This window comes from Nonomuraea sp. NPDC049637 (assembly GCF_040675235.1).
Classification (GTDB): Bacteria; Actinomycetota; Actinomycetes; order Streptosporangiales; family Streptosporangiaceae; genus Nonomuraea.
Genome location: NZ_JBFAOM010000031.1, coordinates 1 through 56,350, shown reverse-complemented (window position 1 = coordinate 56,350; position 56,350 = coordinate 1). Strand labels below are relative to the sequence as shown.

Below are 56,350 nucleotides of genomic sequence, written 5' to 3'. Positions count from 1 at the left end.
GCCTGCCCGACGGCGGGGTCCTCCCAGCGTGGATCGAGGCTCCAGTGCGGCCGGCCCGCGGCGGCTTCCGTCAGCACCGCCAGGTTGATCTCGTCCCACATCAGGACGTGCGCGATGAGGTCGTGCAAGGAGCGGCAGAAGTCGCCGAGCGGGCCCGAATCCACCAGGTGGTCGGCGTCGAGCTGCTGCTCGGTGAGCCCGGTGACGCGGGCGAGGAGGATGTCCCGATCGGCGCGCAGGCGGCCGGCCGCCTCTTCCGGAGACAGGATCGTCACGGTGGTTCTCCCTCGATGAAGTGGTTGGGAGGGACTTCAGCACCCACCGTGGCCGTCCGGCCAGCGGACTGACGAATGCGATCAATCGTGCTCAGCGCAGCAGCAGCGACAGCACGTCCCTGCCGAGCTCCTCCAGGACGTCGGCGGCGAGCCGGTACCGCACGAACCGCCCCTGACGGGCCGTGGTGGCCAGTCCCGCCGCGGCCAGGGCGCGCAGGTGCCGGTTCACCTGCGTCGGGTCCACGTTCCACAACATCGCGATCTCGCCGGCCGTTCGCGGTTCGGTGGCGATCGCCCGGGCGACCTCCAGGCGGCCCTGGTGGGCGAGGGCCTCCAGCCGTCGCCGCACCACGGCGGCGGAGGGCACGGGAAGTCCGGCGTCGACGGGGTGCAGGAGAAGGAGTGGCCGGCCGATGACGTCGGCCACGTACAGGTGGGGGCGGATGAAGGTGCTGGGCGCGACGACCAGCCCGCGCCGGGACACGTCATGACGGGCGGCCTGGATCTTGGCGATGCGTACGGCCACCCCGCCGGGGGCGAGCTCCATGGCGGGGTCGAGAGCGGCGAGCGCGGGCCCTGGCCCTTGCCGGGCCGCCAGGTCGGCGAAGCGTCGCGCCCGCCCGGCCAGCACCGGCCGGATCCGGGTCCATTCGGCCTCGAACCACTCCTGGCGGCTGCGACGCAGGAACGACAGGAAATCGGCGGCAGCGTCCTGCGGGTGCCTGACGAGCGCTTCGACGCGGGCCGCCACCGCCGGATCTCGCGCGCGTGACCACTGGAGCGCGACCTGCCGGTCGCCCGAGGGGGCGATCGGCCGCAGCAGCTGTCCTGCCAGCTCCTGGGCGGGCATGGCACGCAGTTGTTCGAGCCGGTCGTCGAAGCTCTCCGCCGGGGGCTCGGGGGTGACGAACGGCGTCGCTCTGATGGCCTGCGCCGTCCACCACCACGAGCGGGTCCAGGCCGCCAGGCCAGGGCTCATCGCCGCGAGGGTCTTCGCCGCCCAGTCCTGCAGGCCGTGGTGACCGGGGTCGCGCAGGACGTGCAGCGCCGAGCCGAACTCGGTCATCGCCGACACCGCGGGGAGCAGGGACCCCGCCTGCATGCACCGGTCGAGGCCGGTGATCACTGTGGGCATGGAACCGATCCCATCACCCGCAGCGCAGGGCCGGCGCACACGGGCGCCCGGTCACCGACGCCGTACCGCCTCGACCACCGATCGCGCCGGACCCGGACGCGGGCAGCGTCGCGCTGGGAGACCTTTGACACCTGGGTGAATATCCGGATCCTTATGGTTCGGGGTCTCATATCGCTATTGGACATCCCGCTGCGGCCTCTGGTCTTCTGGTCGCGCTCGGGAAGGTCCGGATCGAGATCGGGGAGTCGGGATGAGAGACGTTCGTCACGGAGGGCTGCGTACCAGGCTCGGCGCCTCCGTGCTGGCGACCTCGACGGCGATGGCGGCCGTCGTGGGCCTGGCGGGCTCGGCGGGGGCCGACGCGCGCTCGGCGTCCGCCCTCGCCGCCGCGCGGCCGGAGAGCGGCACGGCCGGCGTCAGGAAGCAACTGCGCGCGCTGGAGCACTCCTACCAGGGACGCATCGGGGCCTACGCGATCGACACCGGCACCGGGAGGACCCTCTCCTACCGGGGCGGCGAACGATTCGCCGGCGCCTCCACCTTCAAGGCCATCCTGTGCGGCGCCATCCTGGACAAGGCCCGCACGACCGACCCCGGCCTGCTGGACCGCACGCTGCACTGGACGGCCGAGGACGTGGTCGTGAACTCGCCGATCAGCGGACGGCCGGAGAACGTCAGGAACGGCATGACCGCGGACCGGCTGTGCCACGCGGCCGTCACCGCCAGCGACAACACCGCGGCGAACGTGCTCCTCAAGCAGATCGGCGGACCCGCCGGGCTGACCCGCTACTACCGCTCGCTCGGCGACCCGGTCGGGCGGCTCGACCGCTGGGAGCCGGAACTCAACGACTGGAAGCCGGGCGAGAAGCGCGACACCGTCAAGCCCGCGTTCATGGCCCGCAACCTCCAGCAGCTCAGCGTGGGCGACGCGCTCGTGCCCGAGGACCGGCAGCGGCTGAACGACTGGCTGCGGGCCAGCGTCACCGGCGCCGAGCGCATCCGGGCCGGGGTTCCGCGGGACTGGATCGTCGGCGACAAGACCGGCGGCGGCACCGGCGCGTACGCTCCGGCCAACGACATCGCCGTCGCCTGGCCGCCCTCCGGCGCGCCGGTGATCATCGCGATCTACACCAATCGCACCGACCCGAACGCGACCATGGACAACAGCGTGATCGCCAAGGCGGCCACCGTCCTGGTCCGAGGGCTCGGCCTCGCCAGGTAGCGGCGTCCTGGTGGCGGGGCCGCGCCGGGCCTGGGCTCGTGAGGGGCGGCAGGTCCCGGGCGGCGCGGGCCTTCAGGAGCCGCGGCGCAGCTCCAGGAGGCCCTCCGCGATCCTTCCGACGCCCTCGGCGATCACGTGTTCGTCGGCGGTGAGGCTGATCCGGAAGCACCGCCTGGCATGGGGCTCCGCCGTGGCGGCCGACGCCGGGGGCGCGAAGAAGTGGCGGCCCGGGACGACGAAGACCTTCTTGGTCTTCATCAGCTGGTACAGGGCCATGTCGTCGAACCAGTCGTGATCGATCCACAACCAGCAGAACATGCCGCCCTCTCCGGCGTGCAGCCGCCAGGCGACGGACTCGGGCAGGAGGTCGGCCAGCAGGCGCTCGGCGTACAGGCGGCGGGCCCGGTAGAACGGGTTGATCACCGTGGAGGCGAGCCGGTCCAGCAGCCCCGAGGACAGCGCCCTGGCCGCCACCCGTTGCATGAGCTGCGGAGCGTGCAGGACGGAGTTGGCCATGAACGACACCATCGCGCGGATGTACCGGGACGGCCCGATCGCGAATCCGACGCGTTCGGCGGGCATGCCCGCCTTGGACAGGGTGAAGCAGTTGATCAGGTGGTCGTCCCACTGCGGGGCGACCCGGGAGGCGGCGACGCGGGGGAAGGGGGCGCCGTAGGCGTGGTCGACGATCAGCGGCACGTCACGGCGCCGGGCCAGGTCGATCAGCCGGGCGAGCTCGTCGCCGTCGATGCTGCGGCCGGTCGGGTTGCTGGGGCTGGACAGCAGGAGCATGCCGATCTCAGGGCATCGTTCCACCGCCTCGAAGTCGAAGGCGTAGCGGAAGGACCTGTCGCCGATCAGCTCGGTCGCGGGGGCGATGCCGGTCACGCCGTCGGGGTCCGTGGACAGGCCCAGGTAGCCGGCGTAGTCGGGGGTCATGGGCAGGACCACGCGCTGGAACGAGCCGTCGGCGGTCTGGCCGGAGAACAGCGCGGTGGCGATGAAGAAGAGCATCTGGCTGCCCGGCCCCACCACGACGTTGTCGGCCGTGATGCCCCAGCCGTAGCGGGCGTTGAAGGAGGTGACGATCTCCTCGACCAGGGTGGGCATGCCGCGTGAGGGCCCGTAGCGGCTGCTGGTCGCGGCGAAGTCCTCGGCCACGACGGTCGCGGTCAGGTCCCTCCAGGCGTCGATGACCTCTTTGATCTGGGCGGGGTTGCCGATGCTCAGGTTCAGCCAGTCGGACGCGCCCGAGGCGGTGGAGGTCGCGACGTCCTCCATGATGCTCCGCAGGCCCGACATGTCAGACATCTTCTGGCCGCTCCGCGATAACTTCATTGTTGCGTGTCCCTCTCGGATCTGGCCCGCCGCCGGCACACACCCGCGGTTTGTCGTGATCAAGCGAGTCCACCGCATTCGCCGCCCCCGCACAAGACGGGGACGACGCCCGCCGGCACGGGCCGAGCGCACCGCCGGGCGTCGCGCACGAAGACGCAGGTGGCGGGGAGCCGCGCCTCCGAGAAGGGATCGCCGGGATCAGGGCCGGGGCTCGCGCGGGTCGGCGGCCGCGGCGGCCCAGTACTGGCCGATGCTCTCCTCCATCAGGCGGGCGGCGAACACGGCGTCGTCCGCGCTCTGCCCGCGCCGCAGGCCGTGCTCGGCCACCGCCAGCGCCTGACGTTCGAGCTCGTCGGACTGCCCGCCGCCGTAGTAGACGACGAACTCCTCCGGCACGTCGAGGCCGGTCTTGGGCAGGCGGGCGAGCATCTCATCGCTGTCGGGGAAGTAGCGGACCATGTCCCAGTACAGGGCGAGCGCGGCGTCGGCCTGGGTGCCGAGGAAGCCGATCCAGCCCCACGTCCCGGCCACCTGGTAGGCGGCGGGGTCGGCCGGCCAGCGGTGCAGGCGTTCCTCGTCGAGGTCCAGGGCGGCCATCACCTTGGCCAGCTTGGGCCGGGCACGGTGGATCAGGCCGAGCATGCCGTCGAAGAACTCGACCGCGAGCGGGTGCGGGTCGCGGGCGATCATCGTGGCGAACGCCGTGATCTCGGCGGGGTGGCACTTGTGGGTCACGCCCACGAGCTGCCTGACGTGGTCCATCGTGAGCGTCCCGGCGTCCATGCGGTCGAGGAACCGGTTGGGCACGGGGTCGTCGTCCCGCAGCTGCCGCAGCCGCCGTACGGCCTGGCCGGCCAGCGGGGTCGGCTCGAAGTCGGTGTACATGGTTCTCCCCTCGTCGATGGGACGTGCGTCCGCCTCCCTCCTGCCAACCCGTCCTGACGTGCGGCTGATCGTGCTGTGACAGGGCTCTGACGTGCGCGGCGGTCGCCGTGTGCCTCCCTGGAGGGCGGGGTAGGGGCGGCGCCCGGCCCGCGAAATCCCCGCGAGCAGCGATCGGACGAACAAGCCGGCACGATCACGCGAGCAGACGCTCACGCGACCACCTGACCAGTCGAACGGGAGCTTCCAGTGACACGACGACCGCAGGAAGGGATCGAGGCGTTCCTGGCAGAAGTGGGCGGCGACGCCTCTCCGGAACTGCATGAGACGACCGTGGAACGGCCGGTCCCCGTTCCGCCGGACGCGGCGCGGGAGCCGGCGGTCCTCCTCGTGGCGGGCCTCGCCGCCCTGCTGTCCCTGTACGGCGCGGACGGCGGCGTGCGGCTCGCCCTGCACCTCCCCGGCGACGGCCCGCCCCGGACGGTCGAGGTGCGGGTCGGGGTGGACGTCCCGTTCTCCCGGCTGTGCCGGGAGGTGTCGGAGTGCCCCGCGCTCTCCCCGCCGCCGGCCACCCTCACGGTACGGACGACCGGCCCCGGGGGGAACGCGCCGGGCCCGCTGCACGTGCGCCTGGCCCTGGAGGAGGGACGGCCGCGGGCATGGCTGGGCGTGTCCGGCCCCCGCCCGGCCACGGAACGCGTCGGACAGCTGACCGGCTACCTGGGCGCCCTGCTGGACACGGTGGCCCGAGCGCCGGACCGGCGGCTGGGCGACCTCGACCTCGTCACCCGCCCGGCTCCGGCCCCGGCGGGGCCGGCGGCGTCCGGCGCGACCGTCCACGGTCTCGTCCGGGCACAGGCCGAGGCGCAGCCGGACGCGGTGGCGGTCGTCGGGGACGGCGAGCGCGTCACGTACGGCGAGCTGTGGCGACGGGCCACCCGGATCGCGGGCGGCCTGGCCGCGACGGGGGTCCGGCCGGGAGACCCCGTCGCGCTCAGGCTGCCGCGCGCCCCCGCCACCGTGGAGGCCATCCTCGGCACGCTCCTGGCGGGCGCCTGGTACGTCCCGATCGATCCCCGCCATCCCGGATCCCGGGCCTCGTTCATCCTCCAGGACAGCCGTAGCCGGCTCCTGGTCGAGGAGACCCCGTCCGGGGAGGACAGCGCCGTCACGCTCGACGACCTCCGAGCGGCGGCCGGGGACGCCCCGCTTGCGGAGCTTCCGGGATCATCACCCGCCTACTGCCTGTACACCTCGGGCACGACGGGGCAGCCGAAGGGCGTCCTGGTCACCCACGCCAACGTGGTGTCCCGGATCTCGGGCCCGCACTTCCCCTTCGACTTCTCGCCGCACGACGTGTGGGCGCAGTTCCACTCCTGCGCCTTCGACATGTCGGTCTGGGAGATCTTCTGCTGCCTGGCCACCGGCGGCCGGCTGGTCGTCATGCCGGACGGGGACGTCCAGAACCCGTGGGCGCTGCGCGAGACGCTGCTGCGCGAGCGCGTCACGATCCTCAACCAGACGCCGTCGGCCTTCGCCCGGCTGGTCGCCGTGGACGACGCCGACCCCAAGCCGCTGCCGGACCTGAGGTACGTGCTGTTCGGCGGCGAGCGGCTGGACCCGTCCCGGTTACGCGACTGGCGCCGCCGCCATCAGGGCGCCCGGCTGGTCAACCTGTACGGGATCACCGAGGCCACCGTCCACGCCACGGTCCACGAGGTGACCGCCGAGGACTGCGAACGGGACGTCAGCCCCATCGGCCGCCCCCTCCCGCACACCAGTGTGCGCCTGGTGGACCCGCGTACGGGACGGCGGCTCGTCCCGGAGGGCGCGACCGGCGAGATGTGGCTCGGCGGAGCGGGCGTCGCCGCGGGGTACCTGCGCCGGCCTGAGCTCGACCGGGAACGGTTCGTGCGGGACGCGTTCGGCGCGGACGTGCTCCTGCGGACCGGTGACCTGGCCCGCCTCGGCCCCGACGGCGGCCTGCTCTACCTGCGCCGCGTGGACGACCAGTTCCAGTGGCACGGCTACCGGATCGAACCGGGCGAGATCGCCGCCCGGCTCCGCGAGCACCCCGGCGTCGGCGACGCGGCCGTGCTGCTGGAGGGCGGCTCCGAGGGCAGGATCGTGGCCTACCTGGTGCTCTCGGGCGCGCCGCCGACGCCCGACGAGCTGGGCGGCCACCTGGCCGAACGGCTGCCGCCGTACATGATCCCGCACGCCTACGCCACCGTGCCCGGCCTGCCGGTGACCGTCAACGGCAAGCTCGACGTCGAGGCGCTCGCCGAGAACGCCGCCGACCTACGCAAGGCGGACGCGGACGAGGCGCCGGCCTCGGCCACCCAGCGGCAGATCCACCTGGCCGACCGCCTGCTCCCCGGCTCCTACCAGGAAACCGTCGCCTGGCGGGTGGCCGGGCGGCTGGACGACGGCGCGCTGCGCCGGGCCGCGGCCGAGCTGACCGGGCGGCACGAGATCCTCCGCACCCGCTTCCGCTCCGGCGAGCACGGGCTGCGCCAGCTCGTCGGCGACCCCTGGCAGCCGGACGTGGACGTGCGGGAGATCCGGGCGCGGGAGGTGTCCGAGGACCACGTCGCGCGGTGGGCGGCCGGGGCTCCCGCCCTGGACCCCGCCGCGGGACGGTTGCTGCACCTGGCCGTCCTGCGCCCCGCCGACGGGGACGACGTGCTGGTGCTGCGCCAGCACCACCTGGTCACCGACGGCGGCTCGGTGCGCGTCCTCATGCGCGACCTCGGCCGCTGCTACGCGGCCGCGCAGGCGGGCGGCGCACCGCCGCCGTGGGAGGGGCCGCAGTTCCGCGACGTCGCGGCGGCCGAACTCGCGCGGGACGACGAGACCGCGCTGGCCCGTGCCGGACGGCGTCTGGCCGGCGCTCCGAGCACGATCCTGCGGCCGGCCGCGCATCCCGGCGAGGAGCCCGTCACGGTTCCGTTGCCGCCGGTGCGGGGTGCGGAGCTGCGCGCCGCCGGGCGGCGGCTGCGGGCCACCCCGTTCACGGTGGTGGCCGGCGCCGTGGCCGCCGCTCTGCACCGCTGGACCGGACGCGACGACGTCACCTTCGGCGTGCCCGCCGAGAACCGGGCCGATCCCGCGCTCGCCCAGGCCGTCGGGCCGTGCGTCAACCTGGTGGTCCTGCGTTCCCGCACCGGGCCGGCCGGCACCCCGGACGAGCTGGTCGCCGTCCTGCGCGACCAGATCGCCGAAGCCGTCGACGACCAGCACGTGCCCTACGAGCGGGTCGTGGCCAGGCTGCGTCCGGCCCGGCGGCTGGACGCGGCGCCGTTCTGCGAGGTCCTGCTCGCCTTCGAGACCGGCGACGACGGCGAGCCGGCCGAGCTGGGCGGGCGCCCGTTGACCAGGATGCGTTTCCCGGAGACCCGGCCGCACGCCGCCCACCCCGTCATGATCACGGTCTGGACGGCCGCGGACGGCGGCCTGGACGGAACGATCACCTGCCGGGGCGGCCTGCTGGACGAAGGCGACGCGGCCCGCCTCGCGCGGCTCGTCGCCGCGGCCCTGGACGACCTCGCCCGGGGCCGGACCACCCCGCTGAGACCCGGCGACCCGCCGGCGGCCGCTCCGCCACGGGCGGACGCGGGAGGCGCCGGCCGCCCCGGCGGGCCGGCGGCGGCGCTGGAGGAGCACGTCCTGGGCGTGTGGCGCGAGGTGTTGCGCCGGCCGCGGATCGGCCTGGACGACAACTTCTTCGAGGCCGGCGGCGACTCCGGCCTGCTCACCCGCGTGCAGGTGCGGCTGGAGGACGAGCTCGGCGCCGAGGTGCCCGTGACGGTGTTCTTCGCCTGCCCGACCGTGCGTTCCCTCGCCGCCCGTCTGGCCGCGGACGGCGTGACGGCGGCCGTCGGAGGAGGCGGGCATGCCTGACCTGATCGCCATCGTGGGCATGGCCTGCCGCTTCCCCGGCGCGGCGGACGTGCGGCGGTTCTGGCACAACCTGCGCACCGGCGCCGACACGATCGAGCGCCGCCCGAATCCGCGCGGCGGCGCGGACCCGTCCGGCGAGGGGTTCGTCGCGGCGTACGGCGTCATGCCGGGGGCGGCCCTGTTCGACTGGCGCTACTTCGGCTACAGCCGGGCCGAGGCCGCGTTCATCGATCCGCAGCAGCGGGTGTTCCTGGAGACGGCCTCGCTCGCGCTCGACGACGCCGCCCTCGACCCGGCCCGCTTCGACGGCGCGATCGGCGTCTTCGGCGGCTGCGACCCTCCCCTGGTCAAGGACGGCGCTCCGGAGACCGCCTGGGACAAGGACATGCTGGCCACCCGGGTCGCCTACAAGCTCGGCCTGCGCGGACCCGCGATCACCGTGCAGTCGGCGTGCTCGACCTCGCTGCTGGCCGTGCACCTGGCGTGCCGCAGCCTGCGCGACGGCGAGTGCGACGTGGCGCTGGCCGGGGGCGTGCGCATCGGCGTCCATCCGGAGGGCGGCTACCGGCATGTCGAGGGCGACGTGCTCTCGCCCGACGGCTACTGCCGGCCCTTCGACGCCGGGGCCCGCGGCACCGTGCCCGCCGACGGCGTGGGCGTCGTGGTGCTGAGGCGGCTGGAGGACGCCCTGCGCGAGCGGCACGAGATCGTCGCGGTCGTCCGCGGGTCGGCGGCCAACAACGACGGCGCCCGCAAGGTGGGCTTCACCGCTCCGTCCGTGCAGGGGCAGCGGGACGTGACGGCGCGCGCCCTCGACGCGGCGGGCGTCGATCCGGCCGAGGTGTCCTACGTCGAGGCGCACGGCACCGGGACCCGGCTCGGCGACCCCGTCGAGGTGGCGGCCCTGACCCAGGCGTTCGGCGCGCACACCGGGCGGGCCGGGTTCTGCGGCCTCGGCTCGGTCAAGGGCAACATCGGGCACGCGGGCGCGGCGAGCGGCGTCGCGGGCCTCATCAAGACCGCGCTGATGCTCCGGCACGAGGAGATCGTCCCGAGCGCGCACTTCGAGCGCCCCAACCCGGACCTGGGCCTGGACGGCGGCCCCTTCCGCGTCGCGACGGAGCGGCGGCCGTGGCCCGGCCCCGCGCTGGCCGGGGTGAGCTCGCTCGGCATGGGCGGGACCAACGTCCACGTCGTGCTCGCCTCGCCCCCGGCGCGGACGGCGGGCACACCCCGTCCCGGGCCGCGGGTGCTGTGCCTGTCGGCGCACAGCGCGCCCGCCCTGTCCGCCTACCGCAAGGACCTCGCCGACCGGCTCGGCGCCCCGGACGCCCCCTCGATGCCGGACGCCGCCCGCACGCTGAGCCTCGGCCGCCGCGAACTGCCCCTGCGACGGGCGGTGGTGGCCGAGACGCCGGAGGCGGCCGTCCGCGAGCTGGCCAGGGAGACCACACCGCTGCGGGCGCGGGACGCCGGGCGGGTCGCGCTGCTGTTCCCCGGCCAGGGCGGTCCGCGGGCCGGCGGCGCCGCCGAGGCGCTGCGCGCCTGTCTGCCCGCCGTGCGGGAGGCCGACGCACGCGCCCGGACCGTCCTCGCGAACCGGCTCGGGCTCGACCCGGACGTCCTGGGCCGGGACGGCGGCGACGACACGCTCGTCCAGCAGGTGAACCTGTTCGTGCTCGGCTACGGGATCGCGCGCCAGCTCATGGACTGGGGCCTGCGGCCGGTCGCCGCGCTGGGCTCCAGCCTGGGCGAGTACACCGCGGTGGCCGCCGCCGGGCTGTGGACGTTCGAGGACGCCCTGGTCCTGGTGGCGGAGCGCGCGACCGCGATGCGCGCCTGCCCGCCCGGCCGGATGCTGGCCGTCGATCTGCCGCTCGACCGGGTGGCGGAGGCGGTGCCCGGGTTCGGGCGGGACACCAGCCTGTCGGTGGCGGTCGAGGACGTCGGTCGTACGATCCTGGCCGGCCCGCGCGAACGCGTCGAGCGGCTGCGCGCGGAGCTGGCGGCGGCCGGAGTGGCCCACGCGCCGCTGCGTACGGGCCACGCCTTCCATTCCCCGTCCATGCGCGCGGCCGCCGACGCGCTGTCGCGGGCCGTCGCCAGGACGCCCGTGCGGGGCGGCCTCGATTTCACCGTGCTGTCCGGCCTCACCGGCGAGCCCCTGGACGCCGGGACCGCGGCCGATCCCGGCTACTGGGTGGCGCAGCTGTGCGGCACCGTCCGGATGCGCGCCTGCGTGGGCGACCTGCTGAACGGTCCGGCCGAACTGTTCGCCGAACTGGGCGCGGGAACCGCGACGACGGCCTCCCTGCGGCGCCATCCGTTCTGGAACGCGGATCTCGCGGCCGTCGCCCTCCCCGGCCGCCACGGCACGGACCGGATCGGCGTGCTCGACGCGCTGGGCTCCCTGTGGGCCCACGGCGCCCCCGTGAACTGGGCCGACGTGGACAATCCCGACCAGGACGCCCCCACCCGGGACGACCCCGCCGCCTGGCGGCGCCGGGCGCTCCCGGCCCCGCCGTTCGACCCGGTCACGCCGGACGACGCCACCCCGCTCCCGCCGCCCGCGACCTCCCCCGACCGGCCGGACGCCTCCCGCACGTCCTTGGAGGACCTGTGGCGGGACGCGCTCGGCGTGGACGCGGTCTCCCCCGAGGACGACTTCTACCGGCTGGGCGGCGAGTCCCTGGGGCTGGTCCGGCTGGCCGCCGCCGCGCGGGAGCGGCTGGGGGCCGAGATCCCGGTCGGCGTCCTCGCCGAACGCCCCACCTTCGGCCACCTGCTCGACCTCGCCGGACGCCCCACCTTCGGGCAGCTGATCGACCTCGCCGACCGACCGGACGCCGCCGACCGGCCGGATGCCGGGGACGGGCCGGACGCCGAGGACGGGCCGGACGCCGAGGACGGGCCGGACGCCGAGCCCACGCTCCTCGCCCGGGGCCCGTCGCCCGACCCGATCTTCCTGGTGCCGCCCGCGTCGGGCAGCTCGCTCGCCTACCGGCCGCTGGCCGGCGCCCTGACCGGCCGGACCTGCCACGCCTTCGACACCCCCGGGCTCGTCCCCGGGACCCGCCACCCCGGCACGGTCGAGGCCCTGGCCGCCGGCCACGTACGACAGCTCCGGCGGGTACGGCCGGACGGGCGGCCCGTCGTCCTGCTCGGCTGGTCGATGGGGGCGGTCGTGGCCCACGAGATGGCCCGGCAGCTGACCCGGGACGGTGACCAGGTCGCCCTCCTGATCTGCGTGGACGGGCATCCGCCACCAGGGCCGGGCATCCCCGTGGGCGCCCATCCCCGCCATCTGGCCGACGCGCTGAGCCACCTGCGCCACCTGCGCCGTGCCCGCCGTAGCCCCGGCGCAGCCGCCACCGGGACCGCCACCAGAGCCGCCACCGGAGCCGCCACCGAGGCCGCCACCGAGGCCGGGCGGCGCATCGCCGGGCTCGTCGAGGCGTCCGGCGACGGGTTCGACCTCGCGGGGGTCTACCGCCGCAACCTGCGCGCACTCCTCCTCCACCGCCCCCGCCCGGTGCCCTGCCCGGCGGTCGTCCTGCGGGCCGGCGCCTCGCCGCGCCGCTGCCGGTGGCTGGAACGGTGGCTCTCGTCCCTGTACCCGGCCGGCGTGCGGGTGCGGCCGATCCCCGGCGACCACTGGAGCGTGCTGACCGACGAGGGGGCCGCCGCGATCGCCCACGCCGTGCAGGACGTCCTGCCCCCGACCACGCGAGAGGTGAGCTGCCCATGAACGTGACCGTGCCCGACATGGTGTCGCGGATCGCCGCCGTCCATCCCGGCCACGTCGCGATCGAGGACGACCGCGGCGGCCTCACGTACGGCGAGCTGCTACGGCGCGCCGTCAGCGGCGCCGCGGCCCTGGACCGGGCGGGCCCGCCGGGCGCGCCGGTCTGCGTGCGCCTGCCGCGGGGGCGCGACTTCGTGGTCGCCGCGCTGGCGGCCATGTTGTCCGGCCGCCCGTACGCGCCCATCGACGCGGCGCTCCCCCGACGGCGGCAACGGGCCCTGCTGGACCAGATGGGGCCGGGCACGATCCTGGTGTCCGGCCGCTGCGGCCGCACGCCCGGCGAGCTCGACCGGGGCGGGACGGAGTTCCGGCGGACCCGGGCCCGGGCCGCGTACATCGTGCACACCTCGGGGACCACCGGGACGCCCAAGGGGGTCCTGGTCGGCCACGAGAGCCTGGCCAACCTGGTCGCCTGGCACCACCGCACCTACCGGACCGGCCCGCGCACCCGTCAGCTGCACACCGCCGGCCTGGGGTTCGACGCGGCCGTCTGGGAGATCTGGCCCTGTCTGTGCGCCGGGGGCACGCTCGTGGTCGCTCCCGACGAGGTGCGGGTCTCGCCCGTGGAGCTGGTCGAGTTCGGCCGCGAGCGGGCGATCGACATCCTGTTCGCGCCCACCCCGCTCGCCGAGATGATCGTCGAGCTGGACGCCGACGACGACATCCCCTGGCGCACGATGCTCACCGGCGGTGACGCACTGCGCCTGCGCCGGCTCCCCCGGGGCTGGGACCTGGTCAACCACTACGGGCCCGCCGAGGCGACCGTCTGCGCCACCTGGCACCCCATCGGGCGGGTGCCGGACTCGGGCCTGCCGCCCATCGGCCGGCCGATCGACGGCGCCCGCGTCGTCCTGGTGGACCCGCGGGGGCGGCCCGTGCCTGCCGGGAGCACCGGGGAGATCCACATCGGCGGCACGGTGCTCGCGCTCGGCTACCATCGCAGGCCCGAGGAGACCGCCCGCCGCTTCGTCACCCTGCCCGGCCTTCCCGGCCGCTGGTACCGGACGGGCGACCTGGCCGCCGCGAACGCCCGCGGCGAGCTGGAGTTCCAGGGACGGATGGACGACGGCCAGCTCCAGGTGCGCGGCGTACGCGTCGAGGCAGCCGAGATCGAGGCCGCGCTGCTGCGCCATCCGCGCGTCCGCCAGGCGGCCGTCGCCACCGTCGGCGACACGCGTGCCCTCGGGGCCCTCGTCGTGGTGTCCGGGCCGTGCCCCACCGTGGGGGAACTGCGGCGTTTCATGTCGGCGGACCTGCCGGAGAGTGCCATCCCCACCCGGGTCGTGCCCGGCCCGAGGATCCCGTTGACGCCCAACGGCAAGATCGACCGGCCCGGCGTGCGGCGCCGGCTGGCACAGGAGCAGAACAGGAGCGGGCGATGACCATCCCCCTGACCGGCATGGTGGAGATCTGGCGTGAGGTCCTCATGGTGGACGACGTCGGCCCCCGATCCGACTTCTTCGACCTCGGCGGCCACTCGCTGGCGGCCACCCGCATCGTCCAGCGGGTCGAGGAGGTGTGCGGCGTCCGGCTTCCGGTGTCCGCCGTCCAGGACCATCCGACGCCCGAGGCCCTGACCGCCCTCGTCGCCGGCCCGCCGGACACGGGCCGGGGATAGGAATGCGGGCGGGCAGGGCCTGGTCCCCGGGTCTCGCCGGCTGGGCTGTCCGGTGGCCTGATCCCCGGGGGCCGCCGGAGCGTCAGCCGGCCGACACCGCTCGCCAGAAGTACCCCATGACGTCGCGCATCACGTCGCTGAGGCGCAGCGCCTCGTCCGGGTCGTCGCCGGCGTCGAGCCCGGCCTGGATGAAGGCGACGGCCGACGCGCTCAGCCCCTCCGGCTCGCCGCCGTAGAAGGCCACCGCCTCCTCGGGCGCGCCGCTGCCGGGGCTGCGCAACCAGGCGCCCAGCTCGTCGGAGGTGTCGAAGTACGAGCGGACGTCCACCAGCGAGGCGGCGCCCAGGCCGGCCCGGTTCGCGTTGAGCGCGAGCCAGCTCAGGTAGGAGCCGTAGGCGTAGGCGGTGAATCCCTCCGCCCGGCCGTCGTCTCCGGTGCGCGGTTCTATGGGCAGGACGCGCGCGCAGTCCAGAAGTTTCGTCCGGGCGCGCGACGCCATTTCCTGCAGACGCAGGCAGTACACGTCCTCCGGCTGGCCGGCGAACCTGGACGCGGCCAGCGCGTAGGCGGCGAGTTCGGTGCGGTTCAGCCGCACCTCGAATTCCAGCAGCCGCCGCAGATCCGCCGGCGTGAACCGGTCCTCCCGCAATTTCGCGACGATCGGATTGTCGATCGGGTTTTCCGCCGTCCGCCGGCCGATCTCCTGCACGAGGGAGACGGCGTCGAGCCTGCGGTCGGTCTTCATATCGGTTTCTCCTTGTCTCGTCCGGCTATTTGGTGGATCGATTGAGAATGGCCAGCATTTGCCTTTCCAACGCGGGCGAGGGGGACAGCCCGATCTCTTTCGCGAAGGACACGCGGGCGAGCTGGTAGATCCCGAGCGCGTCGGCGGGACGGCCCGCGCGATGCAGCGCGACCATCAGCTGGGAATAGAGCCGTTCTTCGAGGGGGTTCTGCAGCACCAGCGCCTCGAGCTGGGGGATGATCTCGACGTGCCGGCCCAGGTCGAGGTTGATCTCCATGAGGCTGGCGGTGGTCAGCATCCGCCGGCTCTCCAGGAGCTGCGCGGCCTGGTCCCTGATCGGGCCGTGCGGCACGTCCTGCAGCGCCGGGCCGCGCCACAGCGCCAGCGCCTCGCGGAGGAGGGCGACTGCCCTGTCCGGGTCGGCCGACTTCACCGTGTTCGCCGCGGCGTCGAGCTCTTCGAAGCGCACGGCGTCGATCGCCTCGGCTGGAACCTGGAGACAATATCCGGGATAGCGGGTCTGCAGGGATATCGGCAGGCCGTGGCGTTCCCGCCAGGGCGTGATGGACATCCGCAGCCGGGACGCGTGCGCGTGGAGCGCGTTCGCCGCCTGCCTGGGCGGGTCGTCCCGCCACAACTCGGCGACCAGGTCCTCGACCGGGACGACGTCGCCGTGCCGGAGCAGCAGCACGGCGAACAGCGAGCGTTTTTTCGGGCCGGCAATCTGAATCCGGTCTTCATCGACCCTGACTTCCAATGGGCCCAGAATGTCAAATGAGATCATCATCGCCCGCATCGATTGTGCCGCGCCGCCACGCAGGTATTCCTGTAAATATTAACTTACCCACGTGAACCGCGCGGAGAATGTGTTTCCCGGGATGCTGTTGTGCTCTGATTCAGGTAGCCGGTTTCGCGCAGCCAGCCGATATAGAGGTCGAGCAGTGCGGCGTCCACGGGCGGGCAGGCGGCCGGCACGTCCGGGGCCGCCTCGGCCAGGTTCACGAGATCCGGCTCGGGCAGGGCGCCGGTGAGCTGCCGGGCCGCCACCGAGCCGTCGGGGGCCTCCTCGCCGGTGACCAGCGTGAGGTACCCGGCCAGCGGCGCGGCCGGGTCGGCGGCGCACAGACGTTCCATCTCCCGCACCCAGTCCTGCCGGGAGATGACCCGGACGGGGTAGCCGTGCCGGCGCAGCCGCTCGACCAGCAGCGGCAGGGCGGCGGGGCGCGGGTTCGCCAGATGGTAGACCCGGCCGCGCGCGGGCGTCCCGGTCAGCAGCACCACGACGGCCTGCGCCACGTAGTCCACGGGGACGAAGTCCAGCCGGAGCGGCACGTCCGGCGCGAGCCCGGTCTCGGCGATGGCCTTGATCACGGCGGCCATCATGGTGCCGGTGTTCCACACGCCCCGGTCCCGGCTGCCGGTGATCTCGTACGGCCGGTAGAGGGCGACCGGCAGCCCGCGCCCCGCGGCCGCGGCCCGCAGTGCCTCGGCCACCCATTTGGTCTCCGCGTACCCCTGCCGCAGCCGTTCCGGGCGCGGCAGCGGATCGTCCTCGCGCACGCGCCCGCCGGTGAGCGGCCCGTCCGCGGCGGCGAGCACGTCCACCGTGGACACGTGGTGGAACGGGCGGGCGCGCCCGCCGTGGGCGGCCAGGCGGATGAGCGAGCGCACGCCGCCGACGTTGGCGTCCTGGAGCCGGGCGTAGGGATAGACGAAGTTCACCCTGGCGGCGGCGTGCAGGACGGCGTCCGTGCGGCCGGCGAGCCCGTCGAACTCCGCCGCCGTGAGCCCCAGGCCGGGCCGGGCGAGGTCGCCGGGCACCGCGGTCACCCTCGTGCCGAGGTCCGCCGTGGGCAGGCCGTACCCGCGCAGGGCCGCGCCGATCCTGCGGAGCCCGTCCTCGGCGTCCGCCGCCCGTACGAGGCACGACAGGCGCAGGTCCGTGGCGTCGAGCAGCCGCCGGACCAGGAAGGCGCCCAGGAAGCCGGTCGCGCCGGTGACCAGGATCTCGCGAGGGGGCGCCGGGTCGGCCGGGCCGAAGCGGAGGCCGGGGTCGAGCCGGGCCTCCCGGGCGAAGTCCACGGCCGGTTCGCCTCCGCCGCCGTCGTCGGCCCCCCTGCGCAGGGCGGCGATGCGCGTGGCGAAGCCCTCCAGCGACGTCGAGTCCAGCAGCGCGCGGACCAGCGCGGGGCCGGGGAGGCCGCCCATGCCGGGGCGGGCGCGCAGCGCGGTGACGATCTGGACGGCCTGCAACGACGTGCCGCCGAGCTCGTAGAAGTCGTCGGCGCGGGATTCCACCGGCGTGCCGAGGACGGCCGCCCACACCTCGGCCGCGCACCGCTCGTCCTCGCCACGCGGCGGGTCGGCGGGACCGGCCGGCGGGTCGCCGGCTTCGGCCAGGGCGCGCGTGTCGACCTTGCCGCTGCTGTTCAGCGGCAGCTCGTCGGCGACCGCCACCCGGCCGGGGACCATGAACGCGGGCAACCGGTCCCGCAGGAACGCCCGCACCCGCAGCGCGAAGGACCGCCGGTCCCCCTCGCGCCGCGGCACCGCCCACGCCACCAGCGCCCGGTCCCCCCGCCCGGACTCCTGGACGGTCACGGCGGCCTCGCGCACCTCCGGATGGGCCGCCAGCTCCGACTCGACCTCGCCGATCTCCACCCGGTGGCCGCTGACCTTGACCTGCCGGTCCAGCCGGCCCAGGAACTCCAGCACGCCGTCCGGCCGCCAGACCGCCCGGTCGCCGGTCCGGTACATGCGCGCGTCCCCGCCGAGGAACGGGTCGGGCAGGAAACGTTCGGCCGTGCGCTCCTCGTCGCCCACGTAGCCGAGCGCCACGCCGTCGCCGCCGACGTACAGCTCCCCCTCCTCCTCGGGCTCGCACGGGCTGCCGTCCTCGCGCAGCACGTAGCAGGTGGAGTTGGCGATCGGCCGTCCGATGGGCACGCGTTCGGCGTCCGGCGGCAGTTCGGTCACCTCGTGGGCGGTGGAGAACGTGCCGTTCTCCGTGGGACCGTAGCCGTTGACCAGGTGCTCGGGCGGCCCGGCGGCCAGGACGCCGCGCACGCAGTCGGGGTTCAGCACGTCCCCGCCCGCCACCAGGTAGCGCAGCGAGGAGAACATGCCGGGGTCGGCGAAGCCGAGCTGGTGGAACAGGCCCGCGCTGAGCCACAGCACGGTCGCGCCGCGCTCGCGCAGCTCGCGGGCCAGGTCCGGCGGCGACAACAGCGCCTCGGGCTCGGGCACGACGAGGTGGGAGCCGTTCAGGTGCGCCCCGAAGATCTCGAAGCAGGACACGTCGAACGTCGGGTTCGTGGTGGCCAGGACGACGTCGCCGGGGCCGAACGCGGCGCAGTCGGTCCCCGTCGCCAGCCGGACGGGCCCGCGATGCGGTTCGGCGACCGCTTTCGGCACGCCGGTGGACCCGGAGGTGAAGATGACGTAGGCCGGATCGGTCGCCGAGGCCACCTTCGGCGGCAGCGGCCCGGCCTCGGGCACCGGCCCGTCCAGCAGCAGCACGTGCCGCGCGTCCGGCAACGGACGCCGGTGGGCGCGCGTCACGACGTGCTCGACGCCGAGCCGCCGGGTCAGCTCGCGCAGCCGGGCCACCGGGTCCTCGGGGTCGAGCGGGACGTACGCGCCGCCCGCCTTGAGCACGGCCCAGATCCCCACGACGGCCTCGGCCGACCGTTCCACGAGCAGGGCCACGGGCGTCCCCGCCCGCACGCCCTGCCGCCGCAGCACCCTGGCCAGCGCGTCCGCGCGGCCGGCCAGCTCCCGGTAGGTCAGCGTCCGGCCGCCGCCGGTCAGCGCGGGCGCGTCCGGGGTCCGGGCGGCCTGGGCGTCGAACAGCTCGGGCAGCACGGCGTCGCGCGGGTAGGGGCGGGCGGTGTCGTTCCATTCCTTCAGGCTCATGCGGGGTCCTCTCCAGCTCAGCCGGTGTGCGCGGCTGCCTTCCAGAAGCTGCCGATGTGCTCCTCCAGCTGCCGGGCGCGGGCGATCGCGGTGGCCTTGTCCTCGCCGTTGCGCAGGCCGTGCTCGACGACCTCCAGCGCCCGCCGTTCCAGCTCGTCGGACTGGCCGCCCTCGTAGTAGTCGACGAACTCCTGCGGCACGTCCAGCCCCTGCTTGCGGACCGCTTCGAGCAGGGCCTGGCAGCCGGGGAAGTAGACCGTCATGTCCGTGTGGAGGGCCAGCGCGTTGTCGGCCTGGCCGCCGTGCAGCGCCAGCCACGAGACCCAGCCGTTGAACGCCTGCGCGTCGGGCCCGGACGGCCACCGCCCCGCCGCGGCCGGGTCCATGCCCAGAGGGCGGACGCAGGCCAGCAGCTTGGGGTGCGCGTCGTACACCAGGCGGGCGACGTCCAGGTAGAGGCCGACGACCGGGCTGTCGGAGAAGCGGGCGATCACGGTGCCGTACGCGGCCAGCTCGGCGATGTGGCACTGCAGCTCGATCCCGACGAGCCGGCGCAGGTGCTCCAGGGTGAGCCCGCCGACCTCGGCCAGGTCCAGCAGGCGGTTGCCGACCGGAGAGCGGTCGCGCAGCCGTCGGAGCTCGGTGACGGCGGAGGTGGCCAGGGTGAGCTCTGTGGTGGCGGTCATGGTGAAACCTTTCTCTTGTGCGGACATGTCTGCGTTCCCCGAGGTCGTGACAAGGGCCTGACGCGGAGCTGACATCCGGCTGCCGCGCGTCCCCGGCCGCGCGTCCCTAGCCGAGCAGCGTGCGGACGATCAGCTCGGCGGCGAGGGCCTGCGCGCCGGCCTGGCGCAGGCGGGCCATCGTCCCCCGGAGCTGCGCGCCGTCCTCGCAGGCCACCCGCACGGTCAGGTCGAAGTCACCGACGACCACGTGCGCGTGCACCACGCCGCTCATCTCGCGCAACCTTCGCTCGTAGTCGCGCGTCGTCACGCCGGGGGCCAGGCGGACGTGCACGTCCGCCCGGACCGGGGCGGTCATGCCGGGCTCCTGCCGTGGCGTCCGGGCCGGCCCCTCACGTGCGGGCCGCCGCCGTCCAGAGCAGGGCCATGTACCTGTCGCACAGCCGGGCCGCGCGCAGGGCCTCGCCGGGGTCGTCGCCCCGGGCCAGGCCGTCGTCCACGACCGCCGCGGCGTCCTCGGTCAGCAGGGGGTCGGGGCTGTTGCCGTAGTAGGCCGTGAACTCCCCGGGCACCGTCACGCCGTGCTCGTCCAGCAGCCGCACCAGCTCGACGGCGCCGCCGTAGTAGACGCCGTCCGGGGCCGAGTACAGCGACAGTGCCATGGCCGCCTGGCTGCCGTGCAGGGCCAGCCAGGAGACGTACCCGCAGAAGGCGTGCGCGGCCAGGTCGTCGCCGAGGTCCGGCGGCTCGCCCAGCCGCTCGGCCACGACGGCGAGCGCGGCACGCGCCTCATCCACCAGCCCGGCCACCTTGAGCAGGAAACCGGCGGCCGGCGGGTGCGGGAACTGGGTGAGCAGCTCGCCGTAGGCCACGAGCTCGGCATGGTGGTAGGCGCGCTCGATCGCGACGAGGCGGCGCAGGTGGCCGACGGTGACCCGGCCGTCGGCGGCCAGGGCGAGCAGCGGGTTGGGCGGCGGCGACTGCGCCCGGGCCCGCGCCAGCTCCTTGATCAGCGTCTCGGCGGTCATTCCGCGGCGCCTTCCACGGGGTTTCTGAGGCCGCCCTTGTCGAGGAACTCGTGCGCCTGGGTCATCGTGGCCTGGCCGCTGTGGAAGAGGTTGTTGACCAGGGCGTGCCGGGCGCCGCCCGTCGTGAGCCCCTCGTACAGGTGCTCGACGGCGCCGGCGCCGCCCGAGGCGATGACGGGGACGCCCACCGCCGAGGCGATGGCCGGCGTCATCTCCAGGTCGTAGCCGTTGCCGGTGCCCTCCTGGTCGAGGCTGTTGGCCAGCAGGCGGCCGGCGCCCAGGTCGGCCAGCATCTTCGCCCAGACGACGGCGTCCAGGTCGGTCTCCTGCTCGCCGCCGCGGATGGCGACGTTCCAGCGGCCGTCGCCGGCGCGGGCGACGTTCATGACGCCCACCACGCGGCCGGATCCGTGCCGCTGCACGAGCGTGTGCAGGACCGAGGGGTGCTCCACCGAGGTGGTGCTCAGGCCGACCGCCGCCGCGCCCGCCGTCAGCAGGGCCTCGGCCGCCTCGATCGAGGGCATGTAGCCGTTGTCCACGGTGACCCAGAACGTGCCGCCCGTCCCGCTCAGCGCCTGGATCAGGGGCAGGAACGTCTCGTGCTCGGTCCATGGCTCCTGCACGTCCACGAAGATCGGCCCGGCGCCGTCGCGCAGGTAGACCGAGGCGATCTCGACGGCGTCGGCGGGGTCGGCCAGGCCGGGGATGCCCGAGGGGGGCGTCGCCCTGCCGCCGGCCACGTCGATGCACGGGATGATGAGGTCGTTCATGATGTCCTTTCCGTCATTCGGGTTGGGGGTTGCCGGCCGGCCCCGGGGCGGGGACGTCCGGTCGTCGTTCGGTGAGCAGCACCTTTCCCGCGCCGCCGGTCCGGGCGGTGTGCCGCACCGCCGCCCTGACCTCGGGCAGCGCGTACCGGCCGGCCACGTCCACGCCGGGCCAGCCGTCGGCGACGTCCGCGACCACCTCCTCGGTGAGGCGGGCGCGGTCGTGCGGCTCCAGCGCGGCGAGCCGTTCGGGCAGCCAGAACCCGCGCACGGTGAGGGAGGAGAAGATGACCTGGCGGGACGGCAGCGGGATCGGCTCGCCGGACAGCGCCCCGAACACGACGAGCCGGCCACCGGGACGCAGGCAGTCCAGCAGGCCGCGGCCCACCTGGCCGCCGACCGAGTCGATCGCGGCGGCCGCCCCGCCCGACGTGACGGCCAGCACCCGGTCCACCCACGGGCCGGCGGAGACGTCGATCACCGCGTCCGCCCCCAGCAGGCGCAGCTGCGTCACCTGTTCCGGCCGCCTGACCAGGTGCAGGCACCGGATCCGGCGTCTGGCCGCGTAGGCCAGGACCATCCGGCAGACGGCTGACGCGCCCGCCGACAGCAGCAGCCACCCGCCGGGCGGCACGTCGAGCTGGTCCACCAGCAGGCGCGCCGCGAAGGGGTTCACCGTGAGCTGGCAGGCGACCTCGTCGGGCATGGCGTCCGGGACCGGGATCAGCTCGGCGGGTGCGGCGCTGACGTAGTCCTGCCAGGTGCCGGTGGCGGCCACGGCGACCCGCGCGCCCTCGCGGTACGTGCCCGCCCGGTCGGCCCGCTCCACCACGCCCACGCCCTCGAAGCCCGCCGGTGCGGGGAACGTCGCCTCGCGTCCGTACTCTCCTCGCACGTACATCAGGTCGGAGGGGTTGATCGGCCGGGTGGTCATCCGTACGAGCAGGTCGTCCGGCCCTTTGACGGGGACGGGCACGTCGTCCACGGACAGGACGGCGGCGGGATCACCGTGATGGTGGAACCGCACGGCGCGCATGACATACCTCCTTGCCTCTGTCGGATTTGTCTCGGTCGGACTTGTCCCGGTCGGATCTGTCCCGGTCGGATCTGTCCCGGTCGGATCTGTCCCGGTCAGGCGGACAGGAGCTCCGCCAGGCGCGGCGAGCGCGGCGCGAGCCTGCGGGCGACGGCGACCGCCGACCGCACGGCCGACTCCTGGCTGGAGACCCACGTGGTGTACTGGCCGGCGAGGTGCAGCCCACCCCGTCCCTGCAGCGCGTCGAGGCGGCGCTGGGCCCGGACGGCCGCGGGCGTGATGAGCAGATGCCGGTAGTCCTCCCGCAGGACCACCTGCCTCGGCAGGCGGTCGCGGTGGGTGAGCTGGCTCTTGAAGACCTCGACGCCCCTGGACGGGCCGAACCAGTCGGTGCTCTCGCTCCAGCCGTCGTGCACCTCGAAGGCGCTGGTCGACCAGTGGGCGCGGCTCTCCGGCAGGTACGCGGGATCCAGGTGCAGCGCGTACGTCGTGTCCACCGGCTCGAAGCAGGCCAGGACGTCGCGGACCTCCTGGGTGCCCGCCAGCGGCCCGAGCAGCCGCACCGCCTCCCACGGCGGCACCGCGAGGACCAGCTCGTCCACGACGTGCCGCTCGCCGGCGGTGTCGAGGAGCTCGTAGCGCCCGTCCTCGCGGCGGACCTGCCGCACCCCGGCCGCGGTCCTGATCCTGGCGGCGGGGGCGCGCGCGGCCAGGGCCCAGGCCGTGCTCTCCAGCCCCGGGAGGAGCTGCTGCCATCTCGGCTCGCCCGCGGTGTTGACGTAGAAGGCGACGGCGGCGCGGGCCGAGAGGGCCATGGCCTGGTCGAGGCTGCAGCAGAACAGGAAGGCCGGGCGGGCGTACAACACGTCCCGCTTGATCTCCTGGCTCACCGGCAGGGGCTCGACCAGGTCGGCCAGCGGTCGTTCCCAGCTGACGTCCTCCTTGTCCCATTCGGTGGCCCGCTGGAGGAAGGCCCCGACCGCCTGCCAGGCCGCCCCCAGCCGCTCGTCCCGGGGCCAGGACGGCTCCGGGGTGTGCGGACTGACCAGCAGCGGCTCCCGCCGTCCCGCCTTCAGGACAGTGAGCGAGGCCGGCAGGTCCACGAACTGCTCGTCGCCGTACCCCAGCAGCTCCAGCAGCCTGCGATGCGTGGGGAACAGGTCCGGCGAGATGTCCTGGGCGCCTAGGTCGAGTGTCGCCTCGCCGCCGTCGGCGCGGACGCGGACCGACCGCATCGTGCCGCCGACGCGGTCGCGGGATTCGAGCACCACGGTCTCGCAACTGTCGGCCAGGAGCCAGGCGAGGGTGAGCCCCGACAGACCGGCTCCGACGATTCCGACGCGCATGTCATTTCACCTTGAGAAAGCTAGAGGGGACCTGCTCCGGTAGCGCGCCATTACCCGTCGCCCTGGAGATCGCACGGCGACTTCCGGGGAAATCGCCGGGCGTACGGCGGATGTCAGCGCGAATTCAGGGCCCTGTCAGGAATGCGTGGCAGCGAATTGTCCGGCAAGGCTGGCGCGACGAAGGAGGAATTCCCATGAACGGGCCGTCGAACAGAGCCCCCGTGGTGGTCGGCGCCGACGTGTCCGCGCCTTCGTCGGTCGCCCTGGAATGGGCGGCGGAGGACTCGATCCGCCGGAAAAGGCCGTTGCGGATCGTGCATGCCATGGATTTGGCCGGATATTTCGCGGGGCCTCCGGCGGCCAAGGCGTTCGCCGCTCCGATGATCGTCGAATCGGCGTACGAGATCGCCGTGGGGGTCGCCGCCGACGCGCTGGCCCGGGTCCGCGGCGGGGGGCGCCACCCGGCGGTGACGGCGCACGTCGCGCCCGGTGCGCCGGCGGCCGTCCTGCGCGACGCGGGGCGGGACGCCGTCGAGATCGTGATCGGCCACCGTCCCCGCAACGAGGTGATCGACCTGCTGTTCGGCTCGGTCGCCCTCGCGCTGGCCGCCAGGGCCGACGCGCCGGTGGTCGTGGCCAAGCGCGCGACGGCACGTCCGTACGACGACGTCGTGGTGTTCCTGGAGCCCGGGCCCGCGCCGGACGCCCTCCTCGGCTACGCCTTCCGGACCGCGTCCGCGCACGGCGTCCGGCTGCGCGTCCTGCGCGCCGGCTCGGCCGCCGGACCTTCGCTGGGCAGGTGGCGGCGGCTGCATCCGGAGGTCCGGGTGCACGAGCAGCGCTGCGACGGTGACGCCCGCTCCGCCCTCCTGGCGGCCTCGGTCGCGGCCCGCCTGCTCGTGGTGGAGGCCCGGCGTCCGATGGGGGTTCTGGCGTGGCGGCGGCCGTGGGGGCTGGCCCGGCTGATCCGGCGCTCGGCGTGTCCGGTGGCGATCGTCCCCGCCCCGTCGGACTCTGGGCGGCCCGGGCCGTCGCCGGCGGCGCCCTGAGTGGCCGTCCGCACCGCGGCGGCCGGCATCACGGCGCGGATGGGACGTGCGTTCACCCGCGTGTGGTGCCGTTCCGTGGGCCGGGGTGCCGGTCGGGTCAGTCCTGGTCCGCCCGCTCCGCCACGATGGCCTTGAGCTGTTCCACCGCGGTGATGACCCGGGGGAAGCCCGCGTAGGGCAGGCACTGGATGAACGTCTCGGCGATGTCGGAGACCGGGACGCCGACGTTCAGCGCGGAGTTGATGTTGGCCCGCATCGGCGCGCCGCCGATGCCCATCGCGGCCAGGGCGGCGAGCCGGACGAACTGCCGTTCGCGCAGCGACAACACGGATCTGCCGTAGATGTCGGCGAAGGCGAACTCGACCAGGAACCGTCCGAGATCGGGGGCGATGGTGGCGAACTCGTCGAGCATGCGTCCGCCGTCGGCAGGGTCGATCTCGTTCATCAGCTCCAGACCGCGCTGGTGGCGCGGGTCCTGAGGTCGGTCGCTCATGGCGGGCTCCTGGGCGCGTGAGTGTGGTGCCGGTCAGGGGTCGATGACGGTGCGGGCGGCGTAGATCTCGGGGAAGAGCGGCCGGTCGACCAGGGAGGCCAGGTACGGCACGCCGCGGGAGCCGCCGGTTCCCGGCTTGTCGCCGATGACGCGCCGCACGGTGCGCATGTGGCGGAACCGCCACATCTGATGCCGCTCCTCCAGCTCCACCAGGCGTTCGGCCATCTCGTACTCGGCGGCGTAGGCCCGCTGGTCCTCGTAGACGCGGCGGAGCACGGCGACGATTTCCTGGTCGGGCTCCTCGTGACAGCTGTGGGTGCGGTCGAGGTGGCGGGCGGGGACAGGATGCCCTGCCCGGTGCAGGAACCGGATGAACTCGTCGTACACCGTCGGCTGCGCGATCGCCGCGCGCAGCGCGTCCTGCCGGACGGACCCGTCGTATTCCTCGACCAGTTCGGGGCGCTTGTCGCCGAGCCGGTACTCCAGCATCCGGAGCTGGACGGACTGGAAACCGGTGGCGCCCCCGAGCACTGGGCGAAACTCGGCGAAACGGTCAGGTTTCAGGGTGGCGATGACCGACCATTGCTCGATGAGCTGCCGCTGGATCACGAAGATCCGGTCGAGGGAGCGGAACGCCGACCGGAGCCGGTCGTGCCGGAGTTCCCGGATCGCGGCGTCGAGCTCGTGCAGGATCAGCTTCACCCACAGCTCGGTCGTCTGGTGCTGAACGATGAACAGCAGTTCGTCGTGGTGCGGCGGCTCCGAGATCGGGCGCTGGGCGCCGAGCAGCCGGTCCAGGCAGAGGTAGTTCTCGTAGGTCAGGCCGGCGGGCGCGGTGGCGCTCCGGCGACGTCTCAGCATGACCGCTCCCAGTTCATCCCGGCCTCCGCCAGCCGGTGCAGCGCGGTCTCGACGCTGCTCATCGGCGGGCCGAGGAACATCCGCACGTAGGGGACGGCCATGGCCTGTCCCTCCTCGGGCGCCGCCTGCGGGGTCATGGTGCCGGCGCCCAGCAGCACGCCGGCGCGGCGCAGGCAGTCGCGGCGGAACCGGGTGACGCCGTCGCGCGCGTCCGCCGCGTACGACGGCGGCACCCGGAACAGGAAGTAGCTGGTGCAGTTTCCCGGGCAGAGCGCTTCGGCGGGACAGCCGAGCTCCTGCCGGAGGAAGCCGGCCGCCCACGTCCGCTTGTCGGCGCATCCTTGCCGGAACGCCCGCAGGTACTGCTCGGACTCGCCGCCGTCCAGCCACCTCGCCATGGCGTTCTGCAACGGCACCGCGGCGGTGAAGGAGCGCTGGAGCTGGAAGTCGTTGACGAGCCGGTCCAGGATCGGCGGCGGCGCGACGCTGACCCCGATGCCCCAGCCGTTGCAGTTGAACTGTTTGCCCAGGGAGCGCACGGCCAGCCAGCGGACGGGCCGGTCCCCGGCGCCTGGACGGGCGAGCCGTTCGGCGAGCAGCCGCAGGGCGCTGGTGGGCGCGGTGCCCGGATCGGTGACCCCGTAGTAGGCGTCGTCGATGAGCAGGTTCGCCCGCGCCTCGACGGTCAGGCGCACCATGTCGGCGACGAGGTTCTCGTCCCAGTTGACGCCGGTGGGATTGTGCTGGGCGTTGATGACGACGATGACCCCGCGCGGATCGCCCGCCCGTGCCAGCGCCTCGCGCAGCGCCTCCGGTGCGGGCTGGAAGCCCTGCGAGGGTGCCAGCGGCAGGTAGGTCATCCGGAAACCCAGCCCGGCGAACACGCCCCGGTAGTCCCAGCCGGGCGCGGGGGCGATGACGGTGGGGGACGCGCTGCGCGGCAGGTCCGCCAGGATCAGCCGCCCGTAGTCGAACATGGCGTTCCTGGTCCCCGAGCAGGTGACGGCGACCTCGAAGCCGGCGCCCGCGGTGAAGCCGGCGGGCAGGGCGTGGGTCCGGGCGACGTAACCGCGCAGCAGGCGTTGCAGCGCGGGCAGGCCGTACTGGGAGATGACGTATCCGTGCGCGTACGACGGCAGCCCGCTGCCGAGCAGACGGGCCAGCCCCTCAGGCGCCTCCGACCACGTCTCCCCCAGGCTGAGGTATATCGGGTCGCCGGACGGCGCGCCGGCGTCCAGGTATTCCGCCACCCATTCGGCGTCCTTGAAATGACCGCGCAGCCAGGAATCCTCGGTCACCTCGTCGAGAACGGTTCCCATGTCAACTCCGCCGTCCGGTGATTCCGGTCGGTCGGCACGATTACCCGGCATTTTCCCGCCTTAACAACAGACTTTTCGCGGCTTTTATCACACCGGCCGCAAAAGCCTCCTGAGTGTCCGGCGAACTCGCGTTCCAGACCTCTGACGGGCCGGACATTCCGTCCCGCCGGGAGGTGTTACGTTGGTTCGTGGCCGGCTCGCGCGGCGCCTCCGAAAGGTGAACGCTCATGTGTGACGACGTGGCCGCCTGGAGTTCGAGGGCGGCCGTCAACGCAATCCGGGACAGGCGCATATCCGTTTCCGAATACGCGCGATGTCTGCTCGGGCGATGCGCGGAGGAGTCGCTCGGCGCGTTCGTCTCGTGCGACGAGGGCGCCGTCCTCGACGCCGCCGCGCAGGCCGACAGGGCGGACCGGCGCGGCCCCCTGCACGGCGTCCTCATCGCGGTCAAGGACAACGTCGACGTCGCCGGCCATCCCACCACCGCAGGAACGCCGGCGCTGCGCGCCCATCGTCCCGGGCGGGACGCCGAGATCTGGCGGCGGCTGCGCGCCGCCGGCGCACTGGCGCTCGGCAAGACCAACATGCACGAGCTGGCCGTCGGCATCACCGGCAACAATCCCGGCTTCGGCCCCGTCCGCAACCCGTGGGCCGCCGATCGCTTCGCCGGAGGCAGCAGCAGCGGCAGCGCCGCCGCCGTGGCCGCCTTCCTGGCTCCGGCCGGTCTCGGCACCGACACCGGCGGTTCCGTGCGGATCCCGGCGGCCCTGTGCGCCGTGTTCGGCTACCGTCCGTCCGCCGGCCGGTATCCGCAGCGCGGCCTGCTCCTGCTCTCCCGCACCAGGGACACCGCCGGCTTCCTGACCCGTACCATGCGCGACATCGTGCTGCTCGACTCCGTCGTGGCCGCGCCCGGCCCCGCCCCCGAACCGGTGCGCTGGGCGGGGCTGCGGCTGGGCGTGCCCCGCCGGCCGTTCTGGGAAGGGCTGGAGCCGTCGCTGGCCGCGGTGGCCGAACGCCGCCTGGAGGAGCTGAGCGCGGCCGGCGCCGTGCTGGTCGAGGCCGCGCTTCCGGCGGGCGCCGGCGCGTCGCTCGCGCGCGACGCCATGACGGTGGCCCTGTACGAGGCGGCCTGGGAGATCCCCTACTACCTGGCCCAGACGTCGCCCGCGCCCACCCTCGACCAGTTGCTCGCCCAGATCGCCTCGCCCGGCGTGCGGGCGGCGATGAACGACGCCCTGGGCCCGGCGCGCGTGCCGGCCGCCGACTACCGGGCGGCGTGCGAGAACCTCTCCCGTCTGGCCGGCGCCCTGTCGGACCACCAGCGCGCCCACCGGCTGTCCGCCCTCGTCTACCCCACCACTCCGCTGCCTGCCCAGCCGTTCGCCTGCGAGGAGTCCGTGGTGATCGACGGCCGGGAACATCCCACCTTCCCCACCTTCATCCGGAACACCGACTGGGCCGGCGTCCTCGGCCTGCCCGCGCTGAGCCTGCCCGCCGGCCTGACCGCCGACGGGCTTCCCGTCGGGCTCGAACTGTGCGCGCCGGCCGGCGCCGACGCCCATCTGCTCCAGATGGGATGCGCCTACGAGGAGATCTGGCCGCCGCCCGCCCTGGAGCCGGCCACCGCCCACCGTCCCGAGCTCCCGCCCAAGGTCCCGGGCCGATGACCGGCCCCGGCGAGCCGCACCTCCTCGTCACCGCCGCGCAGGGCTGGGACGGCCTGCGCGACGACTGTCTTCGCCCCTTCGAGGTGCTCATGCGCGGTGACCTGATCGTCGAGACCGGCACGCGCGTGGAGCGTCCGCGCGGGACCCGCGTCCTGGAGGCGTCCGGGACGGTGCTGCCCGGCCTCATCGACTGTCACGTGCACGTGGCCTCCGGTGACGGCACGGGCGGCCGGCCCGCCTCCCGCCAGGCCCTCGACGCGCTGCCCGCGTTACGGACCCTGCTGTCCCACGGCTTCACCACCGTCCGCGACCTGGGCTGCCCCGCCGCGGACCCGGTGACGGTGGAACTGGCCCGCGCCGTGGACGCCGGCCTGATCGAGGGGCCGCGCATGCTCGTGGCCCCCCACATCATCTCCGCCCGCGGCGGCCACGGCGATCCCCGCTCCACCCTGCAGCCGCCCTACGGAGGCCGCGCGGCGGCGGTCGCGGACGGGGTGGACGAGATCGTCCGCCAGGTCAGGATCGAGCGCCAGCTGGGCGCCCACTGGATCAAGTTCGCCGCGACCGGCGGCTTCGTCAGCCCCGCGGACGCGGCGGACACCGTCGCCTACACCCAGGAGGAGATGACCGCCCTGGTGGCGGCGGCTCGTGACCTGAACCTGCCCACCGCCGCGCACGCGCACTTCGACGAGGGCGTCCGCCGGGCCGTGCGCGCGGGCGTCCGCAGCGTGGAACACGGCACCTTCGCCACCGACGAGACCCTGCGCGTCATGGCGGAACACCGGACGACTCTCGTGCCCACCCGATGGGCCTGCCACGTCTACATCGACCATCTCGACGACGCGCGGTTCTGGGCGGGCCAGCCGGCGGGCGCGAGGGACAAGGTGGCGCCGGTGGCCGACGACATCCTGCGGAACGCACGCCGCCTGCTGTCGGGGCAGGTCCCCGTCGCCTTCGGCACGGACGCGGGTACCGTGCCGTTCGAGGACAGCTGGCGGGAGTTCGTGGTGCTGGTGTCTGAGGGGATGACGCCCCTGGCCGTGCTCCGGGCCGCCACCTCGCAGGCCGCGCGGCTGCTCGGCCGGGCCGACCTGGGTGTCCTGCGGCCCGGTGCGCGCGGGGATCTCGTCGTCGTCGCGGGAGATCCGTTCGCCGACATCGAGACGATCGGTGAGGTCGCCCACGTCGTCCGGGGAGGGCGGGTGCGCACATGAGGATGCCACTGACCGGCGGTGGCGGGTCCTCGCCCCCGTGTCGGACCTCCACCGCGCCCAGGAGCGGGTCCGCTCAGGTGAGGAGTTCGGCCAGCCGGGCCATCTCGGCGGGTGGGTCGACCACCGGCTGGATGAGCAGTTCGTCGACGCCGGCCCGTTCGAGGGTGGCGATGCGGGCGCGCAGGTCGTCGGGGGTGCCGACCAGGGCCAGGGTGTTCATCAGCGAGGGCAGGATCAGGTCGCGATCCTCCGGCGCGATCCGCCCGAGGTAGCCGGGGTAGAGCTTGGTGTGCCGGTCGGGTGCGGTGGCGGTGGTGCCGCGCCGGTCGAGAAGCCGCCGTACGGCCTCGCGTTCCTCGGGGCCGAGACGCTCGGCGAAGGCGGCCGTGTCGGCGGCCGTGTCGGCGGCGAAGGTCAGCAGTGACAGGACGAGGTGGCCGGTCGCGTCCCTGGCCGCGGCGCCGCCCGGATCCTCGTCCTCGTCCAGTACGTGCAGCGCGGTGACCACGTAGGAGGCGGGGTCGCGGGGCGCGCCGCGGGCGGCCTGGCGGCGGGCGTCGTGCAGGGCGCGCCAGGCGGCGGGGTCGAGCAGGCCGAAGGAGATCAGGCCGGTGCCGCGGCGGCCGGCGACGGCGGCGGCCTTCGGCCCGGTCAGCGCGGCCACGACGAACTCGATCGGGTCGTCCGTGTGCACGTGCGCCCCGGCGTGCAGGAACCGGACGTCGCAGGCCTGGTCGCCCTCGCGGTACTCGACGCTCCGGCCGGCGCACAGGTCCTGCAACGCGGCGATGAAGCTCTCCGTCGCCGCAACCGAGGCCGGCCGCATGCCCAGCGTGCGCCGGGCGGTGTTCCCGGTGCCGACCCCGCAGCTGATCCGGCCCGGCGCCAGGGCGTTGAGGCTGGCCAGCCCGCTCGCGGCGGCCGGGGCCGAGCGCAGCGCCGGTGAGGTGACGCCGACGCCCAGCCTGATGCGGCTGGTGGCCTTGGCGCACAGCCCCAGGGCGACGAAGGGATCGCCGTGGACCATCGGGCTGTCGTTGACCCAGAAACTGTGCAGGCCCAGCTCCTCGGCCCGCACGGCCAGCTCCTCCACACCGGGCTGGGCGGCGACCACGACACCTGCGCGCATCAGACCTCCACGAAAGGGCCGTCTCGAACGTACTCAGCCTGACAGCCGGAGCCGCTCAACGCAGCACGGCCGTCAGCAGGTCGGCGCCCAGGGTCGTCAGATCGGGGACATTGACGGTGTAACGCACATAACGGCCGTGCCGCCGGGCCGTGAGCAGGCCCGCGCGGCGCAGGACGGCGAGGTGGCGGGAGACCTCCGGAGGTGAGAGTTCCCAGGCGTGGGCCAGCTCACCGGTGGTGTGCGGGCCGCGGGCCAGGGTGCGCAGCAGCCGCAGCCGTACGGGATGCGCGAGCGCCTCCAGCCGCAGCGTGACCGTCTCCAGCGACACCGGCTCCGACGGGCCCGCCTCGGCCACGGGGTACTGCACCACCGGCTGCCATCCGGGCGCGTGCACCACCACCAGGTGCGGGCGGCCGAAGACGCTGGGCAGGAAGGTGACCCCGGCGTCGTGCGCGGTGGTGGCGTTGTCCTGCAGTTTGTCCACGATGATGCGGTTGCCGTCCGGCGCCAGGGTGACGGCGCCGGAGACGGACGCGAGCGCCGCCCCGATGCCCTGGCGCTTCAGCAGGTCGTTCTTCAGGCGCAGGTCGGCGGCGAGTCGCGCGGCGACGCCCGTCCAGGCGGCGTCGAAGAACGCCTCGGCGCACTGTTCGAGGGTCTCACGCACTCGCGCCCGCACGGCTACCGGGTCGGCGAGCAGCCGTTCGGCGAAGGCCTCCTGGAGCGCGCCGCGAGCCTGGGCCAGGTCGAGGGCCCGCTCACGCGCCGCCGCGTCGGTGAGCGGCGAGGGCGCGGCGAAGTGCACCCGGTTGCTGCCGCACGTGGTGATGAGCGCGGCGGTCACGTAGTGTTCGTCGTCGATGCGGTCGACATCGTCCAGCTCCTCGGCGAGGGTCGGCCGGGGACGCGCGGGGACCAGGAAGTCGGCTCGTGAGGAACGCCAGAGGAACTCCGCCTCCCTGAGCCGCTCGGCCAGCTCCGGCCGCAGCCCGGCCCAGACGTCCCCGGCCCAGCCGGCGAGCTGCGGGTGATGCCCGGGTTCGGCCAGCACGTGCAGCATCGCGGTCAGCTCGGCCAGCGGGGAGGCGGCGAACCGCAGCCGCCCGGACGGCGCCCCGCCGATGTCGATCCTCAGCGTCATCCCCCCATCATCCCTGGTCGGACGGCCCACGACCGCGCCGATTGACGGTGTCCGTCAACTGACGGAGCCACCCCCCGCGGCCGGACGCATGGTTGACGCCATGGCATCCACCACCACGATCCGGCCGCGCGCCCTCGTCCGCGCCTCCGGAGGCCCCCGCTACGCCGTCGCCCTGGCCGTGGACGCGCTCGGCACCGGCCTGCTGCGGCCCTTCCTGCTGCTCTACGGGGTGACGGTGCTGGGGCTTTCCGCGCCGGTCACCGGCCTCGCCATGACGGCCGGCGTCGTCGTGGGCCTGGTGTGCATGCCCGCGGTCGGCCGATGGCTGGACCGGGGCGCACGCAGCGCGGTCGTGGCGGCGTCGATGCTGGTGCGGGTGCTGGGCGTGGCGCTGCTGCTGGCCGCCCCCGCGGGGCACGTCTGGCTGTTCGCGACGGCGGCGCTCTTCCTCGGCATCGGCAACCAGGCATGGCCGGCCGCCCACGCGGCCCTCGTGGCCACGGTCGCCCACGGCCGCGAACGCGACGCCGCCCTCGCGGCGGGCCGCGCCCTGCGCAACGCCGCTCTGGGCGTGGGCGCCCTGCTCGCCACCGCGTGCCTGTCGGGCGGCGCCCCTGCGTTGCGGGTGCTGGCGGCCGTCACCGGGCTCGCATATCTGGCGGCGGCGGCCTTGGCGTGGTCGGTGCGCCTGCGCGCGCGTCCGGCCGCCGCCCCGGCCAAGGACATGGCCGGCGGGCCCGCGCCCCGGATGCGCGCGCTGCTGGCCGCCAACGTGGTCTACGTCTTCTGCCTCAACGTCCCCGAGATCGCGGTGCCCCTGGTCCTGGTGACGCAGATGCACGCGTCACCGGTGTGGCCGGCGGCCGTCTTCGTGGCCAACACGGTGCTGGTGGTCACCTTGCAGGTGCCGGTCACCGTCCTGCTGTCCCGCTTCTCCCGGCGGACCGTGCTGGCGCTCGCCGGTGTGCTGCTCGCCGCGTCCTACCTCGGGTTCCTGGCGGCCACGTCCCTGGGGCCCGGCTGGGGTGTCCCGGCCGTCGCCATGGTGTCCGTGGTCTGCACCATCGGCGAGATCATCTACGCCGGCAGCGCGACGGCGCTCGTCACCGCCCTCGCGCCGGCCCATCTCCTGGGACGCGCCCTCGCCCGTTTCCAGCTCTCCACGGGCTTCGGCCTCGCCGTCTCCCCTGCGGTCATCACCGCCCTCGCCTCCCACGGTCCGGCCACCCTCTGGGGCACCCTCTCCACCGCGACCCTCCTGTCCGCCTCCGCCGTCGCCGAACGCAGGGGGGCTACACAGCGGGGCAATAACATGTACAGTCAGTAGGGAATGTGGACTATGACCGCGGGTCCCGGCACGTGACAGGAGGACGTCCCCCATGAGCGTCACCGACCAGCTGATCGCCAACTCCGAACGCTACGCCGCCGCCTTCGACTCCGGCGACCTGCCGCTGCCGCCCGCCCGGGGCGTGGCCGTGGTGGCCTGCATGGACGCCCGGCTCAACGTCTACGGCCTGCTCGGCCTGCGCGAGGGCGACGCGCACGTGATCCGCAACGCCGGCGGCGTCGTCACCGCCGGCGAACGTCGCAGCCTGGCCATCAGCCAGCGCCTCCTGGGCACCCGCGAGATCATCCTCATCCACCACACCGACTGCGGCATGCTCACCTTCACCGACGACGGCTTCAAGGACGACATCTACCAGGAGGTCGGCGTCAAGCCCGACTGGTCCGCCGAGGCGTTCCAGGACCTGGAGGCGGACGTGCGCCAGTCGGCCAGGCGCATCCTGGCCGACCCGTTCATCCCGCACAAGGACTCCGTCCGCGGGTTCGTCTACGACGTCACCACGGGCCGGCTGAACGAGGTCAAGCTGGACGCCGGTCCGCACGTCTCGTCCGACTGACCAGGTGAGGATCCGGCCTGCCTCGCCGGGTCCCGCGGCGGTGGCGCCTGTCGGGCGTCCCGCGGTCCGGTTAATCGGTGGCGGGCGCGGCGGTCGCCCGGTTGACTGCACGGGTGACCGCGTTGCCCGTGCCCGCCGACCTGGCCCACCTCGTGGCCGGGATCTGGGTGCTGGGCGGCGACACCGTGCCGGGAGGGTTGCCGTACCCCGCCGTCGACCTGCTGGTCATGCCGGACGGAGGGTGCCGGCTGGCCGGTCCGGAGACACGCGTCCGGCAGGGACGGTTGCCCGGGGGCGGGCCCCTGGTCGGGGTGCGGCTGCGACCGGGGGCGGTGACCGGGCTGTTCGGGATCGCGGCCGACGAGGTCCCACTGGCCGGAACGCCCATCGACGCCGGGCGGCCACCGAGGGCGCCCATCGACGTCGGGCGGCCGGTCGGGTCAGAGAGCGGGCGGCCGGCCGGGGCGGTGGGCGAGCGGCTGGCCGGGGCGCTGGCCCTGGTACGGGCGCGCGCCGGACGATGCCGCGTTGACGAGCGGGTGCGCGTCGTACTGGCGGCGATGCACGCGGCGCCGGGTGCGCCGGTGGAGCAGCATGCCGTCCGGGCCGGGTTGTCCGAGCGGCAACTGCGACGGCGGTTCGGGGTGGCGGTCGGGCTGCGGCCCAAGTCCTACGCGCGGGTGGTGCGGCTGCACCACGCACTCGCCGCCGCGCGCGCCGCGCTGGCCAGGGGCGAGCGCCCCGACTGGGCGGCCATCGCCGTGCGCAGCGGCTGCTACGACCAGTCGCACCTGCTCGCCGAGTTCCGGCACGCGGTGGGCGCGCCACCGACCGCGCTGCTGCAGAGTGGCCGTTTTCTCCAAGCATCGGCCGGCCGGGGGGCAACACACTCGACGCATGACCGATGACGTCGTCAAGGAGATCCTCGACTGGTACCGGCAGACCGCGCAGGACGGTCTGGCCGGGGACGGGGTGCGTTTCGCCGAGCCGTTGCAGAGCTGGCTGGTGCACGGGCACACCGAGGTGAAGCAGGTGCTCACCGACCACCGGACGTTCTCGTCCGACGAGCTGCGTCACAGCGCGGAACCCCCGCCGCACCGGGACAACCCGATGCTCGGCAGCCTGTCGGCGATCGACCCGCCCCGGCACCACCTGCTGCGCCGGCTGGTCAGCCGGGCCTTCACGCCCCGCGCGATCCAGTCGTTGCTGCCCTCGATCACCGACACCGTACGGACGCAACTGGCCGGCGTGGACGGCGAGCTGGACGTGATCGGCCGGCTCGGTCACCCGTTGCCCGTGCGCACCGTCGCCGCGCTGCTGGGCGTGGAACCGGACCGGCAACCGGACTTCGTGCGCTGGACCGAGGCGATCACCTCCTTCGCCGGCGCGTTCAGCGAGGACCCGGCGCGCCGGGCCGCGTTCCGCGCCGCGCACGCCGAACTGGCCGAGTACTTCGGCGAGGTGTTCGCCGAGCACCGCGCCCGGCCCCGGGGCGACGTGATCGGCGCCCTGCTGGCCGCCGAACCGGACGGCAGCCGGCTCTCCGACGAGGAACTGCTCGACTTCTGCACGCTGCTGCTCGTCAACGGCCACGAGTCGACCAGGACCCTGCTGGTCAACGCCGTGTTGTGCCTGGCGGCCCACCCGGAGGCGCCGGCCCGGCTGCGTGCCGCCCCTTGGCTGGTGCCCGCCGCCGTCGAGGAGGTGCTGCGTTTCCTGCCCCCGGTCGGCGGCACCGACCGGTTCACCACCGGCCCGGCCCGCATCGCCGGGCACCCCGTCGAGGCGGGCCGGCGGGTGGTCGCCATGGTGCTCTCGGCCAACCGGGATCCCCGGGTGTTCGCCGAGCCGCACGTGTTCCGGCTCGACCGGACGCCCAACGAGCACCTGTCCTTCGGCCACGGTGTGCACTTCTGCCTCGGCGCGCACCTGGCCCGGCACGAGGTGGCGATCGCGGTGCACGCACTGCTGCACCGCTTCCCGGGCCCGTGGTCGCTGAGCCGGATCGCGATCGGGCGCACCCCGGTCGGCATCGACGTGCTCGATCTGGCGCTGGTCAGCTCGTAGCCGCGGACCGGTCCCCGCGGCGGGCCGCGGCGGCCACGTTCACCGGCATCCGGCCGAAGATCAGACCGTGGAAGGGCGAGATCCCCCACCAGTACAGATGGCCGAGCAGGCCGTGCGGATGAAAGATGGCACGTTGCGTGTAGATCGTCCGGCCGCCGGAGCGGGTGACGCCGAGCTCCAGCCAGGCCAGTCCGGGCAGCCGCATCTCGGCGCGCAGCCGCAGCAGCCGTCCGGGCAGCACCTCCTCCACCCGCCAGAAGTCGATCGAGTCGCCCACCCGCAGCCGGGCCGGATCGCGCCGGCCGCGCCGCAGCCCGACCCCGCCCACCAGCAGGTCGGCCAGGCCCCGCAACTGCCAGGCCACCGGCAGCGAGTACCAGCCGTTACGGCCGCCGATGCCCTCGATCACCTGCCACAACGCCTCCGGGCTGGCCTGCACGGCCAGGCTCCGGTCGTCCACGAACAGGCTGCCGCCCGCCCAGTCGGGATCGGTGGGCAGCGGATCGCTCGGCGCGCCCGGCGTGGACGCCGAGGACCAGCGCGTGGCGACGTCGGCCCCCTTGATCTTCATCAGCGCCAGCGACACCGCCTGGCGGAAGCCGACCAGCCCGCCCTCGGGGTCGGGGACGTGGCGGGCGATGTCGTGCTCGCCGCACACGGCCTCGTTGCGCAGCGACTCCACCAGCGGGCGCGCGATGCTCGCGGGGACGGGCGTGACCAGCCCCACCCACAGGCTCGACAGCCGGGGGGTGAGCAGCGGCACCGGAATGATCAACCTGGGCGGCAGCCCGGCCACCGCGGCATAGCCGTGCATCATGTCGGCATACGTCAGGACATCAGGCCCGCCGATGTCGAACCCCCGGTTGACCGTCCCCGGCACCTGCGCCCACGCCACCAGATAACGCAGCACGTCCCGCACCGCGATCGGCTGGGTACGGCTGCGCACCCAGCGCGGCGTCGTCATCACCGGCAACCGCTCGGTCAGGTAACGCAGCATCTCGAACGAGGCCGACCCCGACCCGATGATCACCGCGGCCCGCAGCACCACCGCCGGGACCGCGCCGCGCAGGAAGATCTCCCCCACCTCTGCCCGCGACGACAGGTGCGGCGAGAGCCGCTCGTCCGCCGTCAACCCGCCCAGATAGACGATCCGCCGCACGCCCGCCGCGGCCGCCGCGGCCGCGAACGTGCGCGCCGCCAGCCGGTCCCGCTCGGCGAACCGGCCGCTCGTCCCCATCGCGTGGATCAGGTAGTACGCGACGTCCACCCCGTCCAGCGCACGGCGCGTGCGCTCGGCGTCGGTGGCGTCGGCCTCGACGGCCTCGACCTGTTCCGCCCACGGCAGGTCGCGCAGGCGTCCGGCCGAGCGCACCATGCACCGCACGTCGTGACCGGCGGCCAGCAGCTCGGGCGCCAGCCGCCCGCCGATGTACCCCGTCGCCCCTGTCACCAGGCACACTGCCATGCCCACGCACCTTCCCCATCCCCTGGGCCTCATGCCGGAGCGGTCCGGTCATCGTGCGCGTGCGGGCGCGGCCGGCTGGGCATCTGTGAGGCATGTCTGAAGTGCACGATCGTGACTGCCTGCGCACCGGACCGGCCGACGCGGCCACGTCGTGACTCGACCCGCGACCGCATCCGGTCTCGTCGTGAAGGGACGTCGATGGACACGGTGATCGTCCTGTTCAACAGGGACCTGCGGGTGCACGACCACCCGGCCCTGACGGCCGCCTGCGAACGCGCCCGCGCCGTGCTCCCCCTGTTCGTGCTGGACGACGCCGTCCCCGCCGGCCGCCGCCGCGGCTTCCTGCTGGAGTGCCTGGCCGACCTGCGGGCCTGTCTCCGGGAACGCGGCGGGGACCTGGTCGTCCGGCACGGCGACGTCGTGACCGAGACCATGAAGCTCGTCCACGGAACGGGAGCGGCGGCGGTCTTCGCCAGTGCCGACGTCAGCCTGCTGGCCAGGCGCAGGCAGGACCGGCTGGCCCGCGAACGGCTCTGCTACGAGCTCTTCCCCGGGGTCACGGTGGTGCCGCCCGGCACGCTCACCCCGTCCGGGGGCGGGGATCACTACCGGGTCTTCACGCCGTACTGGCGCGCCTGGAGCGGGCACCGGCGCCGTCCGCTGCTCGCGGCCCCCCGCCACGTGCCGACGCCTCACGACCTCGACGCCGGGCGGCTGCCGCGCCCGGCCCGGCCGGAACCCGTGCCTGGCGGCGAGACCGCCGCCCGCGACCGCGCCCGGCAGTGGATCCGCCGCGCCCTGCCGGGGTACGCCGACGGCCACGACGACCTGGCCGGTGACCGCACCTCCCGGCTGAGCCCGTACCTGAGGTTCGGCTGCCTGTCCCCGCTGGAGCTGGCCCACCTGGCCGCGGGCAGCGAGCCGTTCGTCCGCCAGCTGTGCTGGCGCGACTTCCACCACCAGGTCACCTCCGCCTTCCCGCGGATCAACCGGGACGACTACCGCCCCCGCGGCCACCGCTGGCGCGACGACGAGGACGCGCTGCAGGCCTGGCGGGAGGGCATGACCGGGCTGCCCGTCGTGGACGCCGGCATGCGCCAGCTCCTCGCCGAGGGCTGGATGCACAACCGGGCCCGCCTCATCGTGGCCTCCTACCTGGTCAAGGTCCTCGGGATCGACTGGCGGGCCGGCGCCCGGCACTTCTTCGAGCACCTGCTCGACGGCGACGTGGCCAACAACTCGGGCAACTGGCAGTGGATCGCCGGCACCGGCAACGACACGCGCCCCAACCGCGGCTTCAACCCGCTGCGCCAGGCCCAGCGGTACGACCCGGCGGGCGACTACGTGCGCCGTCACGTCCCCGAGCTCGCCGGCGTGCCCGCCGCCCACGTCCACCAGCCGTGGCTGCTGGGCACGCCCCCGGCCGGTTACCCGCGTCCGATGCTCTGACCGGCGACGTCGGGATCAGCCGTCCAGGGCGGCGGCGGTCGCGGCTCCGGGCGCCACCGGCACGATCTCGAACTCGACGAGGTCCGACCACTCGGCGACCCAGCGTTGCAGAAGTGCGATGTCGTCACATTCCATGAGCTGGAAGCAGCGGCTCAGATCAGCCGTCACCCAGCTGGAGACGAACACCAGACCTTCGCCGGTCATGCGGCCCTTCTCCCGGAACCGCCGGTAGACGGCCTTGGCGTCCTGGCCGCGGAATCGTTCGATCACCATGAACACCATCAGTCCTCCGACGGCTCCTGGTCCGGGACGGGCCGGAAGCCGGAGCACAGGATACGCAGCCAGGCGATGCGCTCGCCGGGGTCGTCGGCGTCCCAGTGGGCTCCGGGGGTGAGCGCCTTGAAGTCGACGGGGTCGCCGAGCAGGGCGTGCAGCGTGTCGTGCCTTCGCCCCGGCCGATCAGGTTCGGCGGGAGATGAACATGATGTACTCGCAGGGAGCGTTCGTCCGGTTGGCGAAGCCGTGGTCGGCGTCGGCCTGGAAGAACAGCGAGTCGCCCGTCTCCAGGGTCTCGTTGATCCCGCCGATCGCGACGGTGAGGGTGCCTTCGAGCACCACGAGCTGCTTCTCCGTACCCGGCGGGTAAGCGGGCAGCAGCCCGGTGGACACCTGGGCGGGGAGGTGGTGGAAGACCATCTCGGCCCCTCCCGCGCCCGGGGCCGCCGACACCATGTGCCGCTCGAAGCCGGTCTCCGGGTCACGGAACACCGGACGGTGACTCCTGCGCATGACGACGGCCACGCCGGACGCGGCCCCGGCCGGCGCGCCGATCAGGTCCGAGAGCGACGCGTCGAGCGCGTGGGCGATCCTGGAGGCGACGCCGATCGTCGGGCTCTTCTCACCGCGTTCGACCTTGGACAACATCGCCCGGCTGACCGACGACTGCGCGGACAGCTGTTCCAGCGTCAGGCCCGCCTCCTCGCGGCGTCGCCGCACGTTGACGCCGAACGCGCCGGCCAGGTCGCCACCGTGTTGTGGTTCGGCCACGTTTCCGTCTTTCTCGACCACCGTGCTCCTCGATCGATCCGTACCTCGCTGTCCCACAGTGTAGGGTTTCTCCTAAAGAAGATAGAGTCTTCTATCGAAGACGGGCGATGTGCGCCCGACATGACGGAGGTTCCATGCGTTTCAGTTCGGGTGGCCGGCTCCATGCCACGTTCGAGTTCGGCGAGCTGCAGGTGGTCTCGTTGCGCGACGGCTACATCGACATGCCGCCCACACGGCTGCGCGACGAGGACGGGCGCCCGCTCGGCGAGCTGCCCGACGCCGTCCCGCTGGCCGGCGACAACCTGCGGCTGTCGGTCAACGCCTTCTACGTCACCGACGGCACCCGGTCGTTGCTCATCGACACCGGCGCGTCCGATGCCTGGCACGACCCCACCATGGGCCTGATCTACGACGCGCTCGACGAGGCGGGGGTCGACCGCGCGGAGGTGACCGACGCGGCCATCACCCACAACCACGAAGACCACGTGAGCGGCCTGATCGCGCCGGACGGCTCGGAGGCGTTCCCCAAGCTTGAGCGCGTGTGGATCGGCGCGGGCGACGCCTCGGTCTTCGGCGGGCGGCGGCTGGAGCCGGTCCGCGACCGGGTCGTGCCCGTGTCGGAGAAGGTCGCGATCAACGAGTGGGCCACCGCCCTGCCGACGCCGGGCCACACCCCCGGGCACACCGTCTACGAGATCAGGAGCGGCGCCGGCCACCTTCTCGTCTGGGGCGACACCGTGCACGTCCCCACGCTGCAGTTCGACCAGCCGAAGGTGTCCTGGGAGCTCGACGGCGACCAGTCCCGGGCCCGCGCCGCGCGAGCGGCGCTGCTGGAACGACTGAGCCGGCCGCACCACTTCGTGGCCGGCGCCCACCTCGACTCACCCGGCATCGCCCGCGTGACGCCCGCCGGCGAGGGTTACGCGCTGGAGTACCTCGCACCGCCGATCGGCTGACCGGGCCCACGGGCTCCGGGCCGCGCCGGCGATGCGGCAGCCGGCCGGTCCGGCGCTCACGCGTCGGTCACCACGACGTCCTCGCTCCTGACGAACATGACGCGGTGGCCGAACTGGATCTGGTGGTACTCCTGGGCGCCGCGGACCACCCGGTGCTGCGTGGTCCACGTCCGGCGGGTACGCCGCCTCGCATGGATGCGGGCCCAGCTGGAGGTCACATGTCATAGCTTTCCGCATTCTTTCTGGAGACCCCGGACCCCGCACGGGCTCTCCGCCTTGCTCGTCCGGCCCGCTCTCACGCCAGGTCGAGGACCGCCTTGCCGTGCACGCGGCGGTCGAGGAGGGCGGCCGCCGCCTCGGCGGCCTCGTCCCAGCCGCCGCGCCAGGTGATCTCCGGGCTCAGCCTGCCGCCCGCGACCTGCCCGGCCAGCCAGGTCAGGTCGCGGTGCAGGCCGTGGCAGTAGAGCAGGTGGAAGGTCACGAGCGAGCGGTCGTGGCGGTCGGCGCCGCCGAACAGCGCGCCGAACGGGAAGCTCTCGCCCTCGCCGGTGGAGTGTCCGACGGCGACCAGCGTGCCGCCCTCCGTGAGCTGGTCGAACGCCTCGACCAGCGGGACGCCGCCGAGCAGGTCCAGGACGCCGTCGAGCCGTCCGCCGCTCTCGGCGGGGGCGGCGACGACCTCGTCCGCGCCGAGCGCGCGCAGCCCGTCGCCGTGCCGGTCCGGGTCGCCGGTGGCGGCGATGACGTACGCGCCGCCGAGCCGGGCGAGCTGCACGGCGTACCGGCCGACGCCGCCCGTCGCGCCGGTGACCAGGACCCGCCGCCCCAGGATCGGTCCGAGGCGGTCGAGCGCGCGCAGCGCGGTGGCGCCGGCGACCGGGATCGTGCTGATCGCGCCGAGGTCCGCGCCCTGCGGCACCACCCCGATCCGGTCGGTCGGGACGGCCCGCAGCTCGGCCCACCCGCCGTCCCAGCCCAGCGTGACCACGGGCGTGCCCACGGCGGGCCCCGAGCCGTCGGCCGCGGCCTGGACGACGACCCCCGCCGCGTCCCAGCCGAGCACCGTGCCCTCGGGCGCCTCCTGCAGAGCGTGCCTGACCTCGCCGTAGTTGAGCGACGTGGCGGTGACGCGGACCAGCGCCTCGCCGGGCGCCGGCACCGGGTCGGGCGCCTGGCCCACCCGCAGGCCACCGGGAACGGAACGGTCGACGATCAGAGCGCGCATGACGACATCCTCCAAAGTGCCACTGAGTGGCATAAGCCTATAGGAGGCATATGCGCTCCGGATACACTGGGGACGATGACCGCCGACCTGCTGCCGCTCCGCGAGCGCAAGAAGCTCAAGACCCGGGCCACCCTGGTGGACACCGCGCTCGCGCTGTTCACCGAGCGCGGCTTCGACCAGGTGACCCTCGACGAGCTGTGCGCGGAGGTCGAGGTCTCCAAGCGCACGTTCTTCCGCAACTTCGCCAGCAAGGAGGAGGTCGCCTCCGCCCCGCTGGAGGCCCTGTGGACCGCCCTCCTCGACGACGTCGAGCACGCGCCGCTCGGCGGCGGCCGTCCCGTGCTGGAGGTGCTGCAGGAGGCGATGCTCGCGGCGGTGCGGCGGATGTCGGCGGAGGGGCCGGAATGGGTGGCCCGCGTGCGGCTCAGCCAGGAGCTGTCGCAGCGCACGCCGTCCATCGCCGCGCACGGGCTGCAGTTCTGCGACCGCACCAGCGCGGCCTTCGAGGCCACCCTGCGCAGGCGGCTCGGCCTCGGCGACCGCGACCCGCGGCCCAGGCTGGCGCTCGACCTGCTGGTGGCGGCCTTCCACGCCGCCCTGCGCGGCTGGACCACCGCCTCACCGGACCCCACGCTCGACGACCTGCTCGCCGAGCTGCGCACCGTCTTCGCGGCCACGCCGCAGGCGGCGACGTTCACCGGCGACGAGCCGCCCCGCTGAGCCCCCTGGACCGGCAGGTTCAGGCCGGCTGACCCGCCCGGCGGCGGAGCCCGTCGTCACGGTGTTCGGCGCGGCCAGGCGCGCTTCGCGCGGACCGGCCCACCAGGTCCTCACCGAGGGGGTCACCGCGGCCTTCACCGCCGCCGCCATCCTCCTGGCCCTGACCATGAAGAACCGACCGGCTCCCACCGCCGCGGAGGAGCCCACCCGATGACGTGACCGATGTGAAGCCGCGCCTCATCGGGCGTCACGGCCACAGGTGGGCCGGAAGGGGTAGCCCGGGAAGTAGGTGGCCCACTTCTCCGGCGTGAGGCCTCCGCCTGCCCGTTGGCAGATGGTGGCGGCCGCGGCCGCCGGGGTGAGGTCGAAGCGCTGGTAGGGGATGCGCTCGGAGGCGACGTAGAGGGCGTTGTCGTGCAGGGTCATGGCCAGGACGGTGCTGCCAGGAGCCGTGATGGGAGCTCCCATGGGTTGCCGGGTGTCGGTGTCCCACAGCTGGATCGCGCCGTTGGTCATCCCGACAGCGAACACGCGCCCGTCCGGGGAGAAGGCGAGGGCGCTGACGTCCGCGGCCAGGGCCGTGGACGTCAGGGTGCCGAGGTGCCGTTGCACTGTGCCGTCCCAGAGCGCGGTCTGCCCACCCCCGCTGCCGACGGCGAGGAAACGTCCGTCAGGGCTGAAGGCCAACGCGCCGGCCACACCGGTCCTGCCCGCACGGCGGATCGGTGTTCCGGTGGCGAGATCGGCGACGTGCCCCTGCGTGGTGACCAGCAGCCGCTCGGCGGGGTCGACGGCAAGGCGGCCGGTGATGCCGGGCACGGTCGCGGAGACCCGGCCTTTGATCGGATCCCAGACGGCGATCGTCGTGACGGCAGAGGGAAAGTCGGCGAAGGTCACGCCGCTGATCAACAGGTTGCCGCCCGCGAAGGCGAGGTCCTGTCCCGTCGACAGGAGAGGCGAGCTCGCGCCGACGCGCCGGCTGTCGAGATCCCACATCCACGCCTTGAACGACGGGGCCTGAAGGACGTCGCCGTAGGCCAGGACCCGGCCGTCACGCCGGAAGGCGGCGACGGCGCGGCATCCGGGCCCTCCTGAGGTGGTCGCCGGACAGGGCAGCGGCGGTGGGCCGGGAAGGCGCTGCCCGCTGGTGCCGTCACGTAGCTCCACGCGGTTGTCGTAGGTGACGGCGAGGCGCCGACCGTCGGGGCTGAAGGTCGCACCCGTCGCGAGGTCCTCTCCCCAGCTGCTCTCCGAGGCGGCGTTGAGTCGAAGCGTGCGGACGGTGGCCAAACCGGTGAGCGCCCCGGCCAGGTAGCGGATGCGGTCAGCGGCCGGGTCGATCCTGAGGTCGAACGCGCGCTCGCCGCCGAGAGGGTGCCGGAACAGCAGTTCGTCGGTCTGGCCCGACCGCCATACCAGGAGCTCGTCCATGCCGGCCGTGGCCAGGAAGGAGCCGTCCTGGCTGAATCCGATCTCATACACGTCCGGCGCCGGGAGGGCGGGGGCTGGCCTGCCGTCGGGCAGGTGCCACTGCCGGACCCGGCCGTCTTCGGCCAGCAGCAGGCGTCGCCCGTCCGGGGCCAGGAACAGGCGCTCTTCCCGGCACTGTTCGGCCGACAGCGTCGGCGCCCAGGACGCCGTGATCTTGTGGCCGTCGTCCAGGTTCCACAGCTGGAGCGGCGCGCCGGGCACGCACAGCGCCATGATCTTGCCGTTCGCGCTGATCGTGGCGTCGGGAGCGCCGGTTTCCATGCGCTCACGCCCTCGCACGCGTGCCATGGCCTCCGCAGGGGCCCCTCCCCCGCGGTACAGTCCTGGCTTCTTCCGGGAGGTGCTCACCTCCAGGACCTTCTGCCGGGCGAAGGGGTTCCATACGCGGACGCGGTAGCGGGAGCCGTCCGCCTGGTAGACGATGACATGCCTTCCGCTGCGGCTGACCTCGGCACCGAGGTTGGTGGTGTCCAACGGCGAGAGGTCGTAGCGGCCGGTGACCATGTCGAACAGCGTCACGGTCGAGTTGACGGCACGAACGCCCAGGAGAGGTAGCAAGCGGGCATCGCCCATACCCAGGGCGACTTGTGACAACTCACCTGACATCTGGCCGAGAGTGGTAAGAGTGGCTCGTCCGGTGTCCACATCCCAGCGCGTGATTTCGCGGTCGCCGACGCTGACGAGGAAGTGGCCGTCGGTGCTGAGCCAGCGCAAGGCGTCCGGGGCGAGGTCGGGGTCGGTGAAGGTGTCCTGCTGGGGCTGACGGCCGGCGGTCAGCAGCGCGCCGCGGGTCTCTGGCAGGTCGGCCAGGCGCCAGGCGGCGAGGCTGAGCTGCATCGCCAGGCGCGGGTCGGACTGGCGCAGGCTCTCGGCGGTGCCGATCATCTGGCGGGCGTACGCCTCGCGCTGCCGTCGGCTGCTGACGGTGTTCTGCTGCCAGGCCAGGGACGCGGCCACCAGCGCGAGCGTTGCCACGACCGACAGGACCAACGTGCGCAGGCGGCTCCGGCGGCGTGCGGCATGGTGGGTGGCCGTGCTGGCCTGGAGAAAGTCCCGCTCGTCTGGGGTGAGCGTGTCGAGGTGACCGGTGAGGTGTTGGCGGGCGGTGGCCAATTGCAGTCCGCGGTAGAGGGTGCCGGGGTCGCGGGCGTGGTCGTTCCAGGCGGTGGCGGCCTCGGTCAGGCGGCGGTGGACGCGTAGCCGTTCGCGGTCTTCCTCCACCCAGTCGCGCAGGCGGGGCCAGGCGGTCAGGAGGGCTTCGTGGGCCAGGTCGGCGGTGTCGTCGTCCAGGGTGATCAGGCGGGCGGCGGCCAGGCGTTCCAGCAGGGCCGGGCCCGGGTCGTGCGGGTCGCCGGTGAGCAGTTCGGCACGCCGTACCGGGCGGCGGGTGTCCTGCGCGCCGGACTCGCCCGGCGTGACCAGGCGCAGCAGCAGCTCGCGTAACCGCAGCCGCTCGACAGCGGTGAGATCGGCGTACAGGGTTTCGGCGGTGTGGGCGACCGCGCCGTGGATTCCTCCCGTGGCCTCGTAGTCGGCCAGGGTGAGTGCCTTGCCGTGGTGACGCCGCCAGGTCTCCAGCAGGGCGTGCGACATCAGCGGCAGCCCGCCGGGCTCGCCCGCCACCTCCTCGATGACGGTCGCGGTCAGTTCACGCTGGACGATCAGCCCGGCGGCCCCCGCCGGTTTGACGATCGCCTCCCGCAATTCCGGCCGGCTCATCGGGCCGACCGGGACCGTGGAGTCCCGGACGGCCTCCATCAGGGCGGGGTGGCGGGCGCAGTGGTCGAAGAAGTCCGCGCGGACGGCCACGACCACCCGGCCGTCCTGATCATCCTTGCTCTTGCCGACCAGGGCGTCGATGAACGCCTGCCGTTCGTCCGGGTCCTGGCACAGGGTGAACGTCTCCTCGAACTGGTCGACCACGATCACCTCCTCCCCGCCGGCGTCCGGCAGCGCCGCCCGCGGGCGGGCGCCCGGCGTGACCACCCGCACCGCGCGCGGCCGCAGTCTGGGCACCAGCCCCGCACGCAGCAGCGAGGACTTGCCGCAGCCCGACGGGCCCACCACCACGACCAGGCGATGCGCCTCCACCAACTCGGCCACCCGCTCGACCAGCGCGGCCCGGCCGAAGAAGTACGCCTGATCGGCGGTCTCGAACCTGGCCAGCCCCCGATACGGCGCCCGGCCCTCACCTTCGCCCGAGCCGGTGGCCGCACGGGCCGCGGCCAGAGCCTGCTCCCACCGGGCCCGCCACTGCTCGACGTCCCCGCCGCACGCCTGCACATAGGCCAGCGCGACCGGCAGCGTCGGCAACCGGTCTCCCGCCGCGGCCTGCGCCAGCGTGGCGGCCGAACACGGCACCCGCGCGGCCATCGCCCGATACGACGGCCCACCCGCCTCGTGCCGGAGCTTGCGCAACTCCACGGCGAAGGCGGCTACCGGGCCGTCCGCCGGATCGACCGGCCGTTCACGACGCCCCACACGATCCCCCATATCCCCGAATACGGGCAAACCAGCACAACGTACCCAGCCCTGTGGAGACGATCAAGTTTTGTTCAGGTGGCGAATCGGGGTTCCAGACAATGCAGCCGCCACCAAGACTGGCCCCTGCCTGCCGTTATCCGCTCGGCGGGCCGGCCATTTCACGCCCTGGGACCACCCGGGCAACAATGCGAGGAGAACTCATGCTGAAAAGGTTCATCCCGGCAGCCGTCGCCGCCGCCTCTCTGGCGGGGCTGGCATTCGCGTCACCGGCGAACGCGGAAGCCATGTCCGACAACACGGCGTACGGCTGCGCAGCCGGAGACTTCTGCATGTACTCGACAGAGGTCATCTCCGCAGGCACGAAGATCGGCATCGGCCGGGGCGAAGACTACGGGCCGGTCAGCGTGGCCAACAGCCAGTACAAGGGCGTCCGATCCTTCTTCAACAACGGCACGCACGACCCCTATGACTATGACTACGTCCTTGTCACATACGTCTACTCGAACGGCGCCGAGTACTCGAAGTGCATCCCCCGCGCCCTGAACGGCGACCTCAAGCGGGGACACAGGACGGTCGATTCTCCCGTGACCGTCACCTGGATCCAGTGGAGAAGGGAAGGCTGCGCCAAGTAGTCCGCAGCCGCCGATATCCCAGCAGCACCCGGGGCCGGTCCGACGCCACGGAGGCCGTCGGACCGGCTGGTGGGGCCGCGCGACCCGGAACCGACCGGACCGGATCGCCGGCGGCCCCCCGTTGGGCACTGAATGCGTACCCACGCCGAGGCACGAGCGGAAACCCGCATCAAGAGTGGTGACGAGAGGTGATGGCATGACCAGGACAGCGCTCAAACTGGCCGCGATCGGGCTGTTGGCCGCAGCCGGACTCGCCCTGGCCGCCGGCCCGGCAGCCGCCAAGGACGACTTCTACCCCAGCACCGGCGGGATCGCCCCGATGGGCGACGACTTCTGGCCCCACAGCGGTGGGATCGCCCCGAAAGAAGACTATTACCCCAGCACGGGCGGGTTCGCGCCCATGAAGGAGGACTTCTACCCCGGCGCCGGCGGGTGAGCGTCGGCCTGGACTCGCCCAGACCGTGAGCAAGGCCAGGCTCGCGCGCCGTCCAAGGGTGTGAGCCTGGCGCACATGGCCCCGGAGCGCGGCCCGAGGGGCGCGGGGCCGCCAGAATCGCTCAGCTGAGCCCGGACTACGTCTTTGCCGACGCCGCCAGCCGGGTATGTGGTTGCCGAGCGACATCGATCGGTTCCGCACTGTAGCGATCACGGATATGGCGAGGGCATCATGGCCACCAAGACAATCGACGTTTCTTTGGCGACCATTCACAACGTAGGCACGCGCAGCGTCTCGCCGAAAGGTGCCATAACCGCCAGAATCGTCCGCGCCGTAGACGACGAACAAACCTTCGAGGCCGAGGAACTATATCTGCGCCTCAACCTGGAAGAGCCGATTCATCCAAGCGGCGCGACACGCATCAAGCCAGGCGAGAGCCTCACCTACAACGTCACGAAGCAGCTCACGGTTTCGCACTTCGAGCAGGAGACCGAAGGTCATCTCAACCAAATGCTGGTATTCAACCAGAGCCTGGAAGAACACATAGCGTTCCTGAACGAAGACCTTCCTTATCAAGGCCCCTTCAACCGCAAGGTACGCTTCGATGAGATCGACGGTTTCCAGACGATCGAGTGCAACTATCACGCCTTCACTGAAGATGTGGACGCAAAAATCCTCGTGACCTACACGGTGAACCTTGTTTCTTCGTCCGGATGACCGGACGCGCCCGGTTTTCCAGAGTCGGCGGCCCGCATTCGCCCGCCCGTACCGCTACCCGGACGGCAACGAAGACGTCTGGGACACCTCGCGGGCGGCGCGACCGTTGCCCTCACCGACGATGAGCAGGTGACGCCGGCCATGCAGTACCGGCCGGGGCCTGGACGCGTACTGCTGGAGTTGCCGGGCGGAAACGCGGACGGGGACGAGCCGGTCGAGGCCGCGGCGGCTCGGGAACTGCTGGAGGAGACCGGCTACGAGGCCGCGACGCTCGAACCGGTCATGCAGACATTTCTGGCCTTGTACGCCCTACATCGCCGCCACCCCTGATCGGGTGAGCCCGATCAGCCGCTTGGGGCGCGTCAGCCCCCTGACCACGATGCCGGCGGTGCTCGATCAGCCGGACGCCGCCTTCCACTCCGGGGCCAGGATGGAGTGGACGACCGAATCCCGCCACCCGCCGGCGAGCTTCAGGTGCCCGCGGATGACGCCCTCCTCGACCATCCCCAGCCTGCTCATGACCCGCCCGGACGCCTCGTTGACCGGGCTGCGCGCGCCCCAGACGCGGTGGACGCCGAGCTGCTCGAACCCGAGCCGCAGGAGCAGACGTACGACCTCGTCGCCCAGCCCCTGACGCCACCGGTCCGAGCGCAGCGCGAACCCGATCTGGGCACTGTTCTGCAGCGGGTGGCCGAGGTCGATCGAGATGCGCGCGAACGCCACCAGCTCGCCGTCCGGCAGCACCGCCGCAAGACAGTAGTCCGTCCGCGGGTCGTGGCGGGCCGACTCCATCACGCCGGTCATGATGCTCTCGACCTGCTCGCGGTTTCGGGGCTCGAAGCTCATGTGCTCGGCGACCCGCGGGTCGCCGTAGATGGCCAGAAGCCCGTCGACGTCCGTCGGGACGAACTCCCGCAGGGCCAGCCTCGGGGACGAGATCGTGACCGGATACATGCACGCTGACCTTACCGGCCGCCCGCCTTTACAATGTAGATTGAATTCGAGCGTCGGCGACACGCCGGCCCGCCACCCGCTCCCCCCAGACACTTACCGCTTGACCTGCAGAAACACGTCCGTGGGGCGTGACCGTGCCCGGGAGATCGCCGTCACCCTGTTGTGCGCGGTGCAGTACCACAACGATCTGTCGGATCTGTGGCCGGCGGAGCAGCTCAGCCGGCCCCGCTGCGGTGACGTCCGCCGTCACAAAATCACGCCCGCTGCCCGTGCCTGAGCCGTTCCGGCTGATCCGGTGGTCAGTTCGGCACGTCCAGGCCGGCGCTGCGGGCCGCGTGCATCGCCGCGGTGACGAACTGCTCGTAGGTTCCCATGCCGTTCTTCAGGCCGAAGAGGTCGGTCTGCCGGTACTCCACGACCACGTGGGTCGCCTTGTACGGCGTCGTCTTCTGACCCATGGAGTACGTGAACCACTCCGGCGGCCGTCCGGGGAAGGGCTCGTGGGCGGGGTAGCCGCGGGGCGGGGACATCGCGTCGTAGGCGATGCCGCGCGGGCCGTCGCCGCTCATGTGGACGGCCAGCGTCTCGTTGCCCTGGCCGGGGTCGCCGGCCTGGATCGACCGCAGCCACCAGAACAGGCTGAGCTGGTTGTCGTACGTCTGCCGCCCGCCCAGACCGTACGGCCGGGGGCACACCCGGGAATTCTGGTCCCCGTCGGGCAGGGCGTTGACCATGGCGTCGAAGGCGGACCGTTCCACCTCCGTCAGCGCGTTCATGTACACCGAGCGCAGGTTCGTGCGCGGCAGCAGCGCGAAGCCCGCCTTCGGCCCGTCGCCGGAGGTGAGGTTCTGATGGGCGAAGACCCACAGCATGTACTGGATCAGCGTGACGAACCCGATGAGGTTGGCCGTCTGGTGGCGTCCCTGCAACCACGCGCCCACCCGGGCGCTGGGATCGAAGCCGAGCACCCCCAGCCGGGCGGGCAGCTCGGCCAGCGGCACGTCCAGGGTGGCCTGAGCCGTGCCGTGGACGAGGTCCCTGCCGGCGGTCAGGGCCAGGACGTCGCCCTTGGCGTAGACGGTCGTCATCACCGGGTTGCCGGTGAGGTCGAAGTCGCACCTCTTGACGGGCGCGGCCAGGGACACGGTCATGATGTTGCCCACGTTGGTGCCCGGCACGAAGCGCAGGCCGTCGGACGGCTGGACGTCGTCGTGGGTCTTGAGGTGTCCCTGGGCCACGCGCACGGCCTGCGTCCTGGTGCTCGTCCGGGCCCTGCTCGACCGCCTGGTGCCGGTCGTCGGCTCGTCCTCCTGCTCGTCGGACCGCAGGAACGGGTCAGGAAGCTGGGTGCTGTCGGGGGAACGGCCCGTCAGCAGGCTGATCAGCTCGCCGATGAAGACGAGCTGACGGCGCAGGGCGGCCCACGTCGTCACCGAGTCGGTGATGATCTCGACGTCGCCGCCGTCGGACTCGATGGCGACCCCGGGGTCCTGCCAATAGCAGACCCGTCCCTTGGACGGCAGGGCGTTCTCGGTCTGCCAGCCGTTCTTGGTGTTCGCCAGAAACCGCAGCTCGTCACGCTGGAACTGCCATTCGAACCCGATCGTGGGCATGGGCGCCTCCTGGGGATGTGCGTGGCTGCCCCTCCCGAGCAGGTCCGGCGTGCCCCAGATACGTGCTGACGGGTGGAGTTCCTTTCGTCACCGGCTCCGCCGGCTGCCCGGTCTGTCCACCACGAGGGTCCCGGCGAGCCGGTCGTGCAGTCCGCGGCCGGCGGGGTCGGTCAGGGCCGACAGTCCGTCCAGGGCCAGCAGCGCGATCCCGGCCTGCGGGACGAAGGCGGGCAGCGGGAAGACCAGCGCCCGCACGGCCAGCCTGCGCCACGCCGGGCGGCGGCCCGCGCCGGCGGCGACGATCCGCAGGCGCATGACCAGCTTGCCGAGGGTGTGCCCGCTCAGCGCGTAGAGGAAGACCACCGGCAGGACGATCAGCCGCCCGTCGTCCTGGAAGATCGGCTCCCGCCAGATCGAGTCCAGCAGGCCGTGGTCGAGGTCCGGCGCGTACGTGGCGCCCAGCCTGGGCAGGGCGAGGAGGATCGTGATCACGACCAGGTAGTCGATCAGCAGCGCCGTCACCCGCCGCGACGACCGTGTGCGCGCCGGCCGGTCGTCGGGGGGCATCCAGCGTGCGGCGAGCAGCATCAGCACCAGGCCGATGCAGGCTACGACGGCGATGACCGGCACACCCCAGCCGACCGCGAACTCCACCACGCGGCCGGCGTCGCCGCGCAGCGTTTCCAGGACGGTCCTGAGCGTTCCCGAGCCGGACGTCCGATGCGCCCACTCGGCGGGCACGGTCCCCCAGGACTGCCAGGTGGGAAAGGCGGCAGCGGCCACGGCCGCCGTCCGGACCAGCCAGACCCACGGCGGCAGCGCAGAGCGCCGGGGGAGGCCCGCGACCACGGCGGGACGTGCCGCGAGCCGCCGCCTGAGCAGGACGTAACCGACCAGCGCCGGCCAGAACAGCAGCCGGGCGGGCTCGTCCAGGATCGCCTCGAAGCTGAGCCAGTTCAGCAGGCCGCCGCTCGTGCCGGTCGCCCAGCCGTCGGTCAGCACGACGGCGAGGGTGACGACGCAGGCGACGACGAGGTAGTCGATCAGGAACAACAGCCCCGCGCGCCAGATCGGCGTCACGGCGGGTTCCTGGGCGGGGCCCAACGCGTGCGTCGCGAGCAGCACCAGCGCGGCGGAGATCAGCAGGGCGTTCTCCACGCGGCCCCAGGAGCCGATCACGGCCTGGAACCAGTCCAGGCCGAACAGTTCGAGCTCCTCGCCGCACGGCCCGTCGCCGGCGTACCAGGGGGTGAGCGGGATCGCGATCGCGGTCAGGACGAGCAGCCCCGCGGCCCGTCTCCCGGCCGCCGCCGAACGCCAGTGTCCCAGGGCGGCGAGCACGACGAGCACCGGGATTCCCCAGGTCGTCATGAGTGCCGTCAGCGTGCCGAGGTCCCCGCGCAGCGGCAGGAACGGCGAGATGCCCCCGAGATCACCGACCCCGCCCATGCAGAAGTAGAGCTGCGAGGCGAGGTCTTTGGGCTGCCAGGCGATCCAGGTCGGGTAGGCGGCGGCGGTCAGGGCGGCCGCCCAGACCAGCAGGGCTGATCGCGACAATCGGGGCTCCAGGTGTTCGGCGCGACAGCCTATCGGTGATCTTGCAGCCGAAGCAGCCCGGCGGCCGACACGGCCAGTTACACGTCCCTCAAAGGGCCATAAATCCCGATTTTTCTGCCTATTTACCTCGATATTGACCTCCTGTAGTTCATCAACTCAAATGCAGGTGACCCCATCCATCGCCCGCCGGCGCAAAGGGAGCGACCCCATGAGACGCAATGCCGTGTTAGCCCTGGTCACGAGTGCCGTCTGTGTGCTCGTGGCCACTTCGGTCCCCGGTCCGGCGGACGCCGCCAAAGGCGATCCCGCCGACCTCCTGGTGAAGGCCAGGCCCGCACTGCTGCACAGCTCGCCCGAGGACGCGTACGTACGGCAGAGCCCGACCGAAGGGCAGGGCGGCCTGCGCTACACGCCCTACACCCGCACCTACCGGGGGCTGCCGGTCTACGGCGGCGACTTCGTCGTGGTCAGCGCCGCCACCGGCGAGGTCCTGAGCACCTCCGTCTCCCAGGACAGTCCCCTGGACGTGGCCACCACGCCCAGGCTCAGCGCCGCCGAAGCAGCCCGGGTGGCCGCAGGCCAGCTGCCCCGGGTCTCCTCCGTTGCCACGCCCCGGCTGCTGGTCATGGCCCAGGGACGCGGCCGGCTGGCCTACGAGGTGCTCGTCCACGGCGCCGTCGGCGGCAGGGAGAGCAAGCTGCACGTCTTCGTCGACGCGCTGACCGGCGCGGTCGTCCTGAAGTCCGACGAGGTCAGGGCGGGGGTGGGCAACAGCTACTACAACGGCAACCCGGTCACGATCGGCACCATGGCGACCGGCTCCTCCTTCGCCATGATCGATCCGGTACGGCGGAACGTGCGCTGCGGCGGCCCGAACGGCGCCGCCTTCACCGGGCCCGACGACTTCTGGGGCAACGGCAGCGGCACCAACCTCGAAACCGCCTGCGTCGACACGCTCTTCGCGATCGACACCGAATGGGACATGCTCAAGGCGTGGCTGGGACGCTCCGGCTTCAACGGCGCCGGCGACGGCTACCCCGCCCGCGTCGGCCTGAACGACGTCAACGCCTACTGGAACGGCGTCAACACCGTCTTCGGCCACACCTCCGACAACCTGCGCCAGCTCACCGCGATGGACGTCGTGGCGCACGAGTACGGCCACATCGTCTTCGCCACCACGCCCGGCATTGACCTCGGCGACAACGAGAAGGCCATACTCAACGAGTCCACCGGCGACATCTTCGGCGCGCTGACCGAGCAGTACGCCAACGAGCCCGCCACCCTCGACCCGCCGGACTACACCGTCGGCGAGGAGGTCAACGTCGACGGAACCGGCCCGATCCGCTACATGTACAAGCCGTCGCTGATCCCCGGCCACCCCGACTGCTACAGCAGCGCGGTGCCGTCGATGCCGCCGCAGGTGGGGGCTGGCGTCCAGAACCACTGGTTCTACCTGCTGGCCGAGGGCAGCAACCCGGCGAACGGCCAGCCGCCCAGCCCGACCTGCGACTCCTCCTCCATCGTCGGGCTCGGCGCGCGCAAGGCGGGCCAGATCTACATGGGCACGCTGCTGCGCAAGACCTCCGTCTGGCCGCACACCATGGCCCGCCGCGCCTCGCTGCAGGCGGCCCTGGACATGTTCCCCTCGTCGTGCCTGGAGTACAACACGGTCAAGGCCGCGTGGAACGCCGTGCGCGTGCCCGCCCGGGCCGGCGAGCCGTACACGTGCGACTTCTCGGTCGCGGTCAGCCCCACCGCGGCGACCGTGCAGCCGGGCCAGACCGTGAGCGTCACCGTCGGCAGCGCCGTCGTCTCGGGCGCCGCGCAGCAGATCTCGCTGTCCGCCAGGGGGCTTCCGGCGGGCATGACGGCCTCCTTCAGCCCGGCGAGCATCACCACCGGCGCCACCTCCACGCTGACCGTCACGGTCGGCGCGACCACCGCGGCCGGCACTTACCCGATCACGGTGCTGGGCGACGGCGTCGCCCTCGACCACACGGCCACCCTCACCCTGACCGTGGGCCCATGAGCCGATGACGCCGCGCCCCCGCTTCCGGCGTTCCGGTCCGGTGCGCCGGAAGCAGGCGCTGAGCTCGGCTTTAAGGCCGCTGAAAGGTCGCTGCCTAACGTTCTGCGCGGGCCGACACCAACCGCAAGGAGCGACATGAGGTTCATCGCAGCAATCGCCGCCACGATCGCGCTCGCCGCCTCCCCGGCCGCGGCCGAACCCGAGGAGAGCGACCGGGAGATCCCTCTCGCGTCCATCGAGTACACGACCGGTCTCACCGTGACCTTCTCCGACAGCCAGCCCTCCGACGAAGTCGGGATGTCCCAGCTCGGGATCATCGGCCGCGCGCCGCTCATCGCCTGGGACCGGAGCAACAGCTACCTGCAGACGTACCTGGAGATCACGCCGCCCGACGTGCCGGTGCCCCGGCGTCTCGTCGACGACCACGGCCCCGACCTGCCCGCCGAGTTGCAGGGACGGCGGATCACCAGCGAGCCGGTCACCGTACGCGGTCTGACCGCTCCGGCCGGCGCCGTGCTGTCCGCCTCGTGCACCGCCGAGCACTTCAGCTCGCATCTCTGGCACGAGAACGGCCAGGCCGGCATGGCGCCCAAGTCGTTCACCACCCTCGACTTCGGCGGCTTCAAGGAGCGTCGCGCGGAGAGCTTCATCTTCAACTGCCTGCCGGCGGGTTCGCCGAGCTACCTGTGGGCCCGGCACCGGCTGTACTACTGGAACGGCACGAGCTGGTGGAAGCAGGCGGAGGAGAAGGTCGGCCCCGGCCTCCAGGCGGAAGAGGTCAAGGGCACGATCAAGCTCCACCGCAGGGTCAGCTATGACGACGGGTGGGGGTCCAACCCGAACTGCCTCGGCGGAGCCTGCAAGTACACCCGTGAGGGACGTTTCACCAGCTGACCGTCCCCACACCCGTACGGCCGCCTCGACCCCGGCCGGGGGCGGGGGGGGCCCGCCCCCCCCCCCCACAAATCCCCCCCCCCCCGCACCCCCCCCCCCCACCCCGCGGCACACCCCCCGCCCAGGCCCGAAGGGAGAG

48 protein-coding genes and 1 pseudogene (1 of these 49 cut by a window edge) are annotated in these 56,350 nt (G+C 73.3%); 22 read left to right on the top strand and 27 right to left on the bottom strand.

Annotated features, from left to right (window positions below):
• Both AB0J71_RS33845 and AB0J71_RS33840 read right to left on the bottom strand, forming a co-directional pair.
• Window positions 1–275: the 5' portion of a hypothetical protein gene (locus tag AB0J71_RS33845; protein ID WP_364417955.1), read on the bottom strand. The gene continues 256 nt to the left of window position 1, outside the view; the window shows 275 of its 531 coding nt (coding positions 1–275); its start codon is at window positions 273–275; its stop codon lies off the left edge, out of view.
• Window positions 276–366: 91 nt separating this feature from the next.
• Window positions 367–1,410, bottom strand: coding sequence for a DUF5937 family protein (locus tag AB0J71_RS33840; protein ID WP_364417953.1), 1,044 nt, complete (start codon window positions 1,408–1,410; stop codon window positions 367–369).
• A 250-nt stretch (window positions 1,411–1,660) separates the two neighbouring features.
• Between AB0J71_RS33840 and bla the strand changes: the two genes are divergently transcribed.
• A complete protein-coding gene (gene bla, locus AB0J71_RS33835; RefSeq protein ID WP_352327114.1) occupies window positions 1,661–2,632 on the top strand; it encodes a class A beta-lactamase in 972 nt (323 codons plus the stop codon).
• A gap of 72 nt (window positions 2,633–2,704) precedes the next feature.
• On the opposite strand, the gene AB0J71_RS33830 is transcribed toward bla, so the two are convergent.
• Window positions 2,705–3,970, bottom strand: a complete 1,266-nt coding sequence (locus tag AB0J71_RS33830) for a valine--pyruvate transaminase (protein ID WP_352327115.1) — start codon at window positions 3,968–3,970, stop codon at window positions 2,705–2,707.
• A gap of 198 nt (window positions 3,971–4,168) precedes the next feature.
• Entirely contained in the window at window positions 4,169–4,855 is a 687-nt protein-coding gene (locus tag AB0J71_RS33825) for a hypothetical protein (RefSeq protein ID WP_352327116.1), read from the bottom strand.
• 246 nt (window positions 4,856–5,101) lie between these two features.
• On the opposite strand from AB0J71_RS33825, the gene AB0J71_RS33820 reads away from it, so the two are divergent.
• The 4 genes from AB0J71_RS33820 to AB0J71_RS33805 are packed head-to-tail and all read left to right on the top strand — an operon-like array spanning window position 5,102 to window position 14,178.
• Window positions 5,102–8,755, top strand: a complete 3,654-nt coding sequence (locus AB0J71_RS33820; RefSeq protein WP_364417951.1) for an amino acid adenylation domain-containing protein — start codon at window positions 5,102–5,104, stop codon at window positions 8,753–8,755.
• Window positions 8,748–12,503: an alpha/beta fold hydrolase gene (locus AB0J71_RS33815; RefSeq protein ID WP_364417949.1), complete on the top strand. Its 3,756-nt coding sequence runs from the start codon at window positions 8,748–8,750 to the stop codon at window positions 12,501–12,503. Before AB0J71_RS33820 ends, AB0J71_RS33815 begins: the two co-directional genes overlap by 8 nt.
• Window positions 12,500–13,942 (top strand): amino acid adenylation domain-containing protein, encoded by a 1,443-nt coding sequence (locus tag AB0J71_RS33810; RefSeq protein ID WP_352324689.1) that lies wholly within the window; start codon window positions 12,500–12,502, stop codon window positions 13,940–13,942. Before AB0J71_RS33815 ends, AB0J71_RS33810 begins: the two co-directional genes overlap by 4 nt.
• Window positions 13,939–14,178 carry a phosphopantetheine-binding protein gene (locus AB0J71_RS33805; protein ID WP_352324691.1) on the top strand — a complete coding sequence of 80 codons (240 nt, stop codon included), beginning with the start codon at window positions 13,939–13,941 and terminating at the stop codon, window positions 14,176–14,178. The genes AB0J71_RS33810 and AB0J71_RS33805 overlap by 4 nt, the downstream gene beginning before the upstream one ends.
• A gap of 82 nt (window positions 14,179–14,260) precedes the next feature.
• Here AB0J71_RS33805 and AB0J71_RS33800 read toward each other — a convergent pair whose 3' ends face one another.
• From AB0J71_RS33800 to AB0J71_RS33765, 8 genes are all read right to left on the bottom strand, one after another.
• Window positions 14,261–14,923: a hypothetical protein gene (locus AB0J71_RS33800; RefSeq protein ID WP_352324692.1), complete on the bottom strand. Its 663-nt coding sequence runs from the start codon at window positions 14,921–14,923 to the stop codon at window positions 14,261–14,263.
• Between the two features lie 25 nt (window positions 14,924–14,948).
• The gene (locus AB0J71_RS33795; protein ID WP_364417947.1) at window positions 14,949–15,680 is read right to left on the bottom strand and encodes a BTAD domain-containing putative transcriptional regulator; all 732 of its coding nucleotides are present in this window, start codon (window positions 15,678–15,680) and stop codon (window positions 14,949–14,951) included.
• Between the two features lie 83 nt (window positions 15,681–15,763).
• Entirely contained in the window at window positions 15,764–18,838 is a 3,075-nt protein-coding gene (locus AB0J71_RS33790; protein WP_364417944.1) for an amino acid adenylation domain-containing protein, read from the bottom strand.
• Between the two features lie 17 nt (window positions 18,839–18,855).
• Window positions 18,856–19,524 (bottom strand): hypothetical protein, encoded by a 669-nt coding sequence (locus AB0J71_RS33785; protein ID WP_364417942.1) that lies wholly within the window; start codon window positions 19,522–19,524, stop codon window positions 18,856–18,858.
• A gap of 106 nt (window positions 19,525–19,630) precedes the next feature.
• On the bottom strand, window positions 19,631–19,879 hold the full coding sequence (locus AB0J71_RS33780) for an Lrp/AsnC ligand binding domain-containing protein (RefSeq protein ID WP_352324697.1): 249 nt from the start codon (window positions 19,877–19,879) through the stop codon (window positions 19,631–19,633).
• Between the two features lie 34 nt (window positions 19,880–19,913).
• Complete coding sequence (locus AB0J71_RS33775; protein ID WP_352324698.1) at window positions 19,914–20,549, bottom strand: hypothetical protein; 636 nt, start codon at window positions 20,547–20,549, stop codon at window positions 19,914–19,916.
• A complete protein-coding gene (locus AB0J71_RS33770; protein ID WP_352324699.1) occupies window positions 20,546–21,319 on the bottom strand; it encodes a HisA/HisF-related TIM barrel protein in 774 nt (257 codons plus the stop codon). The genes AB0J71_RS33775 and AB0J71_RS33770 overlap by 4 nt, the downstream gene beginning before the upstream one ends.
• A 13-nt stretch (window positions 21,320–21,332) precedes the next feature.
• Window positions 21,333–22,352, bottom strand: coding sequence for a zinc-dependent alcohol dehydrogenase family protein (locus AB0J71_RS33765; protein ID WP_364417940.1), 1,020 nt, complete (start codon window positions 22,350–22,352; stop codon window positions 21,333–21,335).
• 11 nt (window positions 22,353–22,363) lie between these two features.
• Between AB0J71_RS33765 and AB0J71_RS33760 the strand changes: the two are divergent.
• Window positions 22,364–22,435: pseudogene (locus AB0J71_RS33760) on the top strand (pentapeptide repeat-containing protein); the annotation flags it as partial.
• A 12-nt stretch (window positions 22,436–22,447) separates the two neighbouring features.
• Here AB0J71_RS33760 and AB0J71_RS33755 read toward each other — a convergent pair.
• Entirely contained in the window at window positions 22,448–23,698 is a 1,251-nt protein-coding gene (locus AB0J71_RS33755) for an FAD-dependent oxidoreductase (protein WP_364417938.1), read from the bottom strand.
• A 194-nt stretch (window positions 23,699–23,892) separates the two neighbouring features.
• Between AB0J71_RS33755 and AB0J71_RS33750 the strand changes: the two genes are divergently transcribed.
• Entirely contained in the window at window positions 23,893–24,747 is an 855-nt protein-coding gene (locus AB0J71_RS33750) for a universal stress protein (protein ID WP_364417936.1), read from the top strand.
• A gap of 97 nt (window positions 24,748–24,844) precedes the next feature.
• Here the strand turns inward: AB0J71_RS33750 and AB0J71_RS33745 are convergent, their stop codons facing one another.
• The 3 genes from AB0J71_RS33745 to AB0J71_RS33735 are packed head-to-tail and all read right to left on the bottom strand — an operon-like array spanning window position 24,845 to window position 27,420.
• Window positions 24,845–25,240, bottom strand: a complete 396-nt coding sequence (locus AB0J71_RS33745; RefSeq protein ID WP_364417934.1) for a carboxymuconolactone decarboxylase family protein — start codon at window positions 25,238–25,240, stop codon at window positions 24,845–24,847.
• A gap of 33 nt (window positions 25,241–25,273) precedes the next feature.
• A complete protein-coding gene (locus tag AB0J71_RS33740) occupies window positions 25,274–26,101 on the bottom strand; it encodes a tryptophan 2,3-dioxygenase family protein (protein ID WP_364417932.1) in 828 nt (275 codons plus the stop codon).
• Window positions 26,095–27,420 carry an aminotransferase class I/II-fold pyridoxal phosphate-dependent enzyme gene (locus AB0J71_RS33735; protein WP_352324706.1) on the bottom strand — a complete coding sequence of 442 codons (1,326 nt, stop codon included), beginning with the start codon at window positions 27,418–27,420 and terminating at the stop codon, window positions 26,095–26,097. The genes AB0J71_RS33740 and AB0J71_RS33735 overlap by 7 nt, the downstream gene beginning before the upstream one ends.
• Before the next feature lie 227 nt (window positions 27,421–27,647).
• On the opposite strand from AB0J71_RS33735, the gene AB0J71_RS33730 reads away from it, so the two are divergent.
• Together AB0J71_RS33730 and AB0J71_RS33725 are read left to right on the top strand one after the other, a co-directional pair.
• Window positions 27,648–29,090 carry an amidase family protein gene (locus tag AB0J71_RS33730; protein ID WP_364417930.1) on the top strand — a complete coding sequence of 481 codons (1,443 nt, stop codon included), beginning with the start codon at window positions 27,648–27,650 and terminating at the stop codon, window positions 29,088–29,090.
• A complete protein-coding gene (locus tag AB0J71_RS33725; RefSeq protein ID WP_352324708.1) occupies window positions 29,087–30,304 on the top strand; it encodes an amidohydrolase family protein in 1,218 nt (405 codons plus the stop codon). The genes AB0J71_RS33730 and AB0J71_RS33725 overlap by 4 nt, the downstream gene beginning before the upstream one ends.
• Window positions 30,305–30,377: 73 nt before the next feature.
• Here the strand turns inward: AB0J71_RS33725 and AB0J71_RS33720 are convergent, their stop codons facing one another.
• Entirely contained in the window at window positions 30,378–31,433 is a 1,056-nt protein-coding gene (locus AB0J71_RS33720; protein WP_364417928.1) for an LLM class flavin-dependent oxidoreductase, read from the bottom strand.
• 55 nt (window positions 31,434–31,488) lie between these two features.
• Entirely contained in the window at window positions 31,489–32,574 is a 1,086-nt protein-coding gene (locus AB0J71_RS33715; RefSeq protein ID WP_364417926.1) for a helix-turn-helix domain-containing protein, read from the bottom strand.
• A 100-nt stretch (window positions 32,575–32,674) separates the two neighbouring features.
• On the opposite strand from AB0J71_RS33715, the gene AB0J71_RS33710 reads away from it, so the two are divergent.
• From AB0J71_RS33710 to AB0J71_RS33695, 4 genes are all read left to right on the top strand, one after another.
• On the top strand, window positions 32,675–33,901 hold the full coding sequence (locus tag AB0J71_RS33710; RefSeq protein ID WP_364417924.1) for an MFS transporter: 1,227 nt from the start codon (window positions 32,675–32,677) through the stop codon (window positions 33,899–33,901).
• 52 nt (window positions 33,902–33,953) lie between these two features.
• On the top strand, window positions 33,954–34,475 hold the full coding sequence (locus tag AB0J71_RS33705; protein ID WP_364417922.1) for a carbonic anhydrase: 522 nt from the start codon (window positions 33,954–33,956) through the stop codon (window positions 34,473–34,475).
• A gap of 113 nt (window positions 34,476–34,588) precedes the next feature.
• Window positions 34,589–35,383 carry a helix-turn-helix domain-containing protein gene (locus tag AB0J71_RS33700; RefSeq protein WP_364417920.1) on the top strand — a complete coding sequence of 265 codons (795 nt, stop codon included), beginning with the start codon at window positions 34,589–34,591 and terminating at the stop codon, window positions 35,381–35,383.
• The gene (locus AB0J71_RS33695) at window positions 35,373–36,542 is read left to right on the top strand and encodes a cytochrome P450 (RefSeq protein WP_352327526.1); all 1,170 of its coding nucleotides are present in this window, start codon (window positions 35,373–35,375) and stop codon (window positions 36,540–36,542) included. The genes AB0J71_RS33700 and AB0J71_RS33695 overlap by 11 nt, the downstream gene beginning before the upstream one ends.
• Here AB0J71_RS33695 and AB0J71_RS33690 read toward each other — a convergent pair.
• Window positions 36,532–38,007, bottom strand: a complete 1,476-nt coding sequence (locus AB0J71_RS33690; protein WP_364417918.1) for an SDR family oxidoreductase — start codon at window positions 38,005–38,007, stop codon at window positions 36,532–36,534. The genes AB0J71_RS33695 and AB0J71_RS33690 overlap by 11 nt on opposite strands.
• A gap of 198 nt (window positions 38,008–38,205) precedes the next feature.
• On the opposite strand from AB0J71_RS33690, the gene AB0J71_RS33685 reads away from it, so the two are divergent.
• Window positions 38,206–39,456 carry a deoxyribodipyrimidine photo-lyase gene (locus AB0J71_RS33685; protein ID WP_364417916.1) on the top strand — a complete coding sequence of 417 codons (1,251 nt, stop codon included), beginning with the start codon at window positions 38,206–38,208 and terminating at the stop codon, window positions 39,454–39,456.
• A gap of 15 nt (window positions 39,457–39,471) precedes the next feature.
• On the opposite strand, the gene AB0J71_RS33680 is transcribed toward AB0J71_RS33685, so the two are convergent.
• A complete protein-coding gene (locus tag AB0J71_RS33680; protein WP_352327523.1) occupies window positions 39,472–39,729 on the bottom strand; it encodes a DUF3303 family protein in 258 nt (85 codons plus the stop codon).
• Between the two features lie 186 nt (window positions 39,730–39,915).
• Window positions 39,916–40,524, bottom strand: coding sequence for an XRE family transcriptional regulator (locus tag AB0J71_RS33675; protein WP_364417914.1), 609 nt, complete (start codon window positions 40,522–40,524; stop codon window positions 39,916–39,918).
• Window positions 40,525–40,637: 113 nt separating this feature from the next.
• Between AB0J71_RS33675 and AB0J71_RS33670 the strand changes: the two genes are divergently transcribed.
• Complete coding sequence (locus AB0J71_RS33670) at window positions 40,638–41,459, top strand: MBL fold metallo-hydrolase (protein ID WP_364417912.1); 822 nt, start codon at window positions 40,638–40,640, stop codon at window positions 41,457–41,459.
• Window positions 41,460–41,515: 56 nt separating this feature from the next.
• On the opposite strand, the gene AB0J71_RS33665 is transcribed toward AB0J71_RS33670, so the two are convergent.
• The gene (locus AB0J71_RS33665; protein WP_352327520.1) at window positions 41,516–41,677 is read right to left on the bottom strand and encodes a hypothetical protein; all 162 of its coding nucleotides are present in this window, start codon (window positions 41,675–41,677) and stop codon (window positions 41,516–41,518) included.
• A 77-nt stretch (window positions 41,678–41,754) separates the two neighbouring features.
• Window positions 41,755–42,684 carry a zinc-binding dehydrogenase gene (locus tag AB0J71_RS33660; RefSeq protein ID WP_364417910.1) on the bottom strand — a complete coding sequence of 310 codons (930 nt, stop codon included), beginning with the start codon at window positions 42,682–42,684 and terminating at the stop codon, window positions 41,755–41,757.
• Window positions 42,685–42,759: 75 nt separating this feature from the next.
• Between AB0J71_RS33660 and AB0J71_RS33655 the strand changes: the two genes are divergently transcribed.
• Window positions 42,760–43,404 carry a TetR family transcriptional regulator gene (locus AB0J71_RS33655; protein WP_352327518.1) on the top strand — a complete coding sequence of 215 codons (645 nt, stop codon included), beginning with the start codon at window positions 42,760–42,762 and terminating at the stop codon, window positions 43,402–43,404.
• Window positions 43,405–43,641: 237 nt separating this feature from the next.
• Here the strand turns inward: AB0J71_RS33655 and AB0J71_RS33650 are convergent, their stop codons facing one another.
• On the bottom strand, window positions 43,642–47,376 hold the full coding sequence (locus AB0J71_RS33650; protein ID WP_364417908.1) for a hypothetical protein: 3,735 nt from the start codon (window positions 47,374–47,376) through the stop codon (window positions 43,642–43,644).
• A gap of 203 nt (window positions 47,377–47,579) precedes the next feature.
• Between AB0J71_RS33650 and AB0J71_RS33645 the strand changes: the two genes are divergently transcribed.
• The 4 genes from AB0J71_RS33645 to AB0J71_RS33630 all read left to right on the top strand — a co-directional run bounded on the left by AB0J71_RS33645 (window position 47,580) and on the right by AB0J71_RS33630 (window position 49,494).
• The gene (locus tag AB0J71_RS33645; protein ID WP_364417906.1) at window positions 47,580–48,011 is read left to right on the top strand and encodes a hypothetical protein; all 432 of its coding nucleotides are present in this window, start codon (window positions 47,580–47,582) and stop codon (window positions 48,009–48,011) included.
• 196 nt (window positions 48,012–48,207) lie between these two features.
• The gene (locus tag AB0J71_RS33640) at window positions 48,208–48,447 is read left to right on the top strand and encodes a hypothetical protein (protein ID WP_364417904.1); all 240 of its coding nucleotides are present in this window, start codon (window positions 48,208–48,210) and stop codon (window positions 48,445–48,447) included.
• A 231-nt stretch (window positions 48,448–48,678) separates the two neighbouring features.
• Entirely contained in the window at window positions 48,679–49,164 is a 486-nt protein-coding gene (locus AB0J71_RS33635) for a hypothetical protein (RefSeq protein ID WP_352328185.1), read from the top strand.
• A 36-nt stretch (window positions 49,165–49,200) separates the two neighbouring features.
• Complete coding sequence (locus AB0J71_RS33630; RefSeq protein WP_364418022.1) at window positions 49,201–49,494, top strand: NUDIX hydrolase; 294 nt, start codon at window positions 49,201–49,203, stop codon at window positions 49,492–49,494.
• A gap of 66 nt (window positions 49,495–49,560) precedes the next feature.
• Here AB0J71_RS33630 and AB0J71_RS33625 read toward each other — a convergent pair whose 3' ends face one another.
• The 3 genes from AB0J71_RS33625 to AB0J71_RS33615 form a co-directional block, all read right to left on the bottom strand.
• The gene (locus AB0J71_RS33625; RefSeq protein ID WP_364417902.1) at window positions 49,561–50,118 is read right to left on the bottom strand and encodes a GNAT family protein; all 558 of its coding nucleotides are present in this window, start codon (window positions 50,116–50,118) and stop codon (window positions 49,561–49,563) included.
• A gap of 299 nt (window positions 50,119–50,417) precedes the next feature.
• Window positions 50,418–51,731 (bottom strand): hypothetical protein, encoded by a 1,314-nt coding sequence (locus AB0J71_RS33620; protein ID WP_364417900.1) that lies wholly within the window; start codon window positions 51,729–51,731, stop codon window positions 50,418–50,420.
• Between the two features lie 87 nt (window positions 51,732–51,818).
• Window positions 51,819–53,288, bottom strand: a complete 1,470-nt coding sequence (locus tag AB0J71_RS33615; RefSeq protein WP_364417898.1) for an RDD family protein — start codon at window positions 53,286–53,288, stop codon at window positions 51,819–51,821.
• Between the two features lie 208 nt (window positions 53,289–53,496).
• Here AB0J71_RS33615 and AB0J71_RS33610 point away from each other — a divergent pair, with 208 nt between their 5' ends.
• Window positions 53,497–55,317, top strand: a complete 1,821-nt coding sequence (locus AB0J71_RS33610) for a M4 family metallopeptidase (RefSeq protein ID WP_364417897.1) — start codon at window positions 53,497–53,499, stop codon at window positions 55,315–55,317.
• Between the two features lie 135 nt (window positions 55,318–55,452).
• Window positions 55,453–56,211, top strand: a complete 759-nt coding sequence (locus tag AB0J71_RS33605) for a hypothetical protein (RefSeq protein WP_352328190.1) — start codon at window positions 55,453–55,455, stop codon at window positions 56,209–56,211.
• Window positions 56,212–56,350 lie beyond the last annotated feature (139 nt).

Coding starts and splice junctions, on each gene's coding strand:
- AB0J71_RS33840 (WP_364417953.1), bottom strand. CDS start 1,410: ATGCCCACAGTGATCACCGGCCTCGACCGGTGCATGCAGGCGGGGTCC.
- bla (WP_352327114.1), top strand. CDS start 1,661: ATGAGAGACGTTCGTCACGGAGGGCTGCGTACCAGGCTCGGCGCCTCC.
- AB0J71_RS33830 (WP_352327115.1), bottom strand. CDS start 3,970: ATGAAGTTATCGCGGAGCGGCCAGAAGATGTCTGACATGTCGGGCCTG.
- AB0J71_RS33825 (WP_352327116.1), bottom strand. CDS start 4,855: ATGTACACCGACTTCGAGCCGACCCCGCTGGCCGGCCAGGCCGTACGG.
- AB0J71_RS33815 (WP_364417949.1), top strand. CDS start 8,748: ATGCCTGACCTGATCGCCATCGTGGGCATGGCCTGCCGCTTCCCCGGC.
- AB0J71_RS33810 (WP_352324689.1), top strand. CDS start 12,500: ATGAACGTGACCGTGCCCGACATGGTGTCGCGGATCGCCGCCGTCCAT.
- AB0J71_RS33805 (WP_352324691.1), top strand. CDS start 13,939: ATGACCATCCCCCTGACCGGCATGGTGGAGATCTGGCGTGAGGTCCTC.
- AB0J71_RS33800 (WP_352324692.1), bottom strand. CDS start 14,923: ATGAAGACCGACCGCAGGCTCGACGCCGTCTCCCTCGTGCAGGAGATC.
- AB0J71_RS33790 (WP_364417944.1), bottom strand. CDS start 18,838: ATGAGCCTGAAGGAATGGAACGACACCGCCCGCCCCTACCCGCGCGAC.
- AB0J71_RS33785 (WP_364417942.1), bottom strand. CDS start 19,524: ATGACCGCCACCACAGAGCTCACCCTGGCCACCTCCGCCGTCACCGAG.
- AB0J71_RS33780 (WP_352324697.1), bottom strand. CDS start 19,879: ATGACCGCCCCGGTCCGGGCGGACGTGCACGTCCGCCTGGCCCCCGGC.
- AB0J71_RS33775 (WP_352324698.1), bottom strand. CDS start 20,549: ATGACCGCCGAGACGCTGATCAAGGAGCTGGCGCGGGCCCGGGCGCAG.
- AB0J71_RS33770 (WP_352324699.1), bottom strand. CDS start 21,319: ATGAACGACCTCATCATCCCGTGCATCGACGTGGCCGGCGGCAGGGCG.
- AB0J71_RS33765 (WP_364417940.1), bottom strand. CDS start 22,352: ATGCGCGCCGTGCGGTTCCACCATCACGGTGATCCCGCCGCCGTCCTG.
- AB0J71_RS33755 (WP_364417938.1), bottom strand. CDS start 23,698: ATGCGCGTCGGAATCGTCGGAGCCGGTCTGTCGGGGCTCACCCTCGCC.
- AB0J71_RS33750 (WP_364417936.1), top strand. CDS start 23,893: ATGAACGGGCCGTCGAACAGAGCCCCCGTGGTGGTCGGCGCCGACGTG.
- AB0J71_RS33745 (WP_364417934.1), bottom strand. CDS start 25,240: ATGAGCGACCGACCTCAGGACCCGCGCCACCAGCGCGGTCTGGAGCTG.
- AB0J71_RS33740 (WP_364417932.1), bottom strand. CDS start 26,101: ATGCTGAGACGTCGCCGGAGCGCCACCGCGCCCGCCGGCCTGACCTAC.
- AB0J71_RS33735 (WP_352324706.1), bottom strand. CDS start 27,420: ATGGGAACCGTTCTCGACGAGGTGACCGAGGATTCCTGGCTGCGCGGT.
- AB0J71_RS33730 (WP_364417930.1), top strand. CDS start 27,648: ATGTGTGACGACGTGGCCGCCTGGAGTTCGAGGGCGGCCGTCAACGCA.
- AB0J71_RS33725 (WP_352324708.1), top strand. CDS start 29,087: ATGACCGGCCCCGGCGAGCCGCACCTCCTCGTCACCGCCGCGCAGGGC.
- AB0J71_RS33720 (WP_364417928.1), bottom strand. CDS start 31,433: ATGCGCGCAGGTGTCGTGGTCGCCGCCCAGCCCGGTGTGGAGGAGCTG.
- AB0J71_RS33715 (WP_364417926.1), bottom strand. CDS start 32,574: ATGACGCTGAGGATCGACATCGGCGGGGCGCCGTCCGGGCGGCTGCGG.
- AB0J71_RS33710 (WP_364417924.1), top strand. CDS start 32,675: ATGGCATCCACCACCACGATCCGGCCGCGCGCCCTCGTCCGCGCCTCC.
- AB0J71_RS33705 (WP_364417922.1), top strand. CDS start 33,954: ATGAGCGTCACCGACCAGCTGATCGCCAACTCCGAACGCTACGCCGCC.
- AB0J71_RS33695 (WP_352327526.1), top strand. CDS start 35,373: ATGACCGATGACGTCGTCAAGGAGATCCTCGACTGGTACCGGCAGACC.
- AB0J71_RS33690 (WP_364417918.1), bottom strand. CDS start 38,007: ATGGCAGTGTGCCTGGTGACAGGGGCGACGGGGTACATCGGCGGGCGG.
- AB0J71_RS33685 (WP_364417916.1), top strand. CDS start 38,206: ATGGACACGGTGATCGTCCTGTTCAACAGGGACCTGCGGGTGCACGAC.
- AB0J71_RS33680 (WP_352327523.1), bottom strand. CDS start 39,729: ATGGTGATCGAACGATTCCGCGGCCAGGACGCCAAGGCCGTCTACCGG.
- AB0J71_RS33670 (WP_364417912.1), top strand. CDS start 40,638: ATGCGTTTCAGTTCGGGTGGCCGGCTCCATGCCACGTTCGAGTTCGGC.
- AB0J71_RS33660 (WP_364417910.1), bottom strand. CDS start 42,684: ATGCGCGCTCTGATCGTCGACCGTTCCGTTCCCGGTGGCCTGCGGGTG.
- AB0J71_RS33655 (WP_352327518.1), top strand. CDS start 42,760: ATGACCGCCGACCTGCTGCCGCTCCGCGAGCGCAAGAAGCTCAAGACC.
- AB0J71_RS33645 (WP_364417906.1), top strand. CDS start 47,580: ATGCTGAAAAGGTTCATCCCGGCAGCCGTCGCCGCCGCCTCTCTGGCG.
- AB0J71_RS33640 (WP_364417904.1), top strand. CDS start 48,208: ATGACCAGGACAGCGCTCAAACTGGCCGCGATCGGGCTGTTGGCCGCA.
- AB0J71_RS33635 (WP_352328185.1), top strand. CDS start 48,679: ATGGCCACCAAGACAATCGACGTTTCTTTGGCGACCATTCACAACGTA.
- AB0J71_RS33625 (WP_364417902.1), bottom strand. CDS start 50,118: ATGTATCCGGTCACGATCTCGTCCCCGAGGCTGGCCCTGCGGGAGTTC.
- AB0J71_RS33620 (WP_364417900.1), bottom strand. CDS start 51,731: ATGCCCACGATCGGGTTCGAATGGCAGTTCCAGCGTGACGAGCTGCGG.
- AB0J71_RS33610 (WP_364417897.1), top strand. CDS start 53,497: ATGAGACGCAATGCCGTGTTAGCCCTGGTCACGAGTGCCGTCTGTGTG.
- AB0J71_RS33605 (WP_352328190.1), top strand. CDS start 55,453: ATGAGGTTCATCGCAGCAATCGCCGCCACGATCGCGCTCGCCGCCTCC.